The following is a 56835-nucleotide window of genomic DNA, read 5'->3' on the forward strand; positions in this document are numbered from 1 at the left end:
GTACTGGCGGAGGAAGAAGATCATCACGATGTTGCCGAAGATCGCGGGGACGATCAGCGGCCACAGCGTGTCCACCCAGCCGATCTTCGAGAACATCACGAACTGCGGGATCATGATCGTCGGGAACGGGATCATGATGCCGGTGAGCAGGCCCACGAAGATCGCGTTCTTGAACGGCATGCGCATCTTGGCGAGGGCGAACGCCGCCAGGGAGCAGGTGAACGTGCCGATCACCGTGACGCTGAGCGACACGACGAGGCTGTTCCGGATGCCGTCGAGCACGTACGAGTCGGTCCACATGCGGACGTAGGTGTCCCACTGGGGCACCTCCGGGATCCACACCGGCGGCAGCGCGAAGACCTCGAGCTTGGTCTTCAGGGACGTGGAGAGCATCCACACCAGCGGGGCGATCATGAAGACCGCGCCCGCGGCGAGGACGATCCACACGACCGTGTCGGTGAGTCGGGAGCGCGTGCGGCGGCCCAGCCGCGGGCCGGAAGGCCGGGTGGCGACGGGTGGCACGACGGGGGTCGTGGCGGGGGTCGTGGTGGTCATGGTGTCTCCCTGGCCTCAGTCGACGACGAAGCCGGCGTTGCGCTTGTTCAGCCGGAACTGGATGAGCGTGATGACGAGGATGAGGAGCCCCAGCACCACCGACATCGCCGTGGCGTAGCCCATCTGCTGGTACCGGAACGCCTGCAGCCAGATGTGGTAGACGACGGACGCCGTCGAGTACTCCGGCCCGCCGGTCGGGGTCATGATCTGGATCTCGATGAAGATCATGGCGCCGCCGATGATCTGCGTGACCACGAGGAAGAAGGTCACCGGCTGCACCATCGGCAGCGTGATCGCGCGGAACCGCTGCCAGCCGCCCGCGCCGTCCAGCTCGGCCGCCTCGTACAGCGACCGGGGCACGGACTGGATCGCCGCCAGGTACAGCAGCATCGAGTACCCGAGGCCCTTCCAGACGGCCATCATGATGATCGCGGGCTTGGCCCAGAGCGGGTCGGCCAGCCAGTTCGGGCCCTGGATGCCGAAGAGCTCCAGGAACTGGTTCACCAGGCCGAAGTCGCCGTTGTAGGCCCACTGCCACAGGATCGCGATGGCCGCGATCGACGAGATCACGGGCACGTAGTAGATGGTGCGGAACGCCGTGCGGCCGATGATCTTGCGGTTCATCATCACGGCCAGCGCGAGCGAGAGCGCCAGCCCGACCGGGATGCCGATCATGTAGAAGAACGTGTTGAACAGCGTCTGGTGGAACCGTTCGTCGCCGAGCAGCGCGACGTAGTTGTCCAGCCCGATGAACGTCATGGGGCCGAGCCCGTTCCACCGGGTCAGCGACGCGTACAGCGCGAACCCGGTGGGGTAGAGGATGAAGAGCAGGTAGCCGAGCACGGGCGCCGCGACGAACAGCAGCGCCCACCTCTTCTCGGCGCGGTGGAGCCGCGAGGTCCCGTCGCGTCGGGGCGGCGCGGTCGCCGGGACCGGCGCCGTGGGGCGGGTGCCGGCCGCGGCCGGCGGGGCGGTGGACGTCATCGCAGACTCCTTCGTCCAGGGACGTGCGGGGGGAGGGCCGTGCGGCCGCCCGGGACGGGGGCGGCCGCACGGGGCGGGGGGGGGGGGGGCCCGCGGGGCGGGGGGGGGGTGGGCCCCACCCCCCCCCCCCCCCCCCCGGGGGCGGGGGGGGGGGGGGGCGGGGGGGCGGCGGGGGGGGGGGGCGCCCCCACCGCGAGGGGTGTGGGTGACGGGCGTCAGGGGGCGGTGCCGGCCACGGCGGCCTGCTCGGCCTGCTCGTTCGACTGGTCCAGCAGCTCCTGCATGCGCGGCTGCACCTCGGCGAGGTAGTCCGCGGCCTTGGTCTTGCCGTCGAGGACGGGCTGGATCCCCACCCACAGCTCGTCGTACCACTCGGCCCCGTACGTGAACGACGCCGGCATCTCCCGCCCGTAGTCCAGGGCGATGTCGAGGAACTCCTGGCGGTTCTTCGGCTCGAGGGCGTCGTCCTCGTCGACCTCGGCCGCCCACTCCTCGGCGGTGTCGATCCGGTTCGGGATCTGCACGCTGGCGTCGACGAGGGTCTGCTGCGCGGACTCGTCCGTGGAGAGGTACGTCGCGAGCTTCACGGCGTCCTCGGGCAGCTTCGTGGTGTTCGAGACGCCGATGCCGAGAGAGCCGACCCAGGTGGCGGGCTCACCGGTCCTGCCGACCGGCCAGGGCATGAGGTCGTACTCGAAGTCGAGGTCGTTGTAGACGCTCATGTCCCATGGCCCGACCGGGAAGAACCCGATCTCGCCGGCCATGAAGCGCTGGTAGGTGTCGAGCGTCTGCGCCTGCTCGGGGTTCGGCGTGACGCCGTCCTCGTTCGTGAGGTCGGCGATGAACTGGATCGCCTCGGCGAACTCGGGCGTGTCCACGGTGACCTGCGTGTGGTCCTCGTTGGTCCAGTCGCCGCCGTTGCTCCACACGAAGGCCTGCGAGTTCCACTGCACGTTGAGGCCGGTGCCCCACTGGTCGGTCTCGCCGTCGCCGTCGGTGTCCTGCGTGAGCTTCTTGCAGATCTCGAGCCACTCGTCCCAGGTGAGGGGCTCGTCGGGGTCCGGCCGGTCGACGCCGGCCTCCTTCAGCAGGTCGGCGTTGTAGCCGAACGCGAACGGGCCGATGTCCTTCGGCAGGCCGTAGAGCTTGCCGTCGGGCGTGCCCTGGGTGGTGCCGTCGAAGCGGTAGGAGTCGACGCCGTAGGGCCAGACGTTGTCGAGGTCGACGCCCTGCTCGGCGACCTGGTCCGTGATGTCCATGAGCACGCCGGAGCTGACGTAGGACTGGAGGCTGGCCTGCTCGATGTAGAAGACGTCCGGGACCTTGTTCCCCGCGACCGCGGCCTGGAGCTTCTGGGCGTACTGGTCGGCCGAGGTGACGATCATCTTCACCTTCACGCCGGTGTCCTCGGTGAAGCGGTCGATGGCCTCCTGGTAGGCCTTCTTCTCGTCGTCGCCGCCACGGAACATGAACGTGAGCGTGCCGTCGTCGGAGCCGCTCCCGCCGCCGGAGCTGCAGGCGGTGACGGTGCCGGCGGCCACCACGGCTGTGACGATGCCGGCGATCAGGCGTGACTTCCTCATCACGGGGTCCTCTCGGAGATCCGGTCCGCGGCCGGGGCGGCGTCGCTCCGGGCGGTTTACATCGATGAAGAGCCATCGACGGCGCCCAATCTGACACGGGCCGCGCGCCGCGGTCAAGTGGCCCAGGTCACGGCTCTGCAACGATGAACAGCCGGGCGCCGGGTCCGCGCCGACGCGGCTCCGGGTGCCGCGGGGCGATTGACCGGGCCGGGCGGAGCGGGGCAGGATGGGCGCGTCTACAACGATGTACTCGGTGCCGGAGGGTGCCGCGAGGGGGAGCGATGCCGCACGACCCGACCGACCCGGCCGCCACCCGGGCCGCCAGCGCGCGTGCCGCGACGGCCCGCCCGCCCATGGGCTGGAACTCGTGGGACAGCTACGGCACCACCGTGACCGAGGACGAGGTGCTGGCCAACGCGCGGTTCCTGGCCGGGCACGACGGCGGGGCGATGGCCCGCGCGGGCTGGGACACCGTCGTCGTCGACATCCAGTGGTACGAGCCCACCGCGCGGCCCGGCGGCTACAACGACGCCGCCCCCGTGCTCTTCGACGAGCGCGGGTTCCTGCAGCCGGTGGTGGCGCGCTTCCCGTCGGCCGCCGAGGGCCGGGGCTTCGCGCCCCTCGCCGCCGCCGTGCACGACCTCGGCCTGCGGTTCGGCGTCCACCTCATGCGCGGCATCGCCCGCCGGGCCGTCGAGGCCGACCTGCCCGTGCCCGGCACGCCGTACCGCACCGGCGAGATCGCGGACCCGGCCAGCACCTGTCCGTGGAACTCCGACTGCTACGGGCTGCGGACCGACCACCCCGGCGCCCAGGCGTGGCTGGACGCGATGATCGACCACGTCGTCGGCTGGGGCGTCGACTTCCTCAAGGTCGACGACATGCTGGCGCCGTACCACGCGGGCGCCGTCGAGGCGCTGTCGCTCGCCGTCCGCCGGGCCGAGCTGCGGCACGGGAGGCGCGTGGTGGTGTCCCTGTCGCCCGGCACCGAGCTCTCCCTCGCGCACCTCGAGCACCTGCGCGAGCACGCCGACATGTGGCGCGTCTCCGACGACCTGTGGGACCGCTGGCCCGACGTCGAGGCGCAGCTCGGCCGCATGGCCCGCTGGGCGCCGCACTCGGGGCCTGCCGGCTGGGCCGACGCGGACATGCTGCCGCTGGGACGGATCGGCGTGCGCGCCGAGCGGGGTGCGCCGCGCCAGTCGCTGCTCACGACGGACGAGCGGCGCACGATGCTCACCCTGTGGTGCCTGGCCCGCTCGCCCCTGTTCGTGGGCGGCGACCTGCCCACCTCCGACGCCGCGACGGTCGCGGACCTCGTCCACCCCGGCGTCCTCGAGGTCGCCCACCGGTCCACCGGCGGGCGGGAGCTGCTGCGGGAGGGCGCCGCGGGCGCCGAGACGGTCGTCTGGGGCGCCGCCACGGGCGACGGCGAGGACGCCACGCGCTGGGTCGGGCTGTTCAGCACCGCGGACGAGCCGCGGCGCGTGCGCGTGCTCGCGGCCGCCGCCGGCCTGCCCGGGCGCCCCGCCGCCGTCGTCGACGGGTGGACCGGCGAGCGGGTGGCGCTCGGCGCCCCGGGGCCCGCGACGGGCGGCGACGGCGTGCTCGACCTCGAGGTCCCCGCGCACGGCGTGCGCCTGCTGCGCCTCGACGGCGCCGACCGCCCGGCGCCCGCCGCGTGAGGCGCGCCGCGACGGCGGCGGTCGGCCTGGCACGACGACGCCCGGCCCGTGGCGAGGTGGTCGGGAGGCGAACCGTCCCGCGGGAGCCACGGCGGCGGGCCGAGGGGATCGGCTAGGATCGCGAGAGTCGCGACTGGCGTACAGGTGGATCACCACCGGGGAGCGACGCGCTGTGCAGACGACGGGTCGTTCGCCTGGGCCCGGTCGCCCGATTGACACGATGGTCCGGCACCATGTCCGACATCGTCCGACCGCCGTCCGACACACAGCAGGAGAACGCCTGATGAGCACTCCCGACCCCACGTTCAACGCGCCCCTGGCGGAGCTCGACCCCGAGATCGCCGCCGTCCTCGACGGGGAGCTGGCCCGCCAGCGCGACACCCTCGAGATGATCGCGAGCGAGAACTTCGTCCCGCGTGCCGTCCTGCAGGCGCAGGGCAGCGTGCTCACCAACAAGTACGCCGAGGGCTACCCCGGCCGCCGCTACTACGGCGGCTGCGAGCAGGTCGACATCGCGGAGAACCTCGCGATCGCCCGCGCGAAGGACCTGTTCGGGGCCGAGGCCGCCAACGTGCAGCCGCACTCCGGCGCGCAGGCCAACGCGGCCGTGCTGCACGCCCTCATCAACGCCGGCGACAAGATCCTCGGCCTCGAGCTGGCCCACGGCGGCCACCTCACGCACGGCATGAAGATCAACTTCTCCGGCAAGCTCTACGACGTCGGCGCCTACGGCGTGGACCCGCAGTCGTACCGGATCGAGATGGACGAGGTGCGCAAGCGCGCCCTGGAGCACCGTCCCGACGTCATCATCGCGGGCTGGTCGGCGTACCCGCGCCACCTGGACTTCGCCGCGTTCCGCGAGGTCGCGGACGAGGTCGGCGCCAAGCTGTGGGTGGACATGGCCCACTTCGCGGGCCTCGTGGCCGCGGGCCTGCACCCGAGCCCCGTGCCGCACGCGGACGTCGTGAGCTCCACCGTGCACAAGACGATCGGCGGCCCGCGCTCCGGCTTCATCCTGAGCAAGGAGGAGTACGCCAAGAAGATCAACTCGGCCGTGTTCCCGGGCCAGCAGGGCGGCCCGCTCATGCACGTGATCGCGGCCAAGGCCGTGGCCTTCAAGGTCGCGGGCACCGACGAGTTCAAGGACCGCCAGGAGCGCACGCTGCGCGGCGCGCAGATCATCGCGGAGCGCCTGTCCCAGGCCGACGTGGCGGAGCAGGGGGTGTCCGTCCTCACCGGCGGCACCGACGTGCACCTGGTGCTCGTGGACCTGCGCCACTCGGCGCTCGACGGCCAGCAGGCCGAGGACCTCCTGCACGACGCGGGCATCACCGTGAACCGCAACGCCGTGCCGTTCGACCCTCGCCCGCCGCGCGTCACCTCCGGCCTGCGGATCGGCACGCCGGCGCTCGCCACCCGCGGGTTCGGCGACGCCGAGTTCACCGAGGTCGCCGACATCATCGCGGTCGCCCTGCGCGACGGCGCGGCGGCCGACGTCGACGCCCTCTCGGCCCGCGTCGCGAAGCTCACCGCCGACTTCCCGCTCTACCCCGGGCTGCAGCAGTGACGGCCCGGTTGCTGCCGGGCAAGCCGGTCGCGGACGCGGTCTTCGCGGACCTTGCCCCGCGGATCGACGCGCTCGTCGCCGCGGGGCACCGCCCCGGGCTCGGCACGATCCTCGTCGGGGACGACTCCGCGAGCGCCGGCTACATCCGGATGAAGATGGACAAGGCGACCGAGCTCGGGTTCACCTCGCCGCACATCCACCTGCCGCAGGACGCCACCCAGGCGGACGTGCTGGCGGCGGTGCGGGAGATGAACGACGCCGAGGACGTCGACTCCGTCCTCATCCAGAACCCGACGCCGCCGCAGATCGACTTCGACGCGGCCATGCTCGCGCTGGACCCGGACAAGGACGTCGACGGCCTGCACCCCGTGAACATGGGGCGCCTCGCGCTCGGGATGCCCGGCCCGGTGCCGGCGACCCCGGCGGGGATCGAGACGCTGCTGGCGCACCACGAGATCCCGGTCGCCGGTCGCGAGGTCTGCATCCTCGGCCGTGGCACGACGCTCGGGCGGCCCCTGGCCCTGCTGCTGTCGCAGAAGCGCCCGACGGCGAACGCGGCCGTCACCGTGGTCCACACCGGCGTGCCGGACTGGCCGGAGTACACCAGGCGTGCCGACATCGTGATCGCGGCCGCCGGTGTCCCGGGCATCCTGCAGCCCGAGCACCTGACGCCGGGCGTCACGGTGGTCGGTGGCGGTGTGCGGTACGAGGGCCGCAGGCTGCTGCCGGACGTGGACGAGTCGTGCGCGGAGGTCGCCGGGGCGATCACGCCGCGCGTCGGCGGCGTGGGGCCGACCACGATCGCCATGCTGTTCCGCAACGCGGTCGAGGCCGCCGAGCGATCGATCGCCTGACCGGCGGAGCGGTACGCGGCGCGACCCGCGACGACACCTGGGCCCGTCGACCCCGTTGGGGGCGACGGGCCCGGTCGCGTCCGCCATGATGTGCCCATGATCGCGAAGAGCCAGCGTGGGTGGTCGGGCGAGCCGGGCGAGCTGCTGCGGGTGGGCGAGGGGTTCCGCCTCGCGGACGTCGACCCGGGCTCGAAGCCCGGGTACGGCGGGAAGAAGAAGGACGGCGCCGCCGACCTCCGTGCCGGCGAGGAGGAGCTCGACGAGCTGCAGGAGCGCCTCTACGCCCAGAGCCGCGAGGACCCGTCCGCGCCGGCGGTGCTGCTCGTGCTGCAGGCGATGGACTCGGCGGGCAAGGGCGGCATCGTGCGCCACGTCATCGGCGCGACCGACCCGCAGGGCGTCCATCTGGTGGCGTTCAAGAAGCCGACGCCCGACGAGCTGGCCCACGACTTCCTGTGGCGGGTCGAGCGGGAGGTGCCGGCCGCGGGCTACATCGGCGTCTTCGACCGCTCGCACTACGAGGACGTCCTCATCGGGAGGGTGCGCGAGCTGGCGCCGCCCGAGGAGATCGAGCGGCGCTACGGCGCGATCAACGCGTTCGAGGCCGAGCTGGCCGCGCGGGGCACCCGCATCGTCAAGGTGATGCTGCACATCTCGCCCGAGGAGCAGAAGGCGCGGCTCGGTGAGCGGCTCGAGCGCCCCGACAAGCACTGGAAGTACAACCCGGGCGACGTCGACGAGCGGCTGCTGTGGCCCCGCTACATGGACGCGTTCCAGACCGTCTTCGAGCGCACCTCCACCGAGCACGCGCCCTGGTACGTCGTGCCGGCGAACGCCAAGTGGTACGCGCGTCTCGCGGTGCAGGCCCTGCTGCTGGACGCCCTGGAGGACATCGACCCGCAGTGGCCCGCGGCCACGTTCGACGTCGAGCACGAGAAGTCGCGCCTCGCCGCCTCGTGACGCTCAGCCGGCGACGGCGGGCACGGCCTCCTGCGCGACGTCGTCGGGCAGGTTGGCGTCGAGCGGCTCGCGGTCGGTCTTGGTCCACCCGCGGTGGCCGAGCAGCTCGCGGACCAGCGCCACGGTCACCACGGGCCACAGCAGCCACGTGTAGAGCATGTACGGGATCAGCCCGAAGACGGCGCGCAGGAACGGGTGCCGGCCGGGCTCCGTCGTCATGAGCAGGGTGAGGAAGCTCGGCACCAGGGTGAGCGTCGCGAAGAAGACCAGCGACGGCCACCAGCCGGAGACGAACGGCACGTCGCCGAACAGCCAGAACGCGAGCGACAGCACCAGCCCGAGCCCCATGAGCAGCTGGAGCAGCGGCATGAGCAGGTAGGCGACGTGGTCCAGCCGTGCGCCGACGGAGACCGGGGTCCTGAGCGCGCCGCGCAGGAGGGAGAACGCCTGCCAGTTGCCCTGCGCCCACCGCACGCGCTGCTTGAACAGGCGGCGCAGCCGGGTCACGCCCTGCTGGTCCACGCTGGTCAGCACCGTCTGGCGCCCGCGCCAGCCGGCGCGGACGAGGCGGACGCCGATGTCCTGGTCCTCGGTGAGGCGGTCGCGCCACGGGCCGCGCTCGACGCCCGGCGGCAGCCCCTCCGTGACGACGACGTCGTCCAGCGCGGCGAGCCGCACGTACTGGCCGTTGCCCCCCATGTTGGCCGTGCCCCAGGCCGACCGCCCCAGCTGGTAGACGTACGCCATGACGCCGAACTCGACGTCCTGCCCCCAGGTCAGGTAGTGCCGGCGGTTGTAGATGCGCACGAGCGCCTGCACACCGCCCACGCGCTCGTCCGTGAAGGCCCCGGCCAGGGCGCGCGGCGCGTCGGCGGGGATGCGCCCGTCGGCGTCGACGACGCCGACGACGACCCGCGTCGTCGGCCAGCCGGCGTACCGGCCGGCGAGGACCTCGTCGTGGACGAACTCCCACGCGTCGTCGAGACCCGCGGACTTGCCCACGCGGGCGTTCGGCAGCTCGCGGCGCAGCACCTTCAGCTCGGGCACCTCGGCGCGCAGCCGCGCGAGGACCTCGGGCGTCCCGTCGTCGGACCCGTCGTCGACGACGACGATCGCCTTGTGCGTGGCCTGGACGGCGACGAGGCGGCTGACGCTGTCGGCGATCGTCACCTCCTCGTTCAGCGCCGGGACGACGAAGACCCACAGGTACTCGTCCTCGTGCGCGGTCTCGGCGGCGCGGCGCTGCCGGCGACGTTCGAACCACGCCCGCACCACGAGCCACACGATCACCCCGACCGTGACGAGCGTGAGCGCGAGCAGGAACCACATGAGCACCTGCACGCCCACCGGCATCCCGCGGTACGGGTCCCACCACGGAGCCGTCGCGGCCACCGTCGCGGCGGTCGCGAGGCCGCTCACGCGGACGCCCCGACGGTCGGGGCGTCGTACGGGTCGGCCGTGGACCTCGGGGCGATGACGACGTCCTCGAGGTCCGGGGCGACGTGGTCCACGGGGGCGGGCTCGCGCACGAACCCGGGCCCGTCGACGGCGTCGGTGCGGCGGAACCCCGCCCACTCCAGCACCTGGGCGCGGACGAAGCCGGGGCCGGAGGTGTGCGGCACGGGCGAGTCGAAGACGAGGTGCTCCACCGCGTCCACGATGCGCTCCGCGGCGTGCCCGTCGCCGTAGGGGTTGGGCTGGCGCGAGAAGGCGGCGTGGGCGGCGGGGTCGGTCAGCACGCGGGTGGCGGCGGCGACGATCGTGCCGGTGTCGGTGCCGACCAGCTCGAGGGTGCCCGCCTCGACGCCCTCCGTGCGTTCCGTGGTGGTGCGCGCGACGAGCACGGGCACGCGGAGCGCCGGGGCCTCCTCCTGGATGCCGCCGGAGTCCGTGATCACCAGGGTCGACCGCGCCAGCAGGCGGGCGAACGTGTGGTACTCCATGGGCGCCGTGAGGGTCACGGCGGCGACGGCACCGAGCTCGTCGCGCACCGTCTGCGCCGCGCGGGGGTTCGGGTGCACCGGGACGACGAAGCGGACGTCCGGGTGCGCGTCGGCCAGCTCGTGCACGGCCCGAGCGATGCTCGCGATGCCCCCGTTCCAGTTCTCCCGGCGGTGGGCGGTGACGGTGACGACGCGCGACGCCGTGTCGTCCTCCAGCCACGCCAGCTCGGGCCGGCCGTACGGCACCTGGCGGGCGGCCGCCCAGCGCAGCGCGTCGATGCCGGTGTTGCCGGTGACGAACGTGCGCCCGATGTCGACGCCCTCGCGCACCAGGTTCTGCACGTTGCTGCGGGTGGGCGCCGCGTGGAAGGAGGCGATGCGCGCGACGAGCTGGCGGTTGAGCTCCTCGGGGAAGGGCGAGAGCGTGGTCCCCGTGCGCAGGCCGGCCTCGACGTGGAGCACGGGGATGCGCAGGTGGAACGCGGCGACCGCGGCCGCGGCGGCGCTGGACGTGTCGCCGTGCACGATGCAGGCGGCGGGGTAGTGGTCCTCGCGGACGCGACCGCTGATCCGCTCGGGGGGAGGTCCGTACCGCCCGGTGACGAACTCGTCGAGCCCGGCGATCACCGACGAGGACAGCTGGTTCAGCGTCAGGCCCGGGCGGCCGACGCCGAGGTCGCCGGCCACCGCGCAGCCGGCCTCCTGCAGCACGTGGTCGACGAGCTCCTTGTGCTGGCCGGTCGTGACGACGACCGGGCGCAGCCGCGGATGCTCCTGCAGGCGCTGGATCAGGGGGAACAGCTTGATGGCCTCCGGGCGGGTGCCCAGGACGACCAGGATCTCGGGGCTGACGGGAAGCGGCATGTCTCTACCTTCGTCGGACGTTCGGCCGATGGGATGCACCGACACCGATGATTTCCGGTTCGTCGCGCGGTCGGGACGTGTGCCGCGCCGGCCGCGAGGGACGGTGCCCGTCAGGAGGGAGCGGTCATGGTGACCGCACGCACGCACCTGTGGTTCGGGAACAACCGCGCGCACGAGGCGGCGGCCTTCTATGCCGAGCACATCCCTGGGTCGTCGGTGGACTCCGTGCTCACGTCGCCCGAGGGGGTGCCGGGAGCCGAGGCCGGCGAACCGTTCGTCGTCGAGTTCACCGTAGCCGGGCTTCCTGTGACCGGCCTGAACGCCGGCCCCGAGTTCCAGCTGAACGAGGCCTTCAGCTTCTACCTGCGCGTCGACTCCCAGGAGGAGGTGGACCGCTACTGGGACGTCCTCACGTCCGACGGCGGCGAGCCCGGGCCGTGCGGCTGGTGCAAGGACAGGTTCGGCATCTCCTGGCAGGTGATCCCGAAGCAGCTCGAGGAGCTGTCCGGCGACTACACGACCGAGGCGAACCTGCGCACCATGAACGCGATGCTGACGATGGGCAAGATCGACGTCGCCGCGCTGGAGGCCGCCTACCGCGGGGAGTGACGCACCCGACGTCGCGCGGCTGCGGAGGTGTCGGCGTCCTGTGATGGGATGTCGGGCGTGCTGACCGTCGCCACCGCCAACGTCAACGGCATCCGTGCCGCCTTCCGCCGCCGCATGGACACCTGGATCGCCGCCCGCACCCCCGACATCCTGCTGCTGCAGGAGGTGCGCGCCCCCGACGAGCTGGTCCACGAGTACCTCGACGGCTGGCACGTGGCGCACCTGCCCAGCGAGATCAAGGGCCGCGCCGGCGTGGCGGTCGCGTCGCGGCTGCCGCTCCAGGCCGTGCGCACGGGCCTGGCCGCCCACGGTCCGGACGGCGAGCCCGAGCCGCCCGTCGACACCGGCCGCTGGGTCGAGGCCGACGTGGAGCTGCCCGGGGGCGGCCTGCTCACCGCCGTGTCGGCGTACCTGCACTCCGGGTCCACCGGCGCGGGGCAGGAGCACACGATGGTCGCCAAGTACGCGCACCTCGACAAGGTCACCGCCCGCCTGGCCGAGCTCGCCGCCGCCGACCGCCCGGCCGTGGTGGCCGGCGACCTCAACATCGCGCACCGCAACGCGGACATCGCGAACTGGAAGGGCAACCTCAAGAACGCCGGCTTCCTGCCGGAGGAGCGCGCCTACGTCGACCGGTGGACCGGCGAGCTCGGCTGGGCCGACCTCGGTCGGGAGCACGGCGGCGAGGGCCCCGGCCCGTTCACGTGGTGGTCGTGGCGCGGGCAGTCGTACGTCAACGACCGCGGCTGGCGCATCGACTACCAGCTCGCCAACCCGGCGCTCGCGGCCCGCGCCGTCAAGGTCGAGGTCGACCGCGCCCCCACCTACGACGAGCGGTGGAGCGACCACGCGCCCGTCGTCGCCACCTACGACCTGTAGTCGTCCGTGCGGCCACCGCCGAGCCTCGGCGGTGGCCGCACGGACACATCGCCTGCCGGAGCGCGTCGTCGGCGATCACGCAGGCGGTGATCGGTCAGGCGGTGCGGCCCGCGGGGGCCGACGGCGGCGCGAGGAGGAAGCCCGGCGCGCGCAGCCCGGCGTCGTCGAACGCGGCCTGGACGGCCGCGACGACCGCGTCGACGTCGCCCGCGCGCACGAGCGCGATCGCGGAGCCGCCGAACCCGCCGCCGGTCATGCGGGCGCCCAGCGCGCCCCCGCCGAGCGCGGCGTCGACGACGAGGTCGAGCTCGCGGGCCGAGACCTCGTAGTCGTCCCGCAGCGAGGTGTGGGAGGCGATCATCAGCGGCCCGACCTCGGCGACGCGGCCGGCGGTGACGAGGTCGCGGAAGCGGGCGGTGCGCTCGATCTCGGTGACCACGTGCTGCACGCGCCGGCGCAGCACGCCGTCGGGGTCGTGCGGTGCGAGCGCGGCGAGGGTCTCGGCGAGCTGCTCCGGGTCCACGTCGCGCAGGGTCGGGACCCCGAGCAGCGCCGCGGCGCGCTCGCAGGTGGCGCGCCGCTCGGCGTACTGGCCGTCGACGAGTGCGTGCTCGGCCCGCGTGTCGACCACGAGCAGCGTGAGGCCCGCGGACTCCAGGTCGAACGGCACCGGCGTGCCGGACTCCAGCGCGGACAGCCCCGGGCGGGAGTCCACGAGCAGGGCGTGCCCGGCGGTGCAGCGCAGCGAGGCGGCCTGGTCCATCCCACCCGTCGGCGCACCGGCGATCTCGTTCTCCGCGCGCACGCACGCCTCCACGAGCGTCGCCCGGCCGGCGTCGTCGCCCGCGAGGCCCAGCCCGCCGGTCTCGTCGAGCGCGACGGCCACCGCGCACTCGAGGGCCGCCGAGGAGGACAGCCCGGCGCCGAACGGCACGCACGAGTCGACGACGGCGTCGAAGCCGCGGACGCCGTGGCCGGCCTCGCCGAGCGCCCACGCGACGCCGGCGACGTACGCGCCCCAGCCGGAGACGGCGCCGGGGGCGACGTCGGCCAGCCGGGCCGTCCAGAGCCGGCCCGGGGCCTGCGCGGAGCCGAGGCGGACGACGTCGTCGTCCCGGTGCCGCAGGGCGACGTAGGTGCGGTGCGGCAGCGCCGTCGGCAGCGCCAGGCCGCCGTTGTAGTCGGTGTGCTCGCCGATGAGGTTGACGCGGCCCGGGGCCGACCAGACGCCGTCGGGCTCACCGCCGTCGTCCGCGAAGACCCGCGCGAACAGGTCGCGCACGCGCTTCGCCCCCTCGTCGTCGGACCAGGACTCGAGCCACTCGGGCGTGCTCATGGCGGGACAGCTCCTTCGCAGGGGACGGCGGTGGCGCGCCGGCAGGGCGCCCGGGGGAGGGTATCGCGCGTCAGCCGGTGACGGGGCTGAGGTTCAGCCGCAGGCCGGCGAGCCCGCGCGACCGGCCGGCCAGCGCGCGGGCCACGTCGCGCAGCACGCGCGCCCCGGCGGAGTCGGGGTCGCTGAGCACCACGGGGGTACCGTCGTCGCCCGCGGCGCGGACCGCCACGTCGAGCGGCACCTGGCCGAGCAGCGGCACCGCCGTCCCGAGGGTGGCGCCCAGCCGGTCCGCGACGCGCTGCCCGCCGCCCGAGCCGAACACCTCGAGGCGCGTCCCGTCCGGCTGCTCCAGCCAGGACATGTTCTCCACGACGCCCACCACGCCCTGCGACGTCTGCGTGGCGATCGACCCGGCGCGCTCCGCGACCTCGGCCGCCGCGGCCTGCGGCGTCGTGACCACGACGATCTCGCTCCCCGGCAGCAGCTGCGCCACGGAGATCGCGATGTCGCCGGTGCCGGGCGGCAGGTCGAGCAGCAGCACGTCGAGGTCGCCCCAGAACACGTCCGCGAGGAACTGCTCCAGCGCGCGGTGCAGCATCGGCCCGCGCCACACGACCGGCTGCCCCGCGGGCACGAACATGCCGATCGACACGACCTTCACGCCGTGCTCGATGGGGGGCAGCAGCATGGAGTCCACGCGCGTCGGCTGGCGGTCCACGCCGAGCATGCGAGGGATGGAGAAGCCGTAGATGTCGGCGTCGACGACGCCCACGCTGAGCCCGTCGGCCGCCATCGCCGCCGCGAGGTTCGCCGTCACGCTCGACTTGCCGACGCCGCCCTTGCCGGAGGCGATCGCGTACACCTTGGTCAGCGAGCCGGGCTGCGCGAACGGGATCACCGGGTCGCCCGTGCCCCCGCGGAGCGTGGAGCGCAGCGACTGCCGCTGCTCGGGCGTCATGACGCCCAGCTGCACGTCCACGCCCGTCACGTCGTCGACCGCCTCGACGGCGGCGGTGACGTCGCGCACCAGGGTGGACTTCATGGGGCAGCCGGCCACCGTGAGGTCGACGCCCACCGTCACGTGGCCGCCGTCGCGCACGTCGACGGAGCGGACCATGCCGAGGTCGGTGATGGGGCGGCGGATCTCCGGGTCGACCACCGACGTGAGGGCGGTGCGGACGCGGTCGCTCAGCGGTCGGGGGCCGTCGGGGGAGCCGGTGGTCATGCCTCGATCCTAGGCGCGGCGGGTGGCGGTGCCGGTGCGTCGTGGGTCACGGCCGGAGAGGACCGCCGCGACGCGGTGCGCCAGGAGCGTGACGTCCACCGGACCGCCGGTGTCCACCCGCAGGACGGGTCCGAGCGCGAGCGGCGCGCCGTGCTCCGCCCACCGGGCCCAGTCGGCGGCGAGGTCGCGGCCGTCCGCGTGCACCGGGTGCCGAGCGGCGGCGCGGGCCTCGAACCGCTCGCGCGCGACGTCGGGCGGCACGTCGCACCAGACCTCGACGACGGCGTCCGCACCCGCCGTGGCCAGGCCGCGCAGCGCGTGGTCCAGGTCCCGGGGCCGGAACCACCAGGACTCGATCACGACGCGCGGCAGGGGCGCCGCCGCCAGCCGCCAGAGTGCCTCCGCGGCGGCGATGCCGACGCCGGGGTAGGCGGCCGGTTCGACGGCGTCCGCCAGCGCCTCCTTGAGGGCGTCCTTGGCCAGGAGCGGAGTGCCGAGCCGGGCCGCGAGCGGGGCGGCGAGCGTCGTCTTGCCGGAGCCGGGGAGCCCGTTCACCAGCACCACCTGCCGAGCCACGCGTCCTCCTGCGTCCGTTCCGGCCGTCCCGTGCGATCCCTGCCCCGGGAGGTTAGCGGTTCGGGCGGGCCGTGCCGCGGCGCGCCGCCCGGCGCGTCCCGGCCACGCCGGCCGGTGGGCGTCCGGGCGGGGAGGGGTCAGGACGGCGAGGCGTCCCGGCTGCGCTCCGACTCCTTCTCGTCCAGCTCCTCGAGCAGGTTGCGGATCTCCGAGCGGACGAAGTCGCGCGTCGCGACCTCGCCCAGCGCGATCCGCAGCGCCGCCATCTCGCGCGCCAGGTACTCCGTGTCCGCGAGGTTGCGCTCGGCGCGCTGACGGTCCTGCTCGGCGGTGACCCGGTCGCGGTCGTCCTGCCGGTTCTGCGCGAGCAGGATGAGCGGCGCCGCGTAGCTCGCCTGCAGCGAGAGCATGAGCGTCAGCGCCGTGAAGCCGTTCGACGCGCTGTCGAACCGCAGCGCCTCCGGCCCCCACGAGTTCCAGGCCAGCCACACCGCGCAGAACACGGTGAGGTAGATGAGGAACCGCGGCGTGCCGAGGAAGCGGGCGATCCCCTCCGTGGCGCGGCCCACCGCGTCCTGGTCCATCTGCGGCCGCGGGATGAGGGTGCGCCGCGCCTCCTTCGGCTGGTCGAGGCGGTCAGCCACGCGGCACCTCCTCCATGTCCTCGTCCACGTGCTCGCGCCAGTCGTCGGGGAGGATGTGGTCCAGCACGTCGTCCACGGACACCGCGCCCAGCAGCCGCTTCTCGGTGTCGAGCACCGGCAGCGCGAGCAGGTCGTAGGCTGCCAGCAGGCGCGTCACCCGGCCGACGGGGGCGTCCGGGGTGAGCCACTCCGTGTCCGTGTCCAGCACCGACCCCACCGACGCGTGCGGGGGCTCCCGCAGCAGGCGCTGGAAGTGCGCGACCCCGAGGAACCGGCCCGTGGGCGTCTCCAGCGGCGGCCGGGCCACGAACACCATCGACGCCAGCGCCGGCGGCAGGTCCTGCTTGCGGATCTGCGCCAGGGCGGTCGCGATCGACGTCTCCGGGCCGAGGATCACCGGCTCCGTGGTCATGAGGCCGCCCGCCGTGTCCTCGTCGTAGGACAGCAGGCGGCGCACGTCCTTCGCCTCCTCCGGCTCCATCAGCTCCAGGAGGCGGGTGGCCTGCTCGTCGGGCAGCTCGTTCAGCAGGTCGGCCGCGTCGTCGGGCTGCATCGCCTCGAGCACGTCGGCGGCGCGGCCCGAGTCCAGGCGGGACACGATCGAGACCTGGTCGTCCTCCGGCAGCTCCTCGAGGACGTCGGCCAGCCGCTCGTCGTCGAGGGCGCTCGCCACCTCCAGGCGGCGCGTGTCGCCCAGCTCGTGCAGCACGTCGGCCAGGTCGGCCGGGCGCAGGTCCTCGTACGCCTCCAGCAGCTTCGTGGCGCCCTGCTCGGCCGTGGACCCCGCGAGGCCGGTGACCGCGGTGACCGGCACGACCAGCGTCTCGCCGCGCCGCCGCAGCGACAGCCCCCGCGCGGGCTGCCCGCGCCGCACGAAGAGCTGGTCCACCAGCCAGTCGCCCGTGCGCTGGCGCGTGATCGACAGGTCCTCGACCGTCGCCTCGCCCGAGCCGTCCGTGAACCGCACCGTGCGGTCCAGCAGCTCGCCCAGCACCAGCGACTCCATCGCCCGTTGCTCGAAGCGGCGCATGTTGAGCAGACCGGTCGAGATCACCTGGCCCGCGTCGATCGCCGTCACCCGCGTCAGCGGGAGGAAGACGCGCCGGCGACCCGGGACCTCGACGACCAGCCCGACGGCGCGGGGCGCGCCCTTGGCGCGGATCAGCACGACGGCGTCGCGCACGCGCCCCACCTCGTCACCGATCGGGTCGAAGACCTGGGTGCCGGCGAGCCGTGCCACGAAGACCCTCGTTGCCGCGCTCACGTCGGTCAGCCTACGCGGGGCGGCCCCGTCGGTCCTGGTAGGGGGCACGCGGTGTGGTGCCGGGGGCTGGACTGGGCCAGACTGGGCGAATGAGCTTCAGCCGCCCGAACGCCGTGCCCCGCGTCCCGACCCCGCCCGCCGGGGACGAGGTCGCCGCGTACGACACCTACCTCGAGGCCCAGCAGGCGGTCGACTACCTGTCGGACCACAAGTTCGCCGTCGAGCACGTCACCATCGTCGGCACCGACCTGCGCATGGTCGAGCGGGTCACCGGGCGGCTCACGTACGGCCGCGTGGCGCTCGCGGGCGCGCTCTCCGGCGCGTGGTTCGGCTTCTTCGTCGGCCTGCTCCTCAGCCTGTTCGGCGGCACGACGGCGGGCGGCGTCCTGCTGGTCGCCATCGGCCTCGGCGCCGGGTTCGGCCTGTTGTTCTCGGTGCTGTCGTACGCGCTGACCGGCGGGCGTCGTGACTTCACGTCGTCGTCGCAGATCGTCGCGTCCACCTACGCCATCCTCTGCGCCACCGAGCACGCCGGTGACGCCCGGTCCATGCTGCTCGAGTCCCCGGGCGGGCTGGGCAAGGCGCGCCGTGGCTCGACGGCGGCCGCCCCGGTGGTCCCGGCGCCCGGCGCACCCGTCGCGACCGCCCCCGCAGCCCCCGCCGCGCCCCGGCCCCCGGACCCCCGCTGGACCACGCCGAGCGGCGCCCCGCGGTACGGCGCCATGCGCCCCACGGAGGAGCAGCCCCCGGCCCCGCAGGCACCCCCGGCCCCGGCGCAGCCGGCGGAGCCGACGGAGCCGCAGGCTCCCGAGCAGCCGGAGGGCACGGAGCCGAAGGCGACGGACGACCCCTACCGTCCGCCCCAGCCCTGATCGGTCTCAGGTCGGCAGTCCGTACTCGGGTCGGTACATATGTGTGCCGACCCGAGTACGGACTGCCGAACTGTCGAGCCTGCCCCCACGACGGGCCCGTCCACAGGTCGACACGGGCCGCCGCACGGCTCTCCGGGCTCCCGAGACACTGCCGGCATGGCGAACGGGAGCAGCAGGATCGTCCTGGCACGTGAGGTGAACAGGCCCGGACTGGGAAGGGCGCTCGCGGCCGGCACCGTGGAACGCGTGCGGCACGGTGGGTATCGCACGGTCGGCGGGGGCGCGGACCAGGGCAGCGACCCGCACGCCGCCGAGCGGAGGCTGGCCGTCGACCATGTGCGGGCGGTCCACCGGCAGCTGGTCGCACCGCACGTCTTCAGCCACGAGTCCGCAGCTCTGCTCTGGGGGTGCGCGCTGTGGCGGGCCCCCGCCCGCACGCACGTCGTCCAGGGCTACCGGGCCTCCGGTCGCGCCGCCGCCGACGTGGCCAGGCACAGGACCCCGGTGCCCGCCGACCAGCACGCCGAGATCGACGGGATGCCGGTCACCAGCCTGGAGCGCACCGTCGTCGACTGCGCGCTGACCATGCCGCCCCTGGACGCGCTGGTCGTCGCGGACTCGGCCCTGCGCCACGGGCTCGACCTCGGGGAGGCGCGCGCGATCCTCGCCGGGAGCCGGGCGCGCAACGGCCGGCGTCGCGCGACGTGGGTGCTGGAGCACGCCGACGCAGGTGCGCAGTCCCCGTGGGAGACCTGGCTCCGCTACGTCTGCCTCCGGGCCGGGATGCCCAGGCCCGCGACGCAGGTCCCGGTGCCGACGCGACTCGGAGAGATGCACTGCGACATCGGATGGCCCGAGTGGGGCCTGTTGGCGGAGTTCGACGGGCGGAGCAAGTACCGCGACGGAGCCCTGGGTGCGGCACACGACGGCACGACCGAGCTGCTGCGGGAGAAGCGGCGGTACGAGGCGATCCGAGAGGCGGGCCACGACCCGGTCCGGGTCCTGGCCGTCGGCGGGGCGGGCGTCGACCAGGTCGTGCAGCGGCTCGCGGCGCGGTTCCCTCCCGACGTGCGGCGCACCTTTCGGGTCAACCCCATGCTGCCGCCGCCGTGAGCGAACGGGCCCATGCCGTCAGGTCGGTCATCCGTACTCGGATCGGCACACATGTGTACCGATCCGAGTACGAAGTGCCGACCTGACAGGGTCAGCCGCGCAGGCGCGCCATCCAGGCCTCGACGTCCTCGGGGCGGCGGGGGAGGGCGGCGGACAGGTTCTCGTTGCCGTCCTCGGTGACGAGGACGTCGTCCTCGATGCGCACGCCGATGCCGCGGTACTCCTCGGGCACGGCGAGGTCGTCGGCCTTGAAGTACAGGCCGGGCTCGATGGTGAAGACCATGCCCGGCTCGAGCACGCCGTCCAGGTAGAGCTCACGACGCGCCTGGGCGCAGTCGTGCACGTCCAGGCCGAGGTGGTGGCTGGTGCCGTGCACCATCCAGCGGCGGTGCTGCTGGCCCTCGGGGGAGAGGGACACCTCGGCGGTGACGCCGTCGGGCAGCAGGCCCCACTCCTCGAGGCGGGCGGCGATGACCTCCATCGCGGCGGCGTGGATGTCGCGGAACTTCGTCCCCGGCCGCGCGACGGCGAACGCGGCGTCGGCGGCGTCCAGCACGGCGGTGTAGATGCGGCGCTGCACGTCGGTGAACTCGCCGTCCACGGGCAGGGTGCGCGTGACGTCGGCGGTGTAGAGGGAGTCGACCTCGACGCCGGCGTCCAGCAGCACGAGCTCGCCGGAGCGGACGACGCCGTCGTTGGTGATCCAGTGCAGGGTGGTGGCGTGCTCGCCGGCGGCGGCGATGGTCTCGTAGCCGACGGTGTTGCCCTCGAGGCGGGCGTGCGCGTCGAACGTCGTCTCGATGACGCGCTCGCCGCGGCGGTGCGCGACGGCCTTCGGCAGCGCCGGCACGACCTGCTCGAAGCCCTCGATGGTGCGGGCCACGGCCTCGCGCAGGTGCTCCAGCTCGAGGTCGTCCTTGACGAGGCGCAGCGCGGAGGTGGCCTCGACGAGCTGCTCGTCCTCGGCCTCCGCCTCGACGCCGGCCTCCTCGCGGATGGCCTCGACGAGCGCCTCGATGCCCTCGTCGGAGCCGGTCACGACGAGCACGCGCACGCCGTCGGCGCCGACGTCCTTGGCGAGCGCGTCGCGCAGCTCGTCGACGTGGCGGGCCTCGACGCCGGTGAGCGTCGTGACGTCGTCCAGCGACGGCCGGGCGCCCACCCAGAACTCGCCGTACCGGGAGTCGGCGTAGAACTCCTCGGTGTCGCGCGCGGCGAGCGGGCGGACGTACAGCACGGCGTGGTGGTGGGTGCCGTTGCCGTTGCCGTCGGGGTCGCCCTCGCCGTCGGCCACCGGGTGCAGCACGAGCACGGCGTCGGGCTCCTGGTCGGTGCCGAGGCCGGTGAGGTGCGCGAACGCGGAGTGCGGCCGGAACCGGTAGTCGGTGTCGTTGGAGCGCACCTTGAGCGGGCCGGCGGGGACCACGAGCCGCGCGCCGGGGAAGCTCGCGGACAGCTTGGCGCGGCGCTCCGCCGTGTACGGCACGGCCTCGCCGGGCTCGATGCCGAGGTCGGCGCGCTCGCCCCACTGCGAGGTGATGAACGACTTGAACGCCTCCGAGGCGGGGCGCTGTGAACGGTTGCTTCCGCGGTCCTCGGTGCCGGGCTGGGCGCCGGGCGCGGACTCGTCGACGGGGGTGGTGTCGGTCATGGATCCAGTGTCCCACCCGCGGCGGGCCGCGCGGCGCGGGTCCGCCGTCCGTCGCGACGCCGTCCGGGACGGCCCTGGTCAGGCGCGCGCGAAGTCGTGCAGGGCGCGGGTGAGGACGCGGTTGAACGCCTCGGGGGCGTCCGAGTTCACGTCGTGACCGGCGTCGGGCACGACGACGAGGGCGCCGCGGTCGGCGGCGGCGACGTGCCGCGACTCCTCGAGCCGCATCCGGTCGCGGGCGCCGTTGACGAACCACACGGGGACGCTCAGGGCCCGCGTGCTCGCCAGGGACGACCGGCCGGCGAGGTGGGTGAGGGCGTCGGTGACGATGTCCCAGCCGGGGCGCGGCACGCCGCCGGCGTCGCCCAGCAGGTCCGCGACCTCCGTGCCGCCGGCGCGCGAGGCGCCCCCGGTCATCGCGGAGCGCCATGCCAGCGAGGCGTCGCGCAGGCCGCGGCGCACGGCCGTGGTGCCGGTGACGGCGAGGCGCGCGACGTCGCGGAAGAGGGCGACGGGCTTGCCCTTCGGGTCCGAGGTGCAGCCCGCGGCGACGACGCCTGCCAGCTGCGGGGCGCTGGCGACGGTGGCCTGGTGCGCCGCCCAGGCGAGCGACGTGTACCCGCCGAGCGAGAGCCCCACGACGACGACCGGGGTCCCCGCGTCGAAGGACCCGGCGGCCTCGTCCAGCACCTCGAACGCGCGCGGCATGGAGAACCGCTCGTGGTGCCGCACGCCGTGGGCCGGCAGGTCGACGGCGACGGCGTCGTGCCCGGCGTCGCGCACGTGCTCCAGCTGGCGCTCCCAGATCGACGACGACGTGCGCATGCCGTGCACGAAGACGATCCCGGTGGGGCCGGGGGTGCGGGCGGTCAGGGCGGGGGGAGTCGCGACGTCGGCGCTGGGAAGATCCATCGCGACGATCGTGCCCTGCCCGTTCGGGCGAGCCGGGGGCGGCTGCGGCGGGCGCGGTGGAGAGGTTGTGTCGTCGCCTTCACGCGTCCGGGCGGCGCGGGAGTGGCCGACGTCGCACCCCGGCGGGCCCCGGATCGGGGGTGCCGGCCCGTCGCGCTCCTTAGAATCGGTGATCGTGACGCCGCCCCGGATCGACCTCCACACGCACTCGCGGGCCTCCGACGGCACGGACTCCCCGCGGGGGGTGCTCGAGGCGGCGGCCGCGGCGGGGCTGGACGTCGTCGCGCTGACCGACCACGACACCACCGCGGGCTGGGCCGAGGCCGCGGAGGCCGTCGCCGTGACACGCGTGGCGCTGGTGCGCGGCACCGAGATCTCCACGCGCGTGCGGACGGAGGGCGGGAGCATCAGCGTTCACCTGCTCTCCTACCTGCACGCCCCGGACGACGAGGTGCTCCGCGCCGAGTGCGACCGCACCCGCACCGACCGGCTCTCGCGCGCCCGCCGGATGACGGACCTGCTCGCCGAGGACTTCCCGGTGACGTGGGACGACGTCGTCGCGCAGACGGGCGACGGCGCCACCGTGGGCCGTCCGCACCTCGCGGACGCGCTCGTCGCGGCGGGTGTGGTCGGGTCGCGCGACGAGGCGTTCGCGACCGTCCTGCACCCGGGCGCCCGCTACTACGTGCCGCACTACGCCCCCGACACGGTGGACGCGGTGCGGGCGGTGCTGGGCGCCGGCGGCGTGCCCGTGATGGCCCACCCGGGCGCGGGGGCGCGCGGCCGGACGGTGAGCGAGGCGACGATCGCCGACCTCGCCGCCGCCGGCCTGGCGGGGCTCGAGGTGGACCACCGGGACCACGACGCCGAGACCCGCGACCGGCTGCGCGGCCTGACGGCGGAGCTGGGGCTGCTGGCCACGGGCTCCAGCGACTACCACGGCACCGGAAAGCTCAACCGCATCGGGGAGAACACCACCGCTCCCGAGGCGCTCGCACAGATCGAGGAAAGAGGTCGGCTGGACGTGATCCGCCCGTGAGCCACGTGCTGGACACCGCGCTGTTCACCGAGGTGTTCGTCACCCTGTTCGTCATCATGGATCCGCCCGGCACGGTGCCGGTCTTCCTGGGCCTGACGTCCGCGATGGGCGCGAAGCAGCGCAACCGCGCCGCCCGCCAGGCGATCCTCGTCGCGTTCGGCGTCATCGTCGTCTTCGCCCTGTTCGGTCAGCAGGTGCTGCACTACATGGGCATCTCGCTGCCGGCGCTGCAGGCGTCCGGCGGCCTGCTGCTCCTGTTCGTCGCGATGGAGCTGCTGACCGGCAAGATGGAGGAGCCCACCCCGTCGGGCAACAAGGGCGTCAACGTGGCGATGGTGCCTCTCGGCACGCCGCTGCTGGCGGGGCCGGGGGCGATCGTCGCGACGATGGTCTTCGTCCAGCAGACGCGGATGTCGGACTCCGGCGGCGTGCCCCAGCTCGTCGCCATCGCGGTGGCGATCGTGCTGGTGCACGTCTGCCTGTACCTGTCGATGCGGTTCGCGAACGTCATCCACCGGGTGCTCAAGGACTCCGGCGTCACGCTGGTGACGCGGATCGCGGGCCTGCTCCTGGCGGCGATCGCCGTGCAGCAGATCGCGACGGCGGTCACCGAGTTCGTCCGCATGGCGCAGGCGTAGCCCCGGCGGCCCCGTCCCGGCCGGGGCCGAGGTGGGCAAACATGGGATGTTAGGCTCTTTCGGTGCCTGAACCCGACGCCACCCCGATCTCCCCGCCCCGCAAGGTGTCCGAGCTCGTCGTCGAGCACCTGACCGACCTCGTCGAGCGCGGCGAGTGGCCGGTCGGCTCACGGATCCCCGCCGAGCCGGAGCTCGTTCGCCGGCTCGGCGTCGGGCGCAACACCGTGCGCGAGGCCGTGCGCGCCCTCGAGCACGCGGGCATCCTCGAGCCGCGCCGCGGCGACGGCACCTACGTGCGCGCCGCCAGCGGGCTCGACGCCGCCATCGGGCGCCGGGCCCGCACCTCGGACGCGCTGCAGGTGCTCGACGTGCGCTCCGTCCTCGAGCGCGGGGCCGCCCGGATCGCGGCGTCGCGTCGCGACGACGGCGTCCTGGCCACGCTGCGGGGCGCTCTCGCCGCCCAGGAGGCGGCGGCACGCGGCGGCGACGAGCAGGCGTTCCGCGCCGCGGACGTCGCGTTCCACTCCGAGCTGGTCCGGTCCGCCGGGAACGACCTGCTCGCCGAGCTCTACGAGGGGATCGACCACGTGCTGGTCCGCACCCTCGCCACGGACGCGCACGGGCGCCACCACCGGGACGTGCCCGGTCATCGCGAGGTGGTCGAGGCCGTCGCCGCCGGGGACGTCGACGCCGCCGAGCGGGCCGTCGAGACCACGATGGCCGCGGTCCGCACGCACCTGGTCGACCGGTCGGCGGGTGAGGACGCATGAGCCTCCGTCGTCCGCTCGGCGCGGGGGCCGTCCTCGCCATCGTCCTCGCCGCGCTCAACCTGCGGCCGGGCGTCGTCGCCGTCTCCCCGCTGCTGGGCGAGATCCTCGCGGAGGAGGGCCTCAGCGCCACCGCCGGCGGCGTCCTCACGACGCTCCCCGTGCTGTGCTTCGGCCTCCTCGCCCCGGTGGCGCCGCTGCTGGCCCGCCGCGTCGGCCTGGAGCGCGCGCTGTTCGGCAGCCTCCTGCTGCTCTGCGCCGGCTTCGCGGTGCGCCTCGTGCCCGGCCTCGGCGCCCTGCTGGTCGGCACGCTCGCCGTCGGGTGCGCGATCGGGCTCGGGAACGTGCTGCTCCCGGCGCTGATCAAGCGCGACTTCGCCGACCGCGTGGGGCTCATGACCGGGCTCTACTCGATGGCGCTGTCGGGCGGGGCCGCGCTCGCCGCCGGCCTCACCGTGCCGCTGGCCACCGCCACCGGGATGGACTGGCGCGCGACGCTGGCCTCCTGGGGGCTGCTCGCCGTCGTCGGCGCGGCGGTCTGGGCACCGCGGGCGCTGCGCGCCGGGAGCCGTTCGGCCGCGCCGCTGCGCCCCGTCGGCGCGACCGCCGCCGACGCCGTGCGGTCCGTCTGGCGCAGCCCGCTGGCCTGGGCGGTCACGGTCCTCATGGGCACGCAGTCGCTGTCGTTCTACGCGGTGAACGCCTGGCTCCCGGAGATCTTCGTCGCGTCCGGCCGGAGCGTCGCGGTGGGCGGCTGGCTGCTCGCGCTGACCAACCTGCTGGGCATCGTCGGGTCGTTCGTCGCGCCGGTGCTCGCCGGGCGGATGCGCCGGCAGCGGGCGATCGGCGTCGTCATCGTCGCGCTCATCACCACGGGCCTGCTGGGCCTGATCCTGGCGCCGGAGGTCGCGGTGCTGTGGGTGGTGCTGCTGGGCCTGGGGCAGGGCGGCGGCATCGCGCTGGCGCTCACCCTCATGGCGCTGCGCACCGAGAACGCGACGCGCACCTCGGAGCTCTCGGGCATGGCGCAGAGCGCCGGCTACGTCCTCGCGGCCTGCGGCCCGCTCGGCCTGGGCGTCGCCCACGACGCCACGGGCTCCTGGACCCTGCCGCTGGTGCTGCTCGTCGTGGCGTCGCTCGTGCAGGGCGTCGCGGCCTGGTTCGCGGGGCGGGACGAGATCGTCCGCTGAGCCCGCGTGCTCAGAGCCCGACCGGCTCCAGCGTGACCCGCACGGTGGAGCCCGGCTCGAGCCCCTCGGCCACGCGCACCGCCTTCTTCATCGGCAGCACGTAGCCCTTCTGCTCGTCGCTGGGGAACACCGACGTCGACCACGTGGTGGCGCCGACGGTCACGGTCACCTTGATCGACCCGAAGCCGCGCGGCGGCAGGGGCAGCTCGGCGAGCGTGTCGGACTCGTCGGGCGGCACGGTGACGAACCACCACGAGTCGGTCCGCACCTGCCACTGCCACAGCGGTGCCGAGAACGTCAGGCGCATGCCTGCACCGTACGGCGCACCCCGGACACGCATCGAGCGTGCTGACCTGATCCTCAAACCCGCGGTGTGAGGATCAGGTCAGCACGCTCGATGCGTCCCTGCTGGTCAGCCCTCGGTGGGGGCCTGCGGGGCGGCGGAGCCGCCGCCCTCGACCGGGCGGCCGCCGCGGGTGCGGCGCCGGTTGCGGCTGCGGCTGCGGCCCTGGCCGCCCTCGCGCTGCTCGCCCCGCCCGGCGGAGCCCTCGGTGGCGTCGGACGACGCGGCGTCCGAGCGCTGGCCGGACCGCGAGCCGGACCGGGAACCGCCGTGCCCGCCGCGCGAGCCTCCGTCGCGGCGACCGCCGTCGCGGCCCCCGTCACGACCGTGCGACGCGCCCGAGCCGGTGCGCTTGCCCGTCTCGCCGAGGTCCTCGAGCTCCTCGGCGTCCAGGCCGGCGAGCTGCTGCTTGTCCTTCGGCAGGCGGCCCTTCGTGCCCTCGGGGATGCCGAGGTCGGAGAACAGGTGCGGCGAGCTCGAGTACGTCTCGACGGGCTCCGGGAAGCCGAGGTCGAGCGTGCGGTCGATGAGCTGCCAGCGGGGGACGTCGTCCCAGTCGACGAACGTCACCGCGGTGCCCTGCTTGCCCGCGCGGCCGGTGCGGCCGATGCGGTGCAGGTAGGTGCGCTCGTCCTCGGGGCACTGGTAGTTGACGACGTGCGTCACGTCGTCGACGTCGATGCCGCGCGCGGCGACGTCGGTCGCGACGAGGACGTCGATGTGGCCGTGACGGAACGCGCGCAGCGCCTGCTCGCGGGCACCCTGGCCGAGGTCGCCGTGGATGGCGCCGGCGGCGAACCCGCGGTCGCGCAGCTCGTCCGAGACCTTCGCGGCCGTGCGCTTGGTGCGCGCGAACACGATGGTGCGGCCGCGGCCCTCCGCCTGCAGCAGGCGGGCGAGCACCTCGACCTTGTCCAGCGCGTGGGCGCGGTAGACCACCTGGCGGGTGTTCTTCACGGTCGCGCCGTCGTCGTCCGGCTCGGCGGCACGGATGTGCGTCGGCTGCGACATGTAGCGGCGGGCCATCGAGACGACCGGGCCGGGCATCGTCGCGCTGAACAGCATGGTGTGCCGCACGGCGGGCGTGCGGGACAGGATCTTCTCGACGTCGGGCAGGAAGCCGAGGTCGAGCATCTCGTCGGCCTCGTCCAGCACGACGGTGGCCGCACGGGTGAGGTTGAGGTGGCCCTGGTTCAGCAGGTCGACCATGCGGCCGGGCGTGCCGACGACGACCTCGACGCCCTGGTTGAGCATCTCGATCTGCGGCTCGTACGCGCGGCCGCCGTAGATCTGCGCGATCCGCACGGACCGCTTCTTCGACGCGGTGGCGAGGTCGTTCGCGACCTGGACCGCGAGCTCGCGCGTCGGCGCGACGACGAGCGCCTGCGGCTTGCCGGGGGCCGGCAGCTCGTCGTAGCCGGGCTCGCCCGGCGCGACGACGCGGTGCAGCAGCGGCACGCCGAAGCCGAGGGTCTTGCCCGTACCGGTCTTGGCCTGGCCGATGATGTCGTGCCCCTGCAGCGCCACCGGCAGCGTCATCGCCTGGATGGGGAAGGGGTGGGTGATGCCGGCCTCGCGCAGCGCCTCGACGATCTCGGGGCGCACCCCGAAGTCGGCGAACGAGACGTCCTGCGCCTGGATGGCGGCGGGGGTGGAGTAGTCGGGCTCGCCGGCGGCGGGAGCCGTGGCGGCCGCGGTGGCGGCGGGTTCGGTCGTGGTCACGGGTACCTTCGTCTGCTCGTCGGCGCGCGCGAACCGGGCTCCCGGACGGGCCGGAGGGCCGCCGACGGGCCGCACTGTTCGGGTCGCAAGGAGCGCCGAGGTGGTCGGCAGCCGATCGTGGAAGAACGTCGCTCAGGCCTCACGGGGGTCCGTGGGCCGCTGCGGTCGAGTCAATGCGTGACGACCGGGCAACCGAAGTACGCCCCCCATGGTACGCGACGGCGGCCTCCTGCGGCGTGGCGTGGCGCGGGACACGCCGTGGCGCCTCGCGCCCGCGCACCTATCCTGGGCCGGTGAACGAGCAGCGGAGCGCCCCCGACCCGACCCTCACGACGCTGGTGGGGCTGGCCGGCTACACGGAGCTGGCGGCGTTCGGGCTGCTGGCGAGCCGCTCGGTGGACGCGCCCGACCTCGCCACCCGCCAGACCCTGGCGGCGGCGGCCGGCGAGGCGCTCGGCCGGCAGGCGCGGCTGCTCGCCCTGGCCGACGGCGAGCCCGCCGCGGCCATGGCGCCCTTCGACGGCGCGCTCGCCGACTTCGACGCCCGCACCGCGCCGTCCTCCTGGGCGGAGGGGCTGCTCAAGGGCGTCGTCGGTCTCGGCGTCGCCCAGGACCTGTGCCGCGAGCTCGCGGGCGGCCTGCCGGGCGGGCGTGGCGACTTCGTGCGGGCGGTCGGCGAGCCGCGGCCCGACGACGCCGCCACCGCGGTGCTCGCGGGGGCGGCGTCGGCGGACGGCGTGCTGGCGGCGCGCCTCGCGCTCTGGGGCCGTCGCGTGGTGGGCGAGGCGCTCGGCCTCGTGCCCGTGCTGCTGGCGGCGCACCCGCCGCTGGCCGCGCTCGCGGCCGGGGCCCGGGAGGCGTCGTCCGACGGCGGGGCGTCCGCGCAGGCGTGGCTGGTGTCGCGGCTCACCGCGGAGCACACCCGGCGCATGGACCGGATGGGCCTCGCGGCCTGACCGCTCCCGCGGGCGGGGCCCCGAGGGGCCCGCCCGGGGCGTCAGAGGGCGCCGAACCCGACCTTGCGCTGCTCCTCGGCGCCGAGCTCCACGTACCCGATGGTCGCGGTGGGCACCAGGATGGTGCGGCCGCGCGAGTCGGTGAGCTCGAGGACGCCGTCGTCGGCGATCGCCGAGCGCACCGCGGCGGTCACGTCGTCCGCCGTCCCGTCGGTCTCGATGACCAGCTCGCGGGCCAGGTTCTGCACACCGATCGTGATCTCCACGTTGTCTCCTTCGCGAGCCGCGCCGGCCGTGCCGGCGCGCGTCTGTCGGCCGTATGTCTGCCCGGTCTCCCGGACGTCCGGATCGATCCTAGTCACGGCGGCGCCGCGGGAAGGCCCAGCCGGGCCTTTGTCAGCGGAGGGTGAAACCGGCGGCACCGCCGGGCGCGCGCCGGGGTGTCGGTGGGGCGTGGTCGAATCGGTGCCGTGACGTCAGCGCCCCTCCTCGCCCCGCGGCTCGTGCCGCCGGCGCCCGCCGACGTCCCCGAGGCCGACGTCGTGCTCGACGCCACGCAGGAGGCCGCCGTCGGCGCCGCCCTCGAGAATCCCGTGACGCTCGTCGTCGGCGCGCCCGGCACGGGCCGGACCACGGTGGCCACGGCGGTCGCGGTGCGGGCGCTCGGGTCCGGCGACGAGCCCGACGGTGACGCCGCGCCCCTCGACCCGTCGCGCGTCCTGGTGCTGGCGGCGTCCCGCCGGTCGGCCGCCCGGCTGCGCGACCGCGTCACGGCGCGCGCGGGCCGCACGGTCGGGGCGCCGATGGTGCGCACGGCCGCGTCCGCCGCGTTCGCGGTGCTGCGGACGCGCGCCGCGGCGCACGGGGAGCCGGCCCCCACGCTGGTCTCCGGGCCGGAGCAGGACCTCGTGCTCGCCGAGCTGCTCGAGGGCCACCTCTCGGGCGAGGGCACGGACCTCGACCTGCCCGCCGGGCTGCCCGAGGACTCCCTGGGCCTGCGCGGGCTGCGGCAGGAGCTGCGCGACCTGCTGATGCGTGCCGCCGAGCGGGGCCTCGGGCCCGTGGACCTCGACGAGCTGGGGCGCCGGCACGACCGCCCCGAGTGGGTGCTCGCCGCGCAGCTGTACGAGGAGTACCTGGACGTCACGACGCTGCGGCTGGGCACGCCGGACGCGGGTGCGCGGTACGACCCGGCCGGGGTGATCGACGAGGCGGCGCACGCGCTCGCGGGCTGGGACGACGAGCTGCCGGACGTGCCGCGCCCCACCTGGGACCTCGTGGTGGTCGACGACTACCAGGAGGCGACGGTCGCCACCGCGCGCCTGCTGCACGTGCTGCACGGGGCGGGGGCCCGTCTCGTCCTGCTCGCCGACCCGGACTCCGCGGTGCAGGGCTTCCGCGGCGCGTCGCCCGGCCTGGTCGGCCGCGCGGCCGCCCCCGCTCGGGCGGGCGTGGTCGGGGCGTTCGACGCGCGCACCGTCGTCCTCGGCACGGCGTGGCGCCAGCCCGACGAGCTGCGCGCGGTGACCCGCGCCGTCACGGCGCGCATCGCCACCGTCTCCGGCGCCCTGCACCGCGGCGCGACCGCGCGCCCGGACGACGAGGAGGCCGAGGAGCGTCCCGCCGACGGGCCCGCGGCCGCCGAGCAGGCGGGAGCCCGGGAGGCGGAACCGCCGGGCGTGCAGGTCGCCGTGCTGGCCGGCCCGGCGCAGGAGGCCGCGTACGTGGCGCGCGAGCTGCGGGCCGAGCACCTGCTGCACGGGACGCCGTGGGAGCGGATGGCGGTCGTGGCGCGCAGCGGCGACCGGCTGGCCTCGCTCCGTCGTGACCTCGTCGCGGCGTCGGTGCCCGTCGCGCTGCTCGGCTCGGACCTGCCGCTCCGCGACGAGCCCGCCGCGTCGCCCCTGCTGGCCGCGCTGCGCGTGTGCGCGGCCGGGGGCGGGGTCGAGCGGCTGATCGCGGACGAGCTGGGGGAGCCGGGCGTCGGCTCCGCGCTGGATCCCGAGACGGCGGCGCTCCTGCTCACGTCGCCCGTCGGCGGGCTCGACGCCGTGGCCCTGCGCCGGCTGCGGCGCGCGCTGCGGGCGGAGGAGCTGTCGGGCGGCGGCGGTCGGTCGTCGGACGCGCTGGTCGTCGAGCTGCTCGACGACCAGGCCCGCGCCGAGACCCTCCCGTCCGTCGTCCGCCGCGGCCCCGTGGCGGTCGCCCGGGTGCTCGCCGCGGGGCGCGCGGCGGCCGCGGAACCGGGGGCGACGGCGCAGACCGTGCTGTGGGCGGTGTGGGCGGCCACGGGCCTCGCGGACCGGTGGCGCGACACGGCCCTCGCGGGCGGGTCCGCCGGCGCGCGCGCCGACCGCGACCTCGACGCCGTCCTCGCGCTGTTCCGTGCGGCCGAGACCTACGTGGACCGCATGCCGGGCGCCCCGGTGGCGGCCTTCGTCGACTACCTCGCCTCGCAGGACCTCCCGGCCGACTCGCTCGCGGCGTCGGCCACCGGCGCCCGCGCCGTCGAGGCGCTCACCCCGGCGGGCGCGGCGGGCCGCGAGTGGGACGTCGTCGTCGTGGTGGGCGTCCAGGACGGCGTGTGGCCGGACCTGCGGCTGCGCGACTCGCTGCTCGGGTCGCAGGCCCTGGTCGAGCTGCTCGCGGGGCGGTCCGACGACGCGCACGGGATGGGCCCCGAGGCCCGCCGCCAGGTGCTCGCCGACGAGCTGCGCGCGTTCGCCGTGGCGACCTCCCGCGCGCGGCGCCGGCTCGTCGTGACGGCCGTGGAGGACGCCGAGGACGCGCCGTCGGTGTTCCTCGACCTCGTCGCGCCGCCCGACGACGATGCCCGTGCCGACGGCCCCGACCCGCGGCGCGTCACCGTGGGCCCGCCGCTCGACCTGCGCGGCGTGGTGGCGGAGGCGCGCGCGACGCTGGTCCGCGCGGCCGGGGCCGACGCCGACCGGCCCGTCGACGTCTCCGAGAGCTCCGAGGGCCCCGCTCCCGACGGGCCGGCGGGCGTGGCGGCCGCGCTGCTCGCCGACCTCGCGGGCACGGGGATCGCGGAGGCCGACCCGCGCACCTGGTACGGCGTCGCCGCGACGTCGAGCGACGCGCCCCTGTGGGGGCCGCGGGACGAGGTGACCGTCTCGCCGTCGAAGGTCGAGACGGTGAGCACGTGCGCGCTGAAGTGGGCGTTCGAGTCGGCGGGCGCGACCGCGCCCGACGCCACCCACCAGACCCTCGGCACCCTGGTCCACGCGATCGCGGAGGACCTCCCGAAGGCCTCGCTCACGGCGCTGCGCGCCGAGCTGGACCGCCGCTGGCCGGAGCTCGCGCTGCCCGAGGGCTGGCCCTCCCGTCAGCTGCGCCGGCGGGCCGAGCAGATGATCGAGCGCCTCGCGGCGTACTACGCCGGGGCGGGCGACCCGCTGCTGGTGGAGCCCGACTTCGACCTCACCGTGGGCCGGGCCCGCCTGCGGGGCAAGATCGACCGCGTCGAGGACGCGGGCGAGGACGGCGTGACGGTCGCGGACCTCAAGACCGGCCGGACCGCGCCCGCGCGCGCCAAGGCCACGGAGCACCCGCAGCTCGGCGCCTACCAGCTGGCGGTGTCCGAGGGCGCGCTCGACCTGCCGCCGGGCACGCCCAGCGCCGGCGCCCGCCTGGTGTACGTCGGGACGCCGACCGTGGCCCCCACGCTGCGCGACCAGCCCGCCCTGACGGTCGAGGCCGACGGGTCGAGCTGGGCCCGCGCGCTGGTCGAGAGCGCCGCCGACACGATGGCGTCGGCGCGCTTCACCGCGCACGAGAACGACCTGTGCCCCATGTGCCCGGTGCGCCGGTCGTGCCCCGTGCAGCCCGAGGGAAGGAACGTCGTCGGATGACCGACCGCAGCACCGGGCCGGCCGCCCCGGACCCCGACGACCTCCCCGGCGAGGGCCTGTTCGACGACGGGCTGTTCGACGACGCGTGGGTCGCCCTGGGCGAGCCCGCCCGCGAGACGGAGCTGGGCTTCCCGGAGCTGGCGTCCGGCGCCGCGAGCGCGGCCTCGCCCGACGCGGTGCTGTTCGACGACGCGGCGCTGGTCGGCGGCGCGCCCGCGGGGGCGGCGTCGCGCGACGACGCCCCGACGACGCCCCGCCTCTCGGCCCGGGAGATCGCCGAGCTGCTCGGCCGCCCCGCGCCCACGGACGAGCAGGTGGCGGTGATCGAGGCGCCGCTCGACCCGGTGCTGGTCGTCGCCGGGGCCGGCTCGGGCAAGACGGAGACGATGGCGGCCCGCGTGGTGTGGCTCATCGCCAACGACCTCGTCGCGCCCGAGGAGGTGCTCGGCCTCACCTTCACCCGCAAGGCGGCGGCCGAGCTGACCCAGCGCGTGCAGTCCCGCCTCGCGCAGCTCGCCCGGGCGCAGGGACGGGCCACCTCGGGGCTCGACCTGCTCGCGCGGCCCACCGTCGCGACCTACAACGCGTACGCCGCGTCGCTGGTCGCGGACCACGGGCTGCGGCTCGGCATCGAGCCCGGGTCGCGGCTGCTGGGCGAGGCCAACCAGTGGCAGCTCGCGGCACAGGTCGTGGAGTCGTGGGCGGACGACCTCGGCACCGACCGCGCGGTGAGCACCGTCGTGGGGGCCGTGCTGTCGCTGTCCGGCGAGCTGGGGGAGCACCTGGTGCTCGTGGACGTCGCGCGCGACGCCCTCGCGGACGTCGTCGCCCGGCTGGACGCGCTGCCGCTCGGGCCACGGCAGAGGAAGCGCACCAAGGAGATCCAGGGCCTCGTCGACTCGGTGGCGGAGCGCGGCCGGCTGCTCGACCTCGTGGCGGAGTACCGCCGCCGCAAGCGCGTCGCGGACGCCCTCGACTTCGGCGACCAGATCGCGTTCGCCGCCGAGCTCGCGCGGTCCGTGCCGGCGGTCGGGGCCACGGAGCGCGCGCGCTACCCGGTGGTGCTGCTGGACGAGTACCAGGACACGTCGTACGCCCAGGTCGAGCTGCTGGCGGGGCTGTTCGGCGGCGGCCACGCCGTCACCGCCGTCGGCGACCCGCACCAGTCGATCTACGGCTGGCGCGGGGCGTCCGCCTCGGGCCTGGCGCGCTTCCCCGACCGGTTCCGCACTCGGGGCGGGGCGCCCGCGGTGGTGCGGTACCTCAGCACGTCGTGGCGCAACGACGCGGCGGTGCTCGCCGCCGCGAACGTCGCGGCCGGGCCCCTGCGCGAGCGGGCGCGGCACACGGGCACGGGCGTGGACGTGCCACCGCTGGACCTGCGCCCCGCCGCGGGCACCGGCACGGTGCGGGCGCACGTCGCGGCCACGAGCGAGGAGGAGGCCGAGGCGGCGGCCGAGTTCGTCGCGGCGCGCTGGCGTCGCGCCACCCGCCGCGACGGGTCCGACCGCGTGACGGCCGCCGTGCTGTGCCGGGCGCGGTCGCAGTTCGCCGCGGTCGAGGTGGCGCTGCGGCGCCGCGGGCTGCCGGTGGAGGTCGTGGGCCTCGGCGGCCTGCTGACCACGCCGGAGGTGGTGGACGTCGTCGCGCTGCTGGAGGCCGTGCACGACCCGTCGCGCGGCGACTCCCTGCTGCGGCTGCTCACCGGCCCGCGCGTGAGCCTCGGCGCGGCGGACCTGCACGCGCTCGGCTCGTGGGCGTCCGACCTGGCGCGGGCCGACGGCGCCCGGCCGGGTGCCGCCCGCGGGGAGCCCGACGGCACGGACGGCGACGCCCCGGTCGTGATCGAGGGCGACGTGGTCGACCACCGGTCGATCGTCGACGCGCTCGACGACCTGCCCGCCCCCGGGCGGCCCGCGCGCGACGGCCGGGTGCTGTCGGCGGCCGGGCACGGCCGGCTGACGGCGCTGGCGCGCCTGCTGCGCGAGCTGCGCGGCCTGACCTACCTGTCGCTGCCCGAGCTCGTGGTCGCGGCGGAGCGGGCCCTGGGGCTCGACGTCGAGGTCGCGACCGCGCAGGTCCTGGCGGACACGCTCGCGCCGGGGGCGCAGGCCGGGCCCGGCGCCCCCGGGGTCCTCGGGGCCGCCGCGGCGGGCGTCAGCCTGCGCGGCCGCGAGCACCTCGACGCGTTCCGCGACGTGGCGGCGAGCTTCGCGCAGTCGGCGGACGTGGCGACGCTGGGCGCGTTCCTCGCGTGGCTCGGGGTCGCGGGCGACCAGGAGCGTGGGCTCGACATGCCGGTCCGCGAGCCCGACCCGGACGCGGTGCAGGTCATCACCGCGCACGCGGCCAAGGGCCTGGAGTGGGACGTCGTCGCGGTGCCCGGGCTGGTGGACGGCGTGTTCCCGAGCCAGGCGGAGTCGTCGCAGGGCCGGCTCGACGGCGGCTGGCTCACCGATGTGTCGTCCCTGCCCTACCACCTGCGGGGCGACGCCCCGGACCTGCCGGAGTTCACGTGGGCGGAGGCCTCGGACACCAAGGACCTCGCCGCCCGCCGCGACCAGTTCCGCGCGGACTGCGGCGCGCACCGCCTGGCCGAGGAGCGCCGGCTGGCGTACGTCGCGTTCACCCGCGCGCGCCGGGAGCTCTTCCTCACCGCGCACTGGTGGGGCACGGGCAGCTCGCCGCGGCGCGTCTCGCCCTTCCTCGAGGAGCTGGTCGTCTCGGGGGTCGTGGACGCGAGCGGCTGGGCGGACCAGCCCGACCCGGCGGCCGGCAACCCGCGCGACGCGGTGGAGCACGCCGCCCCGTGGCCCGCGCCGGAGGACGGCGCGGAGCCCTCGGCGGACGGTACGGCGGACGAGGCTCCCGGCCCGACGCCGCGCGACCTGCTGCGGCTGACGGCCGCCCGGGTGGAGGCGGCCCGCGCGGCGGGCGGGGGCGCGGCGACGGGTGTGCTGCGCGACGCGTCCGGCCGGGACCTCGTGGTCCTGGCCCGCACGCTGCTCACGGAGCGGGGGGAGCGGGCGTCGCGCGAGGTGGAGATGCCGGCGCACGTCTCGGCGTCGGGCCTGGTCCGCCTCGCGGGCGACCGGGACGGGTTCGCGCTCCAGCTGCGCCGCCCGGTGCCGCAGGAGCCCACGGTGCACGCGCGCCGCGGCACCAACTTCCACGAGTGGGTGGAGCGGTTCTTCACGTCGTCGTCGCTGGTCGACGTCGACGACCTGCCCGGAGCGGAGGACGGCGAGATCGCGCCCGACGTCGACCTCGAGACGCTGCGGCAGCGGTTCCTGGACTCGCCGTGGGCGGCACGCGCCCCCCTCGCCGTCGAGGTCGACGTGGAGACGCCGGTCGCGGGGGTGATGCTGCGCAGCCGGATCGACGCCGTGTTCGCGGACCCCGAGGCCGCGCCGCCGGCCGACGGCGCGGCGCCCGCGGTCGTCGTCGTGGACTGGAAGACCGGCCACGAGCCGCGCGACGCGGAGGCCCGTTCGGCCCGCGAGGTGCAGCTCGCGGTCTACCGACTGGCCTGGTCGCGGTACACCGGGCTGCCGGTGGACCGGGTGTCCGCCGCGTTCGTCTACGTCGCGAGCGGCACCACCGTGCGCCCGCGCCGGCTGCTCGACGAGGCGGAGCTGGAGGCACTGGTGCGCGGGGATCACCAGCGGTAGTCGAGGAACTTCCCGTCGAGGGTCACGACCACCCGGTCGCCGTCCGGGTGCGGGCGACGCGCGATGTCCACCTGGAAGTTGATGGCGGACATGATGCCGTCGCCGAACTCCTCGTGGATGAGCTCCTTGAGCGCGGGCCCGTACACGGCCAGCGCCTCGGTGAACCGGTAGATCGTCGGGTCGGTGAGCACGGCCTCGTCGCGCAGGCGGTACGGCTGCAGCCGCAGCGCCTCGGCGACGTCCTCGCCGAGGCCGAGCAGCGCGCAGGCGGCGGACGCCTGGTCGGCGCTCATCGGGTGGTTGCCCAGCAGCGCGGCCGTCGTCCAGACGAGCGGGGTGCCGAGGGCGTCGGCGATCTCCTGCCAGGCCAGTCCGGAGCGGATGCGGGCGGTGACGACCTGCTCGGCGGCGGCGGCCTTCGTCATGATCGGGTCCACGGGTGTCCTTCGTTCGGGATGACGGGTCGGCGGGGAGCGGGCCGGTCAGCCGACCGGCGTGGCCACGCGGTCCTCGGTGCCGGCCTCGACGGGCACGGGCCGGCGGCGCTCGGGCCGGGTGCGGTAGTGCGTGAGGTACAGGGGCAGGCCGACGAAGGTCAGGCCGCCGACGAGGTTCCCGAGCACGGTGGGGATCTCGTTCCAGACGAGGTAGTCCATGACCGTGAAGTCGCCGCCGAGCAGGAGGCCGGAGGGGAACAGGAACATGTTCACCACGGAGTGCTCGAAGCCCAGGTAGAAGAACAGGAACACGGGCATCCACATCACGACGGCCTTGCTGATCGTGTCCTTCGACATGAGGAAGGCGACGACGCCGGTGGAGACCATCCAGTTGCACAGGACGCCGCGCACGAACAGCGTGAGCATGCCGGCGGCGCCGTGGTCGGCGTACCCGACGGTGCGGCCCTCGCCGATGTGGCCGATCGCCTGGCCCACCTCGTTGGGGGCCACCGAGAACCCGTAGGTGAACGTGATCGCCATGAGCACGGCGACGGTGAACGCGCCGGCGAAGTTGCCGCAGAACACGAGGCCCCAGTTGCGCCACATGCCGCCCCAGGTGGCGCCGGGCCGGTGGGCGATGACCGCGAACGGCACCAGCGTGAACACGCCCGTGAGCAGGTCGAAGCCCATGAGGTACAGCATGATGAAGCCGATCGGGAAGAACACCGCCCCGAGCAGCGGGTTGCCGGTGTTCGTCGAGATGGTCACCGCCATCGCGGCGGCGAGCGCGAGGATCGCCCCGCCCATGAAGGAGCGGATGAGGGTGTCCCGGGTGGACATGAACAGCTTCTTCTCGCCCGTGGCGATCATCTGCGAGACGAAGTCCTGGGGCATGACGTACGACATGGCGGACCCTTCGGCCAGAGTGGTGGCGCTTGCGTGCCGCCGAGTCTGTCCGCCGCAGGTTGTCGCGAGGTCGCGGGCGCGTTGAGGTCGTGTTTCGCCTGGCGGGGGTGCGTCATGCCGAGGTTTCGCCCACCTCGCAGCGCGGCCGGCCGGCGCGTGAGGCGGCCGGGGCAGCGGTCAGGCGGGGGCGTCCTCGCGCGTCGCCTCGTCGAGGTCGGCCAGCATCGCCTCGGCGTCGGCGACGACGTCGGGCAGGTCGCGGCGGACGCCGTGCAGCAGCCACCGGGCGAGGGCCAGCTCGCCCACGAGCAGGGCGCGGTCGACGAGCCGCGCGTCGTGCAGCTCGGTGCGGCGTAGCTGGTACGCCTCCATGATCGAGTCGACGGCGTCCGGCGGGGCGGCGACGAGCAGCCAGGCGAGGTCGTCGGCGGGGTCCGCCACGCGGGCGTCGGACCAGCCGCTGATCGCGGTGACCCGCCCGCCGGTGACGAGCATCTGGTCGGTGGCGAGGTCGCCGTGCACGACGACGGGCTGGAAGCGCCACAGCGCCACGTCCTCGAGCGCCGCCTCCCAGCGGCGCAGCAGCGTGGGCGGCACGAGGCCGGTCGCGGCGGCCTCGTCGAGCTCCACGAGCCGGCGCTCGCGGTACTCGGCCGCGGTGTACGACGGGAGCCCGCACGACTCGACGACGGACGCCGGCAGCTCGTGCACCGCGGCGAGCGTACGGCCGAGGTCGGCGGCGAGGCCGGGGCCGGGGCGCAGCGACTCGAGGTCGAGGGCGGTCCCGGTCACGTGCCGGTGGACGACGGCCCGCCCGCCCTCGGGCAGCAGGGCGAAGCCGGCCACCTGCGGCACCGTGAAGGGCAGCACGCCCGCGTCGACGTAGAGGTGCAGCGCCTCCAGCAGCTCGGTCTCCGCCTCCAGGGCGGCGCCGGCCATCGTGGTGCGGGGCGCGCGCACGAGCCAGTCGACGCCGTCGTCGGCGGTGACGACGGCGACGTCGTAGTCGCCGGGCAGCTCCTCGGGGCGGACCGAGCGGGCGTCCAGGCCCGGGACGGCGGCCGTCGCGAGGGCGGCGAGGGCGAGCGGGCTGCGTGGCACCAGCCCACCGTAGACGCTGGCGGGGCCCGCCCGGGAGCACCGCGGCGCGCGTGTCCGCCGACGTCCCGCGCGGGCGCCCGGCGGGTACGGTCGGGGCGTGACGGCTCCCTTCCCGCTCCCGGACCTCAGCTACACCCGCGCCACCCACGACCGCGCCTCCGAGCGTCGCGGCGAGCCGGGGCTGGTGCCCGGGCTGCTCGCCGACCCGGCCTCGCGGGTGCTGCTCGTGCTGCGCGGCCGCGTGGCCGTCGACGACGCGGGCGACGTCCTGCTGGTCGACCCGGCGGCGGTGGCGGGGCTGCCCGCCGAGGCGGACCGGGGCGACCGCCCCGACGGGCACGTGCCGGGCCACCGGTGGCTGTTCCTGGGCGTGGAGGACGGCGCCGGGCTGCTCGCCCTCGTGCTGCCGGACGAGGCGGACGCGGACGCGGTCGGGATCGAGGGCGTGTCCCCGGCGTCGCCCGCCACGCGGCTGGCGCGCGAGCACACGTGGGCGGGGCTGCGCGAGGTCGGCGGACGGGGCCGGGACGGGCTCGCGTCCGAGGCTGTCGCGCTGGCCGCCTGGCACGCGTCGCACGAGCGGTGCCCGCGCTGCGGGGAGCCGACCGTCGTCGAGCAGGCGGGCTGGGTGCGCCGGTGCCCGGCGCAGGACGTCGAGGTCTACCCGCGCACCGACCCTGCCGTGATCATGACGGTGGTGGACGACGCCGACCGCCTGCTGCTGGGGCACGCCGCGCACTGGCCGGCGGGCCGGTTCTCGACGCTCGCGGGCTACGTGGAGCCGGGGGAGGGCCTCGAGCAGGCGGTGCGCCGCGAGGTGGCGGAGGAGACGTCGGTCGTGATCGGCGACGGCCCGGGCGACGTGCTGTACCGCGGGAGCCAGCCGTGGCCCTTCCCGGCGTCGCTCATGCTGGGCTTCCGCGCACGGGCCGTCACGACCGACGTGCGCGTGGACGGGGCCGAGGTGACCGACGCGCGGTGGTTCACGCGCGAGGAGCTGGCCGCGGGCGTGCGCGCCGGGGAGGTGGGCCTCCCCGGGCGCCCGTCGATCGCCCGCGCCCTCGTCGAGGAGTGGTACGGGGGCGAGCTGCCCGTCCCGTGACGGCCGGCCGGGTCGGCGAGGGAGGTGCTCAGGCGTGCATGCGCGCGCCCTTGACCGTCTTGTCGACGGCGTTCCGCGGGCCGTAGACCGCGAGCCCGACCAGGTCCAGGCGGTCGGCCGGCACCGCCCGCACGGCCGCGCGGTTCGCGGCGTCGTGGCCGGTGGCGAACAGGGCCGCGGTGAAGACCGCCCGCACGAGGGACCTCGACACCGCGCGGGCGTGCGCGGAGGCGAGCAGCCCCGCGGAGCCCTCGAAGACGAGGACGGGCTGCCGGAACATCGGCAGGTACGCGGTGCCGTCGGCGTCCGCGTACGGCTCGCCGACGACCTCGGGCGCGCGGGTGCCGAGCCCGCTGACGAGGAAGGCCGTGACGTTCAGGCGCTGCCAGGTCGCGAGGTCGTCGCGCAGCACGACGGCGATCTTGGTGTCGAAGCGGACGGCGGCGGTCGGGTCGTCGGTCGAGGGGGCGGTGCCGGGTGCGGTGAGCGTGGTCATGCCCCGATGCTCGCGCCGGGCGCGGGGCGCGGTCTTGTACGTTCTTGGCATGACCCCCAGCCGGCCCGGTGGCGGCCCGACGAGCTCGGTGCGTGCCTGGCGGCCCCGGGTCCCGGGGGTCGCCGAGGTGCTGCACGCGCGCTTCGCGCAGCACGCGTACCCGATGCACGTGCACGACGCGTGGACGCTGCTGGTGGTCGACGACGGCGCCGTGCGCTACGAGCTCGGCCGGCGTGAGCACGGCACCCCGCGGGACACGGTGACGCTGCTGCCGCCCCAGGTGCCGCACAACGGTGCCCCGGCCTCGCGGGAGGGCTTCCGCAAGCGTGTGGTCTACCTGGACGGGACCTGGCTCGCCCCCGGCCTCGTCGGGGCGGCCGTCGACGCCCCCGACCTGGTCGACGCCCCGCTGCGGCGGCGCGTGGGCCTCCTGCACGACGCGCTGGCGCGCCCCGGGGACGAGCTCGAGGCGGAGAGCCGGCTGGCCCTCGTGGCCGAGCGGCTGCACGCCCGGCTGCGCCCGGGCGGCGCGGGCGAGAGCGCCGCGGCGCCGCCGCCGCGGGGGCTGGCGGCCGACCTGCGCGACCTGCTCGACGAGCGCCTCGTCGAGGGGGTCGCGCTCGGGGACGCGGGCGCGCTGCTCGGTGCGCACCCGACCCACCTGGTCCGTGCGTTCTCGCGGCGCTTCGGCATCCCGCCCCACCAGTACCTGGTGACGCGCCGCGTCGACCGGGCGCGCCGGCTGCTGCTCGACGGCCGGCCGCCGGCGGAGGCGGCCGCGGCCGCGGGGTTCGCCGACCAGGCGCACCTCACGCGGCACTTCCGGCGGGTGCTGGGCACCACGCCGGCGCGGTTCGCGGCGTCGGGACGGCCCGCGGCGGGGCCGTCCGTGCCGCGCCGCCCGGTCAGGCGGCCAGCCGGGACCTGACGTCGAGCAGCGACGGGTTGGTCGCGGCGGTGCCGTCCGGGAAGACGACGGTGGGCACGGTGCGGTTGCCCCCGTTGACCTGCTCCACGAACGCCGCGGTCTCCGGCTGGTCCTCGATGTCGACCACCGTGTAGCCGATGCCCTCGGAGTCCAGCTGGGTGCGCAGGCGGCGGCAGTAGCCGCACCACGCGGTCGAGTACATCGTGACGGTGCCCGGCTCGGGGAGCTGCGGCGCGGCGTCGGTCATCGGGGTCCTCCTGTGCTGGTCCGGCCGCGCCTGGGGACGGCGGGCGCGGGATGTGGGCGACGGCTGCGAGAATCGCAGACGATGTCGACAGCCACCAACTCCCCGAACGCCCTCGTTCATCCCGACGCGATCCTCGACGCGCTCGACCCCGAGCAGCGGGACGTGGCGCTCGCCCTCGCCGGGCCGGTGTGCGTCCTGGCGGGCGCGGGCACCGGCAAGACGCGCGCGATCACGCACCGCATCGCCTACGGGGTGCGCTCGGGCGCGTACAAGCCGACGTCCGTGCTGGCGGTGACGTTCACCGCGCGCGCCGCGGGGGAGATGCGCACCCGGCTGCGCGACCTCGGGGTGGCCGGCGTCCAGGCGCGCACGTTCCACGCCGCCGCGCTGCGCCAGCTCGGCTACTTCTGGCCGCGCGTCGTGGGCGGGGCGCCGCCGCGCATCCTCGAGCACAAGGCCCCGGCGGTCGCCGAGGCCGCGCGCCGCATCGGCGTGAGCGTCGACCGGGTCGCGGTCCGCGACCTGTCCTCCGAGGTCGAGTGGGCCAAGGTCTCCCTGGTCACCGCGGAGGACTACGTGAAGGCCGCGGCCGCGGACGACCGGCCCGCGCCGTCGGGCTACGACCACCAGACGGTGGCGCGGCTCATCACGGCCTACGAGGACGTCAAGACGGAGCGGGGTGTCATCGACTTCGAGGACGTCCTGCTGATGCTCGCGGACATGCTGAACTCGCACAAGCAGGTCGCCGACGAGGTGCGCTCCCAGTACCGGCACTTCCTCGTCGACGAGTACCAGGACGTCTCGCCGCTGCAGCAGTTCCTGCTCGACCAGTGGCTGGGCGGGCGCAGGGAGCTCTGCGTCGTGGGCGACCCGTCGCAGACCATCTACTCCTTCACGGGCGCGACGCCGCACTACCTGCTCGACTTCACGCGGACGTACACCGACGCCCAGGTCGTCCGCCTGGTGCGCGACTACCGCTCCACGCCGCAGGTCGTGCACCTCGCCAACCAGGTCCTGCGCCGCGGGCGCGTGCCCGGCGCGCTCGAGCTGGTGGCGCAGCGCCCGTCGGGGCCCCCCATCAGCTTCACGACGTACGACGACGACGACGCGGAGGCCGCCGGGATCGCCGCCCGCGCGGGCCGCCTCGTCGCGTCGGGCGTGCGGCCCAGCGAGATCGCGGTGCTGTACCGCACCAACGCGCAGTCGGCGGCGTTCGAGTCGGCGCTCGCGGACGCGGGCGTCAGCTACCTCGTGCGCGGCGGCGAGCGGTTCTTCCAGCGCAAGGAGGTGCGTGACGCGATCGTGCTGCTGCGCGGCGCCGCCCGCTCGGCGGACCCGGACCAGCCGATGCCGGAGCAGGTGCGCGACGTGCTGACCACGGCCGGCTGGTCGGAGCAGCCGCCCGCCGCCCGCGGCGCGACCCGGGAGCGGTGGGAGGCGATGCAGGCGCTCGTCGGGCTGGCGGACGACGTCGCGGCCGCCGCGCCCGCGGACTCCCCGGCCACGGTCGCCACGCTGGTCGGCGAGCTGGAGGAGCGCGCCTCGGCGCAGCACGCGCCGACCGTGGAGGGCGTCACGCTGGCGTCGCTGCACGCGGCGAAGGGCCTGGAGTGGGACGCCGTCTTCCTCGCGGGCGTGAGCGAGGGTCTCATGCCCATCTCCTTCGCCGAGACGGACGAGGCCGTGGCCGAGGAGCGCCGGCTGCTCTACGTCGGCGTCACCCGGGCGCGCGAGCACCTGGAGCTGTCGTTCGCGCGCTCCCGCAACCCGGGCGGACGGGCGACGAGGAAGCGCACGCGCTTCCTCGACGGGCTCTGGCCGGACGACCCCGCGGACCGCCGCGGCCGTGGCCGCGGGGCGCGCGGGCAGGCCCGGCAGCAGCTCACCGGGGAGCACGACGTGGCCCTGTTCGACGCGCTGCGCGAGTGGCGCCTGTCGGTGGCGCGGGAGACCGACAAGCCGGCGTTCACCGTCCTCGGCGACGCGACGCTCGCGGCGATCGCGGAGCTCAAGCCGACGTCGGTGGCCCAGCTCGCGCGCGTCAACGGCGTCGGCCCCGCGAAGATCGACCGGTACGGGCAGACGATCCTCGCGATCGTCTCCGACTCGATCGACTGAGCACGTACGGGAGTTCCCGTATTTGTGGGCGGGTCCGACCGGAACCCTTGTCGTGGTCCTCGGCGCGGTGCCAGATTGTCCCGGGACGTACCGCGACGAGGGGTGACGAGGATGTTTCCGACCGAGCACGGTGCCGTGCCGACCCGCCCCGGCACGCCGCGATGGCCGGCGGTCGCCGGGTCCGTCCTGCTGGTCTCGTTCCTCGCCGCCTGCGGGCCGGCGGGCGCGACGCCGGGGGACGGGAGCGGCCCCCGCGCCGTGAGCGAGAGCGGGCACGGCGACCACGGCGGAGAGCACGACGGCACGATCCACGACGAGATGTCCCCGGAGGTCCACGAGGCGTACGGGCAGGTCAAGACCGAGCGGGGCAGGGCGATCCTGTCCGACGGCCTGGTCACCGCCGCGGAGGTCGAGGACCTGCGCCAGGTCCAGGTCGACTGCCTCCTCGCAGCGGGCTTCGACGCCGGACGGGACGAGGGCGGCCTCCAGATCCGTGCCGTTCCCGACGGGCTCGACGAGGACGGTGTGGCCGCGGCGGTGGAGGTGTGCCTGGGCGACCTGCGGATCGTCGGCCCGCTCGGTGCCGAGGGGGCCTCCGCGTCATAGCCGGAGGGCCCCGTCAGGGGGCGGAGAAAATTGCTCCGAAAAAACTTCTAAAAAAGATGTGGCGGTCCCGGCGGCGCCGTCTATGCTCGGAGAGTCCCAGACGGAAGTGGCGTCTGCCGAGAGGCGGATCGTCCGAGAAGAGTGAGGAGGTGGGTGCACAAGATGGACACGATGAATCAGATCGTGATGGCGAACGCGTCTGTTGGCGCGCCGGGGTACACGTCTGCCTTCGGCGAGCTCAGCGCTGTCCGCCCGTTCCGTGCGCGGAAGCACGGAGCAGGCGTCGCCGATCTCCACATCGCACCCGAATCCGCCCCCTGGAGCCATCCGGTCTAGCAACCGGTCCAGGCCGCGGAGTCCACCCGGGACCCGCGGCTTTCGTCTTTCCGCCCAGGGAAGAAGACCTCACCAGGTCGCAGAAGCCGGCCCCCTGACACCAGGGGGCCACCCGCAGGTCCTGAACACCGACGTTCGAATCACACAGGACCTGACGGAGGAACGCGTGCGCCTCGCACAGCTGTTGGACGAGCGGCTGCTCGACACGATCCCCCAGGGCGGATCCGGCCCCTGGACCCCGCATCAACCCCTCACCCAGAGCCCGGCCGAGGTGGCCGAGCTCGACCGCCAGTTCGCGGCGCTTCTGCCGTGCCGCACGGGAGACCCCGAGCTCTGGTTCGCCGAGCACAGCGCCCAGGTCGAAGAGGCCAAGGCGATGTGCCGCACCTGCCCGCTGCAGGCCGGCTGCCTCGCCGGCGCTCTCGAGCGCCAGGAGCCCTGGGGCGTGTGGGGTGGTGAGGTCTTCGTCGACGGCAAGGTCGTCGCCCGCAAGCGCGGTCGCGGCCGGCCCCGGAAGTCGGAGACCGTCGCGGCATGACCGCGCAGCGCTGCCGGGACACCCGGTGCGCCGCTGAACGCACGGGCCTCCGGCGAGACCCGGGGGAGTGTGCCCGCACCTCGTGCGGCCGCACTTCCTCGATCTCGCCGGGGGCCCGTCGTCATGCCCGGGGGCGGACGGGCAGGCGGACGCAGCCGCAGCCGGGGTGCGGCGCGACGTCCCGCGCCCGGGGCACGGCCTCGGGCAGGGCCACCTCCAGGACGCGACCGACCGTGGCGGGGGTCGACCCGTCGAGCAGCGCGAGCACCTGCCCGGCGCCGAGGGCCGCCGCGGTCGCGGCGAGGGTCGTCTCGTGGGCGACGTCCGACGCCGGTCGCCGGTCCAGGTCGGCGACCGTCGCGGGCCAGCGGGCGTCGGCGTCCGCGGCGTGCCGGTCGACGCAGCCGACGCACGCGGACCGGCCGGGCAGCACGAGCGGGCCGACCAGGACGTCCGCCTCGCGGACCACGACGGGCAGGTGCGGCACGGCCGCACCCAGCAGCCGCTCGTAGCGCGCGGGGCGCGGGGCGTGCGCCTCGACCATCACGACGACGTCGGGCGAGACCCCGGCCGGCAGCATGCTCCCCACCCGCAGGGCGGGATGCCGCCGGCGCAGGAGGTCCGCCGCCGCCTCCTCACGAGGACGGCCCACGTCGGCGGGGCCGTAGGCGCCGAGCCCGAGGTCGCCGACGTGCACGGGGTCACGGTCGTCGAGCACCAGCGAGCCGACGCCGGCGGAGGCGAGCAGCCCGGCCAGCACCACACCGAGCCGGCCGAGGCCGTGCAGCCCGACGGTGCACCCCTCCCGGCGCGCGAGCGTGGCCGTACCGGACCCGTCGGGGCGCAGCGCCCCCAGGACCGCGACGTCGGGGGACCACCCCGCCGAGGCGGGTCGGGCGCCGGCGGCGGGGCGGCGCACGAGGAACCCGCCGCCGTCGAGCGCGCGCACGATCTGCGCCTGGCGCTCCGTCGTCACGCCCCAGTGGCGGGCGCTGCGGTCCAGGGAGTGGTGCCGGCGGTTCCCGAGGTCGCGCAGCCAGCGCGACTCGTGGTCGGCCAGCCCGGACAGCACCAGGCTCCAGCGCGGGTCGGTGCCGAGCAGGACCTCGCCGTCGCCGTGGTCGAGCACGGGCGTCGCGGGCCGCAGCGTGCGGGGGTCGCTCGTCCCGGTTCCCGGGCGCTCGGCGTCTGCCATGCGGTCACCCTGGCACGCGCCGCGGGCGCCCTCGGCGGGTCGTCCACAGGTGCCCGCGGCCCAGGTCTGGTGTGTTCTGCCGCACAAACCGCGCGAATCCCCGGTACCGTCGGTTCCGTGGCCCACGACACGATGACGTCGGTGGAGGTCCGGCGCAGCCGCCGGCGGACCGCCACGGTGAGCGCCTACCGCGACGGCGAACGCACCGTCGTGGCCATTCCCGCGCGCTTCTCCCGGGCCCAGGAGCGCGAGTGGGTCGCGAAGATGCTCGCCCGGCTGGAGGACAAGGAGCGGCGCCGCCGCCCGTCCGACGCCCAGCTCGTGGAGCGGGCGCACGAGCTGTCCGAACGGTACCTCGGCGGACGCGCGCACCCGACGAGCGTGTCGTGGTCGCCCCACCAGGGCCGCCGATGGGGCTCCTGCACGCTGGTCGACGGCTCGATCCGGATCTCGACGCGCGTCCAGGGGATGCCCGAGTGGGTGCTCGACTACGTGCTGCTGCACGAGCTCGCCCACCTGCTGCACGCGGGGCACGGCCCCGCCTTCTGGCAGCTGCTGGAGGGCTACCCGCGCACCGAGCGGGCGCGCGGCTTCCTCGAGGGTGTGTCGTTCGTCCAGGACGACGGCGGCTCGTCGCCCGCGCCGGCGGGCGACGAGCCGGAGAGCCCGGCGGGCTGAGCCCGGCGGGTCCCGTCGCGTCAGCGGGCGTCGTCGCCCGGCTTCTTCTCGTCTCCTCGCTCCGACGTGTCGCCGGGCTCCGCCGCGTCCTCCGGAGACGTGTCCCCGGAGGACCCGGCGTCGTCCGTCCCGCTCTCCGCGGCGTCGAAGATCTGCGCGAGCGCGGCGTCGAGGTCGGACTGCTCGTCCGCCTGGGCGGCGCGGCGCGAGAAGTAGCCGGAGGGGTCGTCGAGGTCCGCGGTGCCCGGCAGCAGGTCCGGGTGGTCCCAGACGGCGTCGCGCGCCTGGGGGCCGCCCTCGGCGAGGACGTGCGCGAAGAGTGCGGTCGCGTCGCGCGAGCGGCGGGGGCGCAGCTCGAGGCCGACCAGCGTGGCGAAGGTGTGCTCGGCGGGGCCGCCGGCCGCGCGGCGGCGGCGGATCATTTCGCGCAGCGGGTACGTGTGCGGCAGGTGGGGGAGGGCGGCGGTCGCGGCGACCTCGGTCACCCAGCCCTCGACGAGCGCGAGCGCCGTCTCGAGCCGCAGCAGGGTGGCCTCCTGCTCCGGGGTGTGCTGCAGGCCGAAGACACCGCCGGTGAGCGCGCCGCGCAGTGCCTCGGGGTCGCTCGGGTCGATGTCGCGCACCTGCTGCTCGAGCACGTCGAGGTCGATCGTGATGCCGCGGGCGTACTGCTCGACCAGCCCGTGCAGGTGCGCGGCGAGCCACGGCACGTGCGTGAACAGCCGGGCGTGCGCGGCCTCGCGCAGCGCGAGGAACAGTCGCACCTCCTCCAGCGGGGCGTCCAGGCCGTCGGCGAACGACGCGACGTTGGTGGGCAGCAGCACCGTGGCCGGCTCGGACAGCAGGGGGACGCCGACGTCCGTGGACCCGAAGACCTCGCGCGAGAGCGTCCCCGCGGCCTGGCCCACCTGCATCCCGAAGACGGCCGAGCCGAGGCGGCGCATCATCTGGGCGGGGTCGAGGCCGCCGCCCAGCGCGCCCGGGGGCAGGCCCCCGAGCCCGGGCATGCCGAGCGCGCCCGCGTCGCCGAGGTCGTCGGGGAGCTGGTCGCGCAGCACCGTCGCGAGCGCGTCGGCGACGGACGTCGCGACGGGGGCGACCAGCCGGTTCCATGCGGGCAGGGTGGCCTCCACCCACTCCGAGCGGCTCCAGGCGTGCGTGCGGCCGCCCGCGGGCGGGAGGTCGGTGACGGCGTCGAGCCACAGCTCCGCGACGCCCAGCGCGTCCGTCGCCGCCTTGGCCTGGCCGCCCGTGAGCGACGGGTCTCCCTCCGCGACGGCGACCTGCCGCGCGATGTCGTGCGCGACGTCCGTGTTCACGGGGCCGTCGCCGGACGCCGACAGCAGCCGCTGCACCTGCGCGAGCACGTGCTGCATGGTCGCGGGGTCGGGCGCGCCGGCCCCGGGGATGCCGGCCAGCGCGGCGGGGTCGATGCCCTGCGCGCGCATCTGCTCGAGGACCTCGTCGGTGCGCTCGCCGAAGAAGCCCTCCAGCATCGAGCGAAGCATGCGCTCGCGCTCCTCGGCACCCTCGGGGTCGTCGGGAAGGTTGCTCATGAGGGCTCCTCGCCAGGGCTGCGAATCGGTTGCGGGCGGGTGGCGGCCGTGGCCGACCGCTTCACCGTAACCACCCACGACGTCCGACCGGTGGCCGAGGTTCCGGTGGTTCGCTCTCGGCGCAGATCCCCCGGAGCCCCCTGACGTCCGAGGTCCGGGACCTGACGCGGAGTCCAGGAACGTCGGCGATGATGTGCCCGTGACCTTCGACCGCGACATCCTCGCGCCCGACGACTCCTCGGCGTCCGAGGGCGACGCCGTCCCCGCGCCGCGCGCGTCGCGACGCAGCGTGACCCTGGGCGTGTCCCTCCTCGTCACGGCGCTGCTCGCCGCGGTCCTGCTCGTGCTGCCGACGCCGTACGCCATCCGGGCCCCGGGCCCCACCGAGGACACGCTGGGCCTGCAGGGCGTCGACGTCCAGGGCTCGGGGGAGGCCTCGAGCGGCGGCAAGAGCGCGACGGCTCAGCCGGTCGTCGAGATCGAGGGCGCCAAGACCTACGACGTCACCGGGGAGCTGCGCCTCACCACCGTGTCCGTGTACGGCGGCCCGGGCGGCGACGTGCTGCTCGGCGACGTGCTGTGGGGCTGGGGCTCGCCGGAGCGGTCGGTCCAGCCGGTCGAGTCGATCTTCCCGGAGCAGACCACCCAGGAGCAGCAGCAGGAGGTCGGGCAGGCGCAGATGGCCGGGTCCGAGTCCTCGGCCACCGTGGCGGCGCTGACCGAGCTGGGGTACGAGGTGCCGGCGACCCTGACGATCGCGGGCGTCGCTCCCGGGTCCGGGGCGGACGGCGTCGTCGAGGCGGGCGACGTCGTGCGCAGCGTCGACGGGCACGAGGTGGTCACCCACCAGGACCTGCTCGCGGACCTCGACGACGTCGAGCCGGGCGACGACGTCGTCCTCGGCGTCGAGCGGGACGGGAAGCCGACGGACCTCACCGTCACGACGGCGGAGGGCGACGGCCGGGCGGCTCTGGGCGTGTACCTCGACCCGTCCTACGACTACCCGGTCGACGTCACGATCCGGCCGGGCGACATCGGCGGCCCGAGCGCCGGGACGATGTTCGCGCTGGCGATCATCACGAAGATGACGCCCGAGGACGAGCTGAAGGGCGCGCACGTCGCCGGCACGGGGACGATGAGCGTCGACGGCGAGGTCGGGCCCATCGGCGGCATCCAGCAGAAGCTGTTCGGCGCGCGCGACGCCGGGGCGGACTGGTTCCTGGCCCCCGCGGGCAACTGCGACGAGGTCGTGGGCCACGTGCCGGACGGGCTGCGCGTGGTGCGGATGGCGACCCTCGACGATGCGCGTGCGGCGATCGAGGCGATCGGCGCGGGGAAGGGCGCGGACCTGCCGACCTGCTCGTGACGGGCCCGTGAAGGGGCTGTCGCCCACGGGGGGACGAAGCGTGGGAACCTGAGGGATGACAGGGACGTTCACATCAGACGTCCGTCCGTCCCGAGCACGAGTGAGGTGCCCGCACCGTGTCCTTCGCTGCCCCACCCCGTCGACGTCCTGGCGGCCCGCCCGCCAAGCGTCGACGAAGCCCCCTGGCGATCACGCTGGTCGTCATCGCCGTGGTCGTCGTCGCGCTGCTGCTGCTCGCGCAGTTCTGGACCGAGGTGATGTGGTTCGACGCGCTCGGCTTCAGCAACGTGATCTGGACGGAGTGGATCACCCGCGGCATCTTGTTCGTCCTGGGCTTCCTCGTGATGGGCGGCGCGGTCTTCTCGTCGTTCGCCGTGGCGTACCGGGTCCGCCCCGTCTACGCGCCGTCGACCCCTGAGCAGGCGACCCTCGACCAGTACCGCGAGGCGATCGAGCCGCTGCGGCGCGTCGTGACGATCGCCGGGCCGGTGGTCGTCGGGTTCTTCGCCGGCGTGGCCGCGTCCGCGCAGTGGCGCAGCGTGCTCCTGGCGCTCCACCCGTCGTCGTTCGACAAGAAGGACCCGCAGTTCGGCATCGACCTCGGGTTCTTCGTGTTCACGCTGCCCGCGCTGCGGTTCGTCGTGAGCTTCCTCATGGCGGTCGTCATCATCGCGGGCATCGCCGCGCTGGTCACGCACTACCTCTACGGCGGGCTGCGTCTCGGGCCGGTGCCGCCGGGGACGCCGCGCACCACGCGCGCGTCGCGCGTGCACCTCGCGGTGCTCGGCGCGGTCCTCATGATCGTCATCGCGGCGAACTACTGGCTCGACCGGTACTCGCTGCTGACGGCCACCAACGGGAGCACGACGAACGCCCGGTACAACGGCGCGTCGTACTCGGACGTGCACGCCGTCATCCCGTCGAAGGAGATCCTCACGGGCGTCGCGGTGCTCGTGGCGCTCCTGTTCGTCGTGGCCGCGGTGCGGGGCACGTGGCGCCTGCCCGCGATCGGCGTCGGCCTCATGGTCGTGTCCGCCATCGCGATCGGCGGCATCTACCCGGCCGTCGTGCAGCGCTTCCAGGTGAACCCGAACGCCCAGGAGCTCGAGGCCGACTACATCCAGCGCAACATCGACGCGACGCACTCGGCGTACGGGCTGGACAGCATCGAGACGCAGCCGTACGACGCGACGACCGAGGCGGAGGCGGGCGCCCTGCGCGCGGACGCCGAGACCACGGCGTCGGTGCGCCTCCTCGACCCGCAGATCGTCAGCCCGTCGTTCCGGCAGCTGCAGCAGAACAAGCAGTACTACAACTTCGCCGACACCCTCGCGGTCGACCGCTACGACATCGACGGCAAGTCGCGCGACACGGTGATCGCCGTCCGCGAGCTCAACCTCGACGGCCTCGGCGACGGCCAGCGCAACTGGGTCAACGACCACACCGTGTTCACGCACGGGTACGGCGTCGTGGCCGCGTACGGCAACCAGCCCGGGCCGGACGGGCAGCCCGCCTTCTACGAGGGCGGCATCCCCACGCAGGGGGCGCTCACCGACAAGGGCTACGAGCCCCGCATCTACTTCAGCCCGTCCACCACGGAGTACTCGGTCGTGGGCGCGCCGGAGGACACCAAGCCCTGGGAGCTCGACTACCAGGCGGACGACGAGCAGGGCGGCCAGCAGGTCAACACCACGTTCCCCACGCAGGACGTGGCCGCGGGCCCGTCGATCGGCTCCTTCGGCAGCAAGCTGCTGTACGCGCTGAAGTTCGGGTCGCAGGAGATCCTGTTCTCCGACCGCGTGACGAACGACTCGCAGATCCTCTACGACCGTGACCCGATGACGCGGATCCAGAAGGTCGCCCCCTGGCTGACGCTCGACCAGGGCATGTACCCGGCCGTCGTCGACGGGCGCGTCAAGTGGATCGTCGACGCGTACACGACGTCGGACGCCTACCCGTACTCGACCAGCCGGCCGATGCAGGAGGCGACCGCGGACTCCCTGACCCTCGCGGCCCAGGGCGTCCCGGTGGAGATGCCGCAGGAGGTCAACTACATCCGCAACTCGGTGAAGGCCACGGTCGACGCCTACGACGGCTCGGTGACCCTCTACGCCTGGGACACCGACGACCCGGTCCTCAAGGCCTGGTCGGGCGTCTTCCCGACCTCGGTGAAGCCGATGTCGGAGATCTCGGGCGACCTGATGAGCCACATCCGCTACCCCGAGGACATGTTCAAGGTGCAGCGGACGCTCCTCACGCAGTACCACGTGAACGACGCCGGCCAGTTCTTCTCCGGCCAGGACTTCTGGGCGAACCCGGAGGACCCGGTCGCGAACAAGAACGCGCCCGCGGCCAAGCAGCCGCCGTACTACATGTCGCTGCAGATGCCCGGGCAGGAGGAGTCGGCGTTCTCGTTGACGAGCACCTTCATCCCCGGCGGCAACACCGACCGCGAGATCCTCACCGGGTATCTGGCGGCCGACGGCGACGCCGGCTCGACGGCGGGCAAGGTGGCGGACGGTTACGGCGAGCTGAGGCTGCTGGAGCTGCCCCGCGACTCGACCGTGCCCGGCCCCGGCCAGGTGCAGAACAACTTCGACTCGAACCCGACGATCTCGGAGCAGCTCAACATCCTGGAGCGCGGCTCGTCGAACGTCGTGCGAGGCAACCAGCTCACCCTGCCGGTGGGTGGCGGCCTGCTCTACGTGCAGCCCGTGTACATCCAGTCGGCCGGCGGCACGCAGTTCCCGCTGCTGCGCCGGGTGCTGGTGGCGTTCGGTGACCAGACCGGATACGCGGAGACGCTGGACGAGGCGCTCGACCAGGTGTTCGGCGGCGACTCCGGCGCGAACGCCGGCGACGCGTCGGGCGAGGCACAGAACGAGGTGCCGACGGCGCCGGTCGAGGGCGAGGGCGACGGTTCGACCCAGCCCTCCACGGAGCCCTCGACCACGCCGTCCACCGAGCCGACCCCGACGACCACGCCGTCGGGCGACGCGCAGACGCGGCTCAACTCCGCCCTCCAGGAGGCGAACGACGCGCTGTCCGACAGCGACAAGGCGCTGAAGGACGGCGACTTCACCGCCTACGGCAAGGCGCAGGACCGCCTGCAGAAGGCGATCGAGGACGCCGTGTCGGCGGAGAAGGAGATCGAGTCGGCCGGCTGACCGGTCGGTCGAGGCACGCGACGCGGGGTCGTCGGTCCGTGGGACCGGCGGCCCCGCCGTCGCCGGGACGGGTGTCGGCGCTGGTCGGAGGGCGTCGTCGGTGTGACCTCCGTCCCATTCGCCCGATGCGATTTGATTCGGGCCCGATGACGCCGTAATGTTCAGGGAGTCGACGCGGGGTGGAGCAGCTCGGTAGCTCGCTGGGCTCATAACCCAGAGGTCGCAGGTTCAAATCCTGCCCCCGCTACCACGGGATGTCGTCGACATCCAGAAGGCCCCGACCGGATTCCGGTCGGGGCCTTCGTCATGTCCGGCCGGCGACAGTCCGGGCGGCTGATCGGGGCAGGCGGCCCAGGTCGCGGTGCGAAGAGTTGTTCGCATCTATTGCGAAGAACTCTTCGCATCCCTACGGTGCCCGTATGGATCACGACGACGAGGTCCCCGGGCAGCCGGCCGAGGTCGGCACCGCCCAGCTCCGCGTGCTGGCCCATCCGATGCGCCTCGCCTTCCTGCGGCGGCTCCGGACCGACGGGCCGAGCACCGCCCGCGCGCTCGGGCGCGAGCTCGGGCTGGACTCGGGCGCCGCGAGCTACCACCTGCGCCGCCTGGCCGAGGGCGGCCTGATCGTGGAGGAGCCGGGCCGCGGCACGCGGCGCGAGCGGTGGTGGCGCGCCGTCGCGGACTCGGTGCAGTTCGACCCCGCGGCGCACGAGGACGACCTGTCGCGCGAGTACGTCGGGTCGTCGCTCGTCGCGCTGGCCGACGACCTCCGCGACCTCGCGGCCACCGTCCCGGCGGCGTCGGCCGAGTGGCTCGAGCGTGCGGCGTTCGTGGACGGCCGCCTGCGCATCGACGAGGCGACCGCCGACGAGCTGCGGTCGGAGCTGCTCGCCCTCCTGGCGCGCTACCGCGCCAGGTCGGTGGCCCCCGGTGAGGCCGACGAGGGCGCGGCGCAGGTCGCGCCGACGATCGTCCAGGTGCAGCTGTACCGGCGACCGTGAGCGGCGACGCGGGCTGGCGGGGGAGCGCGGCGCGCTGGGTGGTGGCGTACACCGCGGCGGTCGTGGGCGACGTCAGCTACTTCCTGGTCCTCACCTGGGCTGCCGCCGAGGCCGGCGGGCCGCGCACCTCGGGCGTCGTCCTGGCGCTCGGTGCCGTGCCGCGCGCGCTGCTGATGCTGCTCGGGGGCGTGCTCGCGGACCGGGTCGATCCGCGCCGCATCGCGATCGCCACGGACGGCGCCCGGACCCTGCTGCTCCTGCTGGCCACCGGCGCGGCGTCCTGGTTCGGGCTGGTGCCCTGGTGGCTCGCGGTGCTCGCCGTCGCGTTCGGCGTGGTCGACGCGTGCTTCATCCCGGCGGTCGGTGCGATGCCGGTGCGGCTCGTGCCCCCCGAGGCGCTCCCGCGGCTGCAGGCGTGGCGGCTGACCGGGCTGCGCGCCGGCAACGCGGTCGGCCCGGCGCTCGGCGCGGGGCTCGTGGTGCTCGGCATCCCCGCGGCGCTCGCCTCGGTCGCGGTGCTGTTCGCCCTGTCGGTCGTCCTGCTGCTCACCGTGCGCAGCCGCGACCGCACGGCGCGGGACGGTGCGGACGCCCCGCCGGAGCCGCCCCTGCGGCTGTCCCAGCTGCGACGGCAGGGGCTGGTCCCGCTCGTGGTGGGCACGGCCCTGTCGGAGCTGCCGTTCTCCGGGCCGGTCGCGATCGGCGTCGTCCTGCTGGCCCAGGAACGGGGCTGGCCCGTCGCCGCCGCCGGCGCCGTGCTCGCCGCCTTCAGCGTCGGGGGGATCGTGGTGAGCGTGCTGCTGGCGACGCTCCCGGTCGCCGCGCCGGGGCGCCTCACGACGCTCGTCGCGCTCGGGGCGACCGCCCCGCTCCTGCTGCTGCTCGGGAGCACCCCGGACACGGCGCACGCGATCGTCGCGGGCGCCCTCCTCGGGGTGACCACGGGCACCGTGATGGTGATCTGCCACGGGCGGATCCAGCAGTCCACCCCTCCCGCCCTGCTGGGGCGCGTCACCGCCCTGCTCTCGCTGGCGACGCTCGGGCTGAGCCCGCTCACCTACGGCGCCGTCGGCGTCGTCGCCGGGTCCTGGGGCGTCGGGGCGTTCTTCGCGCTGGCCGCAGGCGTCATGGTGCTGGCCGGCGTGGTGCTGGCCGGCGCGCGCCTCGCGCGACCGGGCGAGGACCGGGTGCCCGACCTAGGGTCGGAAGGAGCTCGGACCTCGCACGAGGGCGACCTCCGCGTGGAGCCGACGCGCGGGCGGCCGCGGCAGGACGGAGGGAGCTGACCATGCCTCGACGGGACGCAGGACCCAGCGTCAAGGACAAGGAGCTGTACGAGGAGCTCCGCGACGAGGGCAACAGCAAGGAGAAGTCCGCGCGGATCGCGAACGCCGCCGCGGCGCGGGGCCGAGGGGAGGTCGGCGCCAAGGGCGGCCGGTCCGGCTCCTACGACGACTGGACGGTGGCCGACCTGCGCAGGCGCGCCGCCGAGATCGGCGTCGAGGGCCGGTCGTCGATGCGGAAGGGCGAGCTGATCGCCGCGCTGCGCTCCCACTGACCCGGTGCCGGCCGCCGCGCTGCCTGGCCCCGCGCGTCAGCGCATGATGGGAGGACCGGGCTCGGGCGGCGGGCGGACGACGGCGCGAGGAGGCGGCGATGAGGGCGACGGTGGGCGACCGGATCGTGGTGGCGTCGGGGGTGGTCGGCGGTGCGGTCCGCGACGGGATCGTGATCGCGTGCCCCCACGGGGACGGCTCCCCGCCGTTCCAGGTGCGCTGGTCGGACACGGGGGAGGAGACGCTGGTCTTCCCCGGGGCCGACACGCTGGTGCAGCACGACGGCGGGGGGCCCGAGCCGGCGCGGCCTCCGCGGCGGGAGCCGGCGCGGGCGCTCACCTGGGACGTGCGGGTGACCCTCGTGGAGGCGGCGGGCAGCACGACGGCGGAGGCGATGCTGACCCCGGGTCCGGACGTGGGCTCGCTGCGCGCCGTCGGGCACGCGCGCAAGGACCCGGGCGACACGGAGATCCCGGTGATCGGGGACGAGGTGGCGGCCGCTCGCGCGCTGCGCCGGCTCGCGGACGTGCTGCTCGAGCAGGCGGAGCAGGACATCTCGGCGCAGACGGGCCACCGGGCGCACGTGCACCCCTGACCGGTGCCCGTCAGGCGAGCTCGGCCCGCCGGCCGCGCAGGTGGTCGCGCTCCGCGGCGTTGTCGCAGAGGGCGACGGCCGCGTCGTAGGCGTGGCGCGCGCCGTCGAGGTCCCCGGCGCGCCGCAGCAGCTCCGCGCGCAGCGACGGGAGCCGGTGCCCGCGCAGCGCCACGCCGGAGAGGGCGTCGATGCCCGCCCGCGGTCCGGCGACCTCCGCGACGGCGACGGCGCGGTTGAGCCGCACCACGGGGGTGTCCGTGAGCGCGAGCAGCTCGTCGTAGCGGGCGAGGACGCGGTCCCAGGCGGTGGCGGCGGCCGTGGGGGCGATGGCGTGCTCCGCGGCGACCAGCGCCTGCAGCAGGTACGGGGCCGGAGGCGCGGAGGCGAGCGGCGCCAGGAGGTCCAGGGCCTCGCCGATCTCGTCCTGGTGCCACGCGGTGCGGTCCTGGTCGGGCAGGAGGACGGGCGCGCCGTCCCGGACCCGGGCGTCGCGGCGTGAGTGCTGCAGGAGCACCAGGGCGAGCAGCGCGTCGAGCTCCGTCGCGCGGTCGGGGTCGCCGTCCGGGGGCCGGACGTCGCGCAGGACCCGGACCAGCCGGACCGCCTCGCCCGCGAGCTCGGCGCGCACGACC

The 56835-nt window shown here is 75.1% G+C and carries 50 protein-coding genes, 1 tRNA gene and 1 riboswitch (2 of these 52 running past the window's edge); of the genes, 28 read left to right on the forward strand and 23 right to left on the reverse strand.

Annotated features, from left to right (window positions below; genetic code table 11):
- The 3 genes from ACFU9A_RS08250 to ACFU9A_RS08260 all read right to left on the reverse strand — a co-directional run.
- Window positions 1–555: the 5' portion of a carbohydrate ABC transporter permease gene (locus tag ACFU9A_RS08250; protein ID WP_430574746.1), read on the reverse strand. 357 nt of this gene lie to the left of the window's left edge; 555 of the gene's 912 nt are visible here — the first part of the coding sequence; it begins with the start codon at window positions 553–555; its stop codon lies beyond the left edge, outside the window.
- A gap of 15 nt (window positions 556–570) precedes the next feature.
- A complete protein-coding gene (locus tag ACFU9A_RS08255) occupies window positions 571–1539 on the reverse strand; it encodes a carbohydrate ABC transporter permease (RefSeq protein ID WP_430574747.1) in 969 nt (322 codons plus the stop codon).
- A 215-nt stretch (window positions 1540–1754) separates the two neighbouring features.
- The gene (locus ACFU9A_RS08260; RefSeq protein WP_430574748.1) at window positions 1755–3122 is read right to left on the reverse strand and encodes an ABC transporter substrate-binding protein; all 1368 of its coding nucleotides are present in this window, start codon (window positions 3120–3122) and stop codon (window positions 1755–1757) included.
- Between the two features lie 281 nt (window positions 3123–3403).
- Here ACFU9A_RS08260 and ACFU9A_RS08265 point away from each other — a divergent pair, with 281 nt between their 5' ends.
- From ACFU9A_RS08265 to ACFU9A_RS08280, 4 genes are all read left to right on the forward strand, one after another.
- A complete protein-coding gene (locus tag ACFU9A_RS08265; RefSeq protein WP_430574749.1) occupies window positions 3404–4807 on the forward strand; it encodes a glycoside hydrolase family 27 protein in 1404 nt (467 codons plus the stop codon).
- 119 nt (window positions 4808–4926) lie between these two features.
- A riboswitch (ZMP/ZTP riboswitch) is annotated at window positions 4927–5014 on the forward strand.
- Between the two features lie 76 nt (window positions 5015–5090).
- Window positions 5091–6374 (forward strand): serine hydroxymethyltransferase, encoded by a 1284-nt coding sequence (gene glyA / locus ACFU9A_RS08270; protein WP_430574750.1) that lies wholly within the window; start codon window positions 5091–5093, stop codon window positions 6372–6374.
- Window positions 6371–7228: a bifunctional 5,10-methylenetetrahydrofolate dehydrogenase/5,10-methenyltetrahydrofolate cyclohydrolase gene (locus ACFU9A_RS08275; protein WP_430574751.1), complete on the forward strand. Its 858-nt coding sequence runs from the start codon at window positions 6371–6373 to the stop codon at window positions 7226–7228. The genes glyA and ACFU9A_RS08275 overlap by 4 nt, the downstream gene beginning before the upstream one ends.
- A gap of 96 nt (window positions 7229–7324) precedes the next feature.
- Window positions 7325–8188 carry a polyphosphate kinase 2 family protein gene (locus ACFU9A_RS08280; protein ID WP_430574752.1) on the forward strand — a complete coding sequence of 288 codons (864 nt, stop codon included), beginning with the start codon at window positions 7325–7327 and terminating at the stop codon, window positions 8186–8188.
- Window positions 8189–8191: 3 nt separating this feature from the next.
- Here the strand turns inward: ACFU9A_RS08280 and ACFU9A_RS08285 are convergent, their stop codons facing one another.
- Both ACFU9A_RS08285 and wecB read right to left on the reverse strand, forming a co-directional pair.
- Window positions 8192–9607 (reverse strand): glycosyltransferase family 2 protein, encoded by a 1416-nt coding sequence (locus ACFU9A_RS08285; protein WP_430574753.1) that lies wholly within the window; start codon window positions 9605–9607, stop codon window positions 8192–8194.
- Window positions 9604–10995, reverse strand: a complete 1392-nt coding sequence (gene wecB, locus ACFU9A_RS08290; protein WP_430574754.1) for a non-hydrolyzing UDP-N-acetylglucosamine 2-epimerase — start codon at window positions 10993–10995, stop codon at window positions 9604–9606. The genes ACFU9A_RS08285 and wecB overlap by 4 nt, the downstream gene beginning before the upstream one ends.
- A gap of 126 nt (window positions 10996–11121) precedes the next feature.
- Between wecB and ACFU9A_RS08295 the strand changes: the two genes are divergently transcribed.
- Window positions 11122–11604 (forward strand): VOC family protein, encoded by a 483-nt coding sequence (locus ACFU9A_RS08295; protein WP_430574755.1) that lies wholly within the window; start codon window positions 11122–11124, stop codon window positions 11602–11604.
- A 57-nt stretch (window positions 11605–11661) separates the two neighbouring features.
- The gene (locus tag ACFU9A_RS08300) at window positions 11662–12483 is read left to right on the forward strand and encodes an exodeoxyribonuclease III (protein ID WP_430575361.1); all 822 of its coding nucleotides are present in this window, start codon (window positions 11662–11664) and stop codon (window positions 12481–12483) included.
- Window positions 12484–12577: 94 nt separating this feature from the next.
- Here ACFU9A_RS08300 and galK read toward each other — a convergent pair whose 3' ends face one another.
- The 5 genes from galK to ACFU9A_RS08325 all read right to left on the reverse strand — a co-directional run bounded on the left by galK (window position 12578) and on the right by ACFU9A_RS08325 (window position 17528).
- Window positions 12578–13819 carry a galactokinase gene (galK, locus tag ACFU9A_RS08305; RefSeq protein ID WP_430574756.1) on the reverse strand — a complete coding sequence of 414 codons (1242 nt, stop codon included), beginning with the start codon at window positions 13817–13819 and terminating at the stop codon, window positions 12578–12580.
- Window positions 13820–13889: 70 nt separating this feature from the next.
- Entirely contained in the window at window positions 13890–15044 is a 1155-nt protein-coding gene (locus ACFU9A_RS08310; RefSeq protein WP_430574757.1) for a P-loop NTPase, read from the reverse strand.
- 9 nt (window positions 15045–15053) lie between these two features.
- On the reverse strand, window positions 15054–15620 hold the full coding sequence (locus ACFU9A_RS08315) for an AAA family ATPase (protein WP_430574758.1): 567 nt from the start codon (window positions 15618–15620) through the stop codon (window positions 15054–15056).
- Between the two features lie 137 nt (window positions 15621–15757).
- On the reverse strand, window positions 15758–16264 hold the full coding sequence (locus tag ACFU9A_RS08320) for a DUF1003 domain-containing protein (RefSeq protein ID WP_430574759.1): 507 nt from the start codon (window positions 16262–16264) through the stop codon (window positions 15758–15760).
- The gene (locus ACFU9A_RS08325) at window positions 16257–17528 is read right to left on the reverse strand and encodes a magnesium transporter MgtE N-terminal domain-containing protein (protein WP_430574760.1); all 1272 of its coding nucleotides are present in this window, start codon (window positions 17526–17528) and stop codon (window positions 16257–16259) included. The genes ACFU9A_RS08320 and ACFU9A_RS08325 overlap by 8 nt, the downstream gene beginning before the upstream one ends.
- Before the next feature lie 89 nt (window positions 17529–17617).
- On the opposite strand from ACFU9A_RS08325, the gene ACFU9A_RS08330 reads away from it, so the two are divergent.
- Window positions 17618–18400 carry a general stress protein gene (locus ACFU9A_RS08330; RefSeq protein WP_430574761.1) on the forward strand — a complete coding sequence of 261 codons (783 nt, stop codon included), beginning with the start codon at window positions 17618–17620 and terminating at the stop codon, window positions 18398–18400.
- A 246-nt stretch (window positions 18401–18646) separates the two neighbouring features.
- Window positions 18647–19513 (forward strand): hypothetical protein, encoded by an 867-nt coding sequence (locus tag ACFU9A_RS08335; RefSeq protein WP_430574762.1) that lies wholly within the window; start codon window positions 18647–18649, stop codon window positions 19511–19513.
- A 91-nt stretch (window positions 19514–19604) separates the two neighbouring features.
- Here the strand turns inward: ACFU9A_RS08335 and ACFU9A_RS08340 are convergent, their stop codons facing one another.
- Together ACFU9A_RS08340 and ACFU9A_RS08345 are read right to left on the reverse strand one after the other, a co-directional pair.
- The gene (locus ACFU9A_RS08340) at window positions 19605–21164 is read right to left on the reverse strand and encodes an aminopeptidase P family protein (protein ID WP_430574763.1); all 1560 of its coding nucleotides are present in this window, start codon (window positions 21162–21164) and stop codon (window positions 19605–19607) included.
- Between the two features lie 78 nt (window positions 21165–21242).
- Entirely contained in the window at window positions 21243–22076 is an 834-nt protein-coding gene (locus ACFU9A_RS08345; protein ID WP_430574764.1) for an alpha/beta fold hydrolase, read from the reverse strand.
- 175 nt (window positions 22077–22251) lie between these two features.
- Between ACFU9A_RS08345 and ACFU9A_RS08350 the strand changes: the two genes are divergently transcribed.
- The 4 genes from ACFU9A_RS08350 (at window position 22252) to ACFU9A_RS08365 (ending at window position 25710) form a co-directional block, all read left to right on the forward strand.
- Window positions 22252–23115 (forward strand): PHP domain-containing protein, encoded by an 864-nt coding sequence (locus tag ACFU9A_RS08350; protein WP_430574765.1) that lies wholly within the window; start codon window positions 22252–22254, stop codon window positions 23113–23115.
- Entirely contained in the window at window positions 23112–23753 is a 642-nt protein-coding gene (locus tag ACFU9A_RS08355; RefSeq protein WP_430574766.1) for a MarC family protein, read from the forward strand. The genes ACFU9A_RS08350 and ACFU9A_RS08355 overlap by 4 nt, the downstream gene beginning before the upstream one ends.
- A gap of 62 nt (window positions 23754–23815) precedes the next feature.
- A complete protein-coding gene (locus ACFU9A_RS08360; RefSeq protein WP_430574767.1) occupies window positions 23816–24523 on the forward strand; it encodes a FadR/GntR family transcriptional regulator in 708 nt (235 codons plus the stop codon).
- A complete protein-coding gene (locus ACFU9A_RS08365) occupies window positions 24520–25710 on the forward strand; it encodes a CynX/NimT family MFS transporter (RefSeq protein ID WP_430574768.1) in 1191 nt (396 codons plus the stop codon). Before ACFU9A_RS08360 ends, ACFU9A_RS08365 begins: the two co-directional genes overlap by 4 nt.
- A gap of 10 nt (window positions 25711–25720) precedes the next feature.
- Here ACFU9A_RS08365 and ACFU9A_RS08370 read toward each other — a convergent pair whose 3' ends face one another.
- Together ACFU9A_RS08370 and ACFU9A_RS08375 are read right to left on the reverse strand one after the other, a co-directional pair.
- Window positions 25721–26017, reverse strand: a complete 297-nt coding sequence (locus ACFU9A_RS08370; RefSeq protein WP_430574769.1) for a DUF1905 domain-containing protein — start codon at window positions 26015–26017, stop codon at window positions 25721–25723.
- A gap of 105 nt (window positions 26018–26122) precedes the next feature.
- Entirely contained in the window at window positions 26123–27775 is a 1653-nt protein-coding gene (locus ACFU9A_RS08375) for a DEAD/DEAH box helicase (protein WP_430574770.1), read from the reverse strand.
- A 293-nt stretch (window positions 27776–28068) separates the two neighbouring features.
- Here ACFU9A_RS08375 and ACFU9A_RS08380 point away from each other — a divergent pair, with 293 nt between their 5' ends.
- A complete protein-coding gene (locus ACFU9A_RS08380; RefSeq protein ID WP_430574771.1) occupies window positions 28069–28731 on the forward strand; it encodes a ferritin-like fold-containing protein in 663 nt (220 codons plus the stop codon).
- 41 nt (window positions 28732–28772) lie between these two features.
- Here ACFU9A_RS08380 and ACFU9A_RS08385 read toward each other — a convergent pair whose 3' ends face one another.
- A complete protein-coding gene (locus tag ACFU9A_RS08385; RefSeq protein WP_430574772.1) occupies window positions 28773–28997 on the reverse strand; it encodes a DUF3107 domain-containing protein in 225 nt (74 codons plus the stop codon).
- 204 nt (window positions 28998–29201) lie between these two features.
- Here ACFU9A_RS08385 and ACFU9A_RS08390 point away from each other — a divergent pair, with 204 nt between their 5' ends.
- Together ACFU9A_RS08390 and ACFU9A_RS08395 are read left to right on the forward strand one after the other, a co-directional pair.
- Window positions 29202–32603 (forward strand): PD-(D/E)XK nuclease family protein, encoded by a 3402-nt coding sequence (locus tag ACFU9A_RS08390; RefSeq protein ID WP_430574773.1) that lies wholly within the window; start codon window positions 29202–29204, stop codon window positions 32601–32603.
- Entirely contained in the window at window positions 32600–36274 is a 3675-nt protein-coding gene (locus tag ACFU9A_RS08395; protein WP_430574774.1) for an ATP-dependent DNA helicase, read from the forward strand. Before ACFU9A_RS08390 ends, ACFU9A_RS08395 begins: the two co-directional genes overlap by 4 nt.
- Here ACFU9A_RS08395 and cynS read toward each other — a convergent pair.
- From cynS to ACFU9A_RS08410, 3 genes are all read right to left on the reverse strand, one after another.
- The gene (gene cynS / locus ACFU9A_RS08400) at window positions 36262–36711 is read right to left on the reverse strand and encodes a cyanase (RefSeq protein WP_430574775.1); all 450 of its coding nucleotides are present in this window, start codon (window positions 36709–36711) and stop codon (window positions 36262–36264) included. The genes ACFU9A_RS08395 and cynS overlap by 13 nt on opposite strands.
- Before the next feature lie 45 nt (window positions 36712–36756).
- Window positions 36757–37617, reverse strand: coding sequence for a formate/nitrite transporter family protein (locus ACFU9A_RS08405; protein ID WP_430574776.1), 861 nt, complete (start codon window positions 37615–37617; stop codon window positions 36757–36759).
- Window positions 37618–37794: 177 nt separating this feature from the next.
- Window positions 37795–38718: a macrolide 2'-phosphotransferase gene (locus ACFU9A_RS08410; RefSeq protein ID WP_430574777.1), complete on the reverse strand. Its 924-nt coding sequence runs from the start codon at window positions 38716–38718 to the stop codon at window positions 37795–37797.
- A 97-nt stretch (window positions 38719–38815) separates the two neighbouring features.
- On the opposite strand from ACFU9A_RS08410, the gene nudC reads away from it, so the two are divergent.
- The gene (nudC, locus tag ACFU9A_RS08415) at window positions 38816–39820 is read left to right on the forward strand and encodes an NAD(+) diphosphatase (RefSeq protein WP_430574778.1); all 1005 of its coding nucleotides are present in this window, start codon (window positions 38816–38818) and stop codon (window positions 39818–39820) included.
- Between the two features lie 28 nt (window positions 39821–39848).
- Here the strand turns inward: nudC and ACFU9A_RS08420 are convergent, their stop codons facing one another.
- On the reverse strand, window positions 39849–40316 hold the full coding sequence (locus tag ACFU9A_RS08420) for a DUF2000 family protein (protein ID WP_430574779.1): 468 nt from the start codon (window positions 40314–40316) through the stop codon (window positions 39849–39851).
- Window positions 40317–40365: 49 nt separating this feature from the next.
- Between ACFU9A_RS08420 and ACFU9A_RS08425 the strand changes: the two genes are divergently transcribed.
- On the forward strand, window positions 40366–41244 hold the full coding sequence (locus ACFU9A_RS08425) for an AraC family transcriptional regulator (RefSeq protein ID WP_430574780.1): 879 nt from the start codon (window positions 40366–40368) through the stop codon (window positions 41242–41244).
- On the opposite strand, the gene ACFU9A_RS08430 is transcribed toward ACFU9A_RS08425, so the two are convergent.
- Window positions 41222–41491, reverse strand: a complete 270-nt coding sequence (locus tag ACFU9A_RS08430; RefSeq protein ID WP_430574781.1) for a mycoredoxin — start codon at window positions 41489–41491, stop codon at window positions 41222–41224. The two genes, ACFU9A_RS08425 and ACFU9A_RS08430, sit on opposite strands and share 23 nt — an antisense overlap.
- A gap of 81 nt (window positions 41492–41572) precedes the next feature.
- On the opposite strand from ACFU9A_RS08430, the gene ACFU9A_RS08435 reads away from it, so the two are divergent.
- From ACFU9A_RS08435 to ACFU9A_RS08445, 3 genes are all read left to right on the forward strand, one after another.
- Complete coding sequence (locus ACFU9A_RS08435; RefSeq protein ID WP_430574782.1) at window positions 41573–43609, forward strand: ATP-dependent DNA helicase UvrD2; 2037 nt, start codon at window positions 41573–41575, stop codon at window positions 43607–43609.
- Between the two features lie 111 nt (window positions 43610–43720).
- The gene (locus ACFU9A_RS08440) at window positions 43721–44215 is read left to right on the forward strand and encodes a hypothetical protein (RefSeq protein WP_430574783.1); all 495 of its coding nucleotides are present in this window, start codon (window positions 43721–43723) and stop codon (window positions 44213–44215) included.
- Between the two features lie 502 nt (window positions 44216–44717).
- Window positions 44718–45089: a WhiB family transcriptional regulator gene (locus ACFU9A_RS08445; RefSeq protein ID WP_430574784.1), complete on the forward strand. Its 372-nt coding sequence runs from the start codon at window positions 44718–44720 to the stop codon at window positions 45087–45089.
- A 121-nt stretch (window positions 45090–45210) separates the two neighbouring features.
- On the opposite strand, the gene ACFU9A_RS08450 is transcribed toward ACFU9A_RS08445, so the two are convergent.
- Complete coding sequence (locus ACFU9A_RS08450) at window positions 45211–46284, reverse strand: ThiF family adenylyltransferase (RefSeq protein WP_430574785.1); 1074 nt, start codon at window positions 46282–46284, stop codon at window positions 45211–45213.
- 132 nt (window positions 46285–46416) lie between these two features.
- On the opposite strand from ACFU9A_RS08450, the gene ACFU9A_RS08455 reads away from it, so the two are divergent.
- A complete protein-coding gene (locus ACFU9A_RS08455; RefSeq protein WP_430575362.1) occupies window positions 46417–46962 on the forward strand; it encodes a M48 family metallopeptidase in 546 nt (181 codons plus the stop codon).
- A 20-nt stretch (window positions 46963–46982) separates the two neighbouring features.
- Here the strand turns inward: ACFU9A_RS08455 and ACFU9A_RS08460 are convergent, their stop codons facing one another.
- A complete protein-coding gene (locus tag ACFU9A_RS08460) occupies window positions 46983–48518 on the reverse strand; it encodes a zinc-dependent metalloprotease (protein WP_430574786.1) in 1536 nt (511 codons plus the stop codon).
- Between the two features lie 199 nt (window positions 48519–48717).
- Here ACFU9A_RS08460 and ACFU9A_RS08465 point away from each other — a divergent pair, with 199 nt between their 5' ends.
- The 7 genes from ACFU9A_RS08465 (at window position 48718) to ACFU9A_RS08495 (ending at window position 56203) form a co-directional block, all read left to right on the forward strand.
- Window positions 48718–49884 carry a PDZ domain-containing protein gene (locus ACFU9A_RS08465; protein WP_430574787.1) on the forward strand — a complete coding sequence of 389 codons (1167 nt, stop codon included), beginning with the start codon at window positions 48718–48720 and terminating at the stop codon, window positions 49882–49884.
- A 116-nt stretch (window positions 49885–50000) separates the two neighbouring features.
- Window positions 50001–53051 (forward strand): UPF0182 family protein, encoded by a 3051-nt coding sequence (locus ACFU9A_RS08470; RefSeq protein ID WP_430574788.1) that lies wholly within the window; start codon window positions 50001–50003, stop codon window positions 53049–53051.
- A 173-nt stretch (window positions 53052–53224) separates the two neighbouring features.
- Window positions 53225–53301, forward strand: a tRNA-Met gene (locus tag ACFU9A_RS08475).
- 169 nt (window positions 53302–53470) lie between these two features.
- Window positions 53471–54052: a helix-turn-helix domain-containing protein gene (locus ACFU9A_RS08480; protein ID WP_430574789.1), complete on the forward strand. Its 582-nt coding sequence runs from the start codon at window positions 53471–53473 to the stop codon at window positions 54050–54052.
- Window positions 54049–55338: an MFS transporter gene (locus tag ACFU9A_RS08485; RefSeq protein ID WP_430574790.1), complete on the forward strand. Its 1290-nt coding sequence runs from the start codon at window positions 54049–54051 to the stop codon at window positions 55336–55338. Before ACFU9A_RS08480 ends, ACFU9A_RS08485 begins: the two co-directional genes overlap by 4 nt.
- 2 nt (window positions 55339–55340) lie before the next feature.
- Window positions 55341–55610, forward strand: a complete 270-nt coding sequence (locus tag ACFU9A_RS08490; protein ID WP_430574791.1) for a Rho termination factor N-terminal domain-containing protein — start codon at window positions 55341–55343, stop codon at window positions 55608–55610.
- A gap of 98 nt (window positions 55611–55708) precedes the next feature.
- Window positions 55709–56203 (forward strand): dsRBD fold-containing protein, encoded by a 495-nt coding sequence (locus ACFU9A_RS08495; protein WP_430574792.1) that lies wholly within the window; start codon window positions 55709–55711, stop codon window positions 56201–56203.
- A 10-nt stretch (window positions 56204–56213) separates the two neighbouring features.
- Here ACFU9A_RS08495 and ACFU9A_RS08500 read toward each other — a convergent pair whose 3' ends face one another.
- Window positions 56214–56835, reverse strand: the 3' portion of a protein-coding gene (locus tag ACFU9A_RS08500) for an RNA polymerase sigma factor (RefSeq protein ID WP_430574793.1). The gene runs 368 nt beyond the window's last position; 622 of the gene's 990 nt are visible here — the last part of the coding sequence; the start codon falls outside the window, past its right edge — the gene reads right to left on this strand; it ends in the stop codon at window positions 56214–56216.

It is taken from the genome of Isoptericola sp. NPDC057653 (genome assembly GCF_042799955.1).
Classification (GTDB): Bacteria; Actinomycetota; Actinomycetes; order Actinomycetales; family Cellulomonadaceae; genus Isoptericola.

Coding starts and splice junctions, on each gene's coding strand:
- ACFU9A_RS08340 (WP_430574763.1), bottom strand. CDS start 21,164: ATGACCGACACCACCCCCGTCGACGAGTCCGCGCCCGGCGCCCAGCCC.
- ACFU9A_RS08255 (WP_430574747.1), bottom strand. CDS start 1,539: ATGACGTCCACCGCCCCGCCGGCCGCGGCCGGCACCCGCCCCACGGCG.
- wecB (WP_430574754.1), bottom strand. CDS start 10,995: ATGCCGCTTCCCGTCAGCCCCGAGATCCTGGTCGTCCTGGGCACCCGC.
- ACFU9A_RS08455 (WP_430575362.1), top strand. CDS start 46,417: ATGACGTCGGTGGAGGTCCGGCGCAGCCGCCGGCGGACCGCCACGGTG.
- ACFU9A_RS08330 (WP_430574761.1), top strand. CDS start 17,618: ATGAGCTTCAGCCGCCCGAACGCCGTGCCCCGCGTCCCGACCCCGCCC.
- ACFU9A_RS08495 (WP_430574792.1), top strand. CDS start 55,709: ATGAGGGCGACGGTGGGCGACCGGATCGTGGTGGCGTCGGGGGTGGTC.
- ACFU9A_RS08395 (WP_430574774.1), top strand. CDS start 32,600: ATGACCGACCGCAGCACCGGGCCGGCCGCCCCGGACCCCGACGACCTC.
- ACFU9A_RS08435 (WP_430574782.1), top strand. CDS start 41,573: ATGTCGACAGCCACCAACTCCCCGAACGCCCTCGTTCATCCCGACGCG.
- ACFU9A_RS08295 (WP_430574755.1), top strand. CDS start 11,122: ATGGTGACCGCACGCACGCACCTGTGGTTCGGGAACAACCGCGCGCAC.
- ACFU9A_RS08430 (WP_430574781.1), bottom strand. CDS start 41,491: ATGACCGACGCCGCGCCGCAGCTCCCCGAGCCGGGCACCGTCACGATG.
- ACFU9A_RS08370 (WP_430574769.1), bottom strand. CDS start 26,017: ATGCGCCTGACGTTCTCGGCACCGCTGTGGCAGTGGCAGGTGCGGACC.
- ACFU9A_RS08280 (WP_430574752.1), top strand. CDS start 7,325: ATGATCGCGAAGAGCCAGCGTGGGTGGTCGGGCGAGCCGGGCGAGCTG.
- ACFU9A_RS08265 (WP_430574749.1), top strand. CDS start 3,404: ATGCCGCACGACCCGACCGACCCGGCCGCCACCCGGGCCGCCAGCGCG.
- ACFU9A_RS08260 (WP_430574748.1), bottom strand. CDS start 3,122: ATGAGGAAGTCACGCCTGATCGCCGGCATCGTCACAGCCGTGGTGGCC.
- ACFU9A_RS08345 (WP_430574764.1), bottom strand. CDS start 22,076: ATGGATCTTCCCAGCGCCGACGTCGCGACTCCCCCCGCCCTGACCGCC.
- ACFU9A_RS08460 (WP_430574786.1), bottom strand. CDS start 48,518: ATGAGCAACCTTCCCGACGACCCCGAGGGTGCCGAGGAGCGCGAGCGC.
- ACFU9A_RS08405 (WP_430574776.1), bottom strand. CDS start 37,617: ATGTCGTACGTCATGCCCCAGGACTTCGTCTCGCAGATGATCGCCACG.
- ACFU9A_RS08490 (WP_430574791.1), top strand. CDS start 55,341: ATGCCTCGACGGGACGCAGGACCCAGCGTCAAGGACAAGGAGCTGTAC.
- ACFU9A_RS08480 (WP_430574789.1), top strand. CDS start 53,471: ATGGATCACGACGACGAGGTCCCCGGGCAGCCGGCCGAGGTCGGCACC.
- ACFU9A_RS08425 (WP_430574780.1), top strand. CDS start 40,366: ATGACCCCCAGCCGGCCCGGTGGCGGCCCGACGAGCTCGGTGCGTGCC.
- ACFU9A_RS08440 (WP_430574783.1), top strand. CDS start 43,721: ATGTTTCCGACCGAGCACGGTGCCGTGCCGACCCGCCCCGGCACGCCG.
- ACFU9A_RS08450 (WP_430574785.1), bottom strand. CDS start 46,284: ATGGCAGACGCCGAGCGCCCGGGAACCGGGACGAGCGACCCCCGCACG.
- ACFU9A_RS08420 (WP_430574779.1), bottom strand. CDS start 40,316: ATGACCACGCTCACCGCACCCGGCACCGCCCCCTCGACCGACGACCCG.
- galK (WP_430574756.1), bottom strand. CDS start 13,819: ATGAGCACGCCCGAGTGGCTCGAGTCCTGGTCCGACGACGAGGGGGCG.
- ACFU9A_RS08365 (WP_430574768.1), top strand. CDS start 24,520: ATGAGCCTCCGTCGTCCGCTCGGCGCGGGGGCCGTCCTCGCCATCGTC.
- glyA (WP_430574750.1), top strand. CDS start 5,091: ATGAGCACTCCCGACCCCACGTTCAACGCGCCCCTGGCGGAGCTCGAC.
- ACFU9A_RS08310 (WP_430574757.1), bottom strand. CDS start 15,044: ATGACCACCGGCTCCCCCGACGGCCCCCGACCGCTGAGCGACCGCGTC.